The sequence below is a fragment of the Streptomyces sp. NPDC039736 genome (assembly GCF_055596485.1).
Genome location: NZ_JBVIUQ010000001.1, coordinates 401021 through 457421, shown reverse-complemented (window position 1 = coordinate 457421; position 56401 = coordinate 401021). Strand labels below are relative to the sequence as shown.

The window sequence follows — 56401 nt, the reverse complement described above, 5'->3', positions numbered from 1 at the left end:
CGTCAAGGGAGGAGTCCACGGAACGGGAGCGGCGCGCATGGCGGACCGCACAAAGGGGCACGCCGGAAACCGGGAAGGCCGCACGGAGGGGTCCACGGACCGAAACGTCGGCGGAAAAGACGTGAAGTACCTGCCAAGGCTTCACAGTTGGTGTGACCATGGAGTGACACAGCGCATCAGTCGTTCCTGCGTTCCTGCGTTCACGCCCGGTCGCGCACCGCCGGACGTGCCCGCCGGACGCGACGTTCCGGAGGTCCCCCCATGGGAAGCAGCGTGCCGGTGCGGTGCCCCGCCTGCCGCCGTGACCACGCGTACGAACCGCCCGTCTTCCCCTGCGCGTGCGGCGCGCCGCTGGCCCCGCCGCTCCAGCGCGGCGCGCCGGCGCAGCCCATCACGCACCGGACCTGGACGGACTCCTGGGTGACGGTCCGCTGCCCCGCCTGCGGCCGCACCGACCAGTGGCCGCAACCGGAGCTGGGCTGCGGCTGCGGCGCGGTGCTGCGCATCCCGGTCCGCCCCGCCCCGACCGTGCCCCCGGCAGCCGGGGCCGCCGGGCCCCCGGTGACGCGCCCCGAGCCGCTCCGCACGGACGAGGTCCTGGCCGGTGCGGCGGACCGCGAGGCGGACCCCGACGCCCCGCGGGAGCGCTCCCGCGCCTCCCGCCCGCCCTTCCGCCCGCTGACCATCCGCACCGCCCGGGACGCCGTCACCGCGGCCGCGCTCTACCTGAAGTGGCTCGGCTTCCGGGGCATCCTGCAGTCCCCCGAGCACCCGGCGTCGGGCATCGACCTGCGGGCGCCCGGCCTGGTCGCGCAGGTCGACCCGAGCACGGAGCCGTCCACGCTGCGCGACGTGGAGTGCCTGTGGCTGCACGGGCTGAACCAGTCGGCCGTCGCGGTCTTCTTCTCCCTGACGGGGTACGAGCCGGCGGCCCGGGCCCGCGCGGAGGAACTGGGCGTCCCGCTGTTCGTCCTCGACCTCACCGGCACCCCGAAACCGGCCACCCGCGCCGCCGACGACCTGGCGGGCAGCAGCACGGGCCCGGCGGGCGGCTGACGGGACGGGAAAACCGCCGGGCGGAAGCGGGTGCGCCCCCGGCGTCCGCGCGATACTCGACCCATGTCAGCACTTCGCCCCCGGCCGCGGACGCGGCCCGTGCCCGTCGGGGCGCGCTCCGCGATCCGGCTCGCCCGGGCCGCCGAGCTGCCCCTGCTCCAGGAGATCGAACGGGCGGCCGGTGAGCCGTTCCGGGACATCGGCATGACGGAGGTCGCCGACGACGACCCGCCGTCGCTCGATTTCCTGACGCTCTATCAACTCGACGCCCGCGCCTGGGTGTTCACCGACCCGTCCGATGTCCCCGGCGGGTACCTCATCTGGCAGGAGGTGGACGGCGCGGCCCACATCGACCAGGTGTCCGTGCATCCGCGCCTCGCCCGCCAGGGCGCGGGCCGGGCCCTGATCTCCCGTCTCGCCGGGGAGTCGGGCCTTCCCGCCCTCACCCTGACGACCTTCGCCCGGGTCCCGTGGAACGCCCCGTACTACGCACGCCTCGGCTTCCGCACCCTCGCCGACGCCGAACTCACCCACGGCCTGCGGGAGATCGTCGCCGAGGAGGCGTCGATGGGCCTCGACCGCTGGCCGCGGGTGTGCATGCGCCGCGAGGGAGCGGGGCCGGTGGGCCTCAGCTTCCGTACCGCTCCCTGAGTTCCACCTTGCGGACCTTGCCGCTGACGGTCATCGGGAAGGCGTCCAGGACCTCGACCCGGCGCGGGATCTTGTAGTGCGCGAGCCTGCCTTCGCAGTGGGCGGCGATCTCGTCCCGGGTCGGGGGGTCGGCGGGGTCCCGCGGCACGACGCAGGCCAGGATCTCCTCGCCGTAACGTGCGTCGGGGACGCCGACCACCTGGACGTCGGCGATCTTCGGGTGGGCGTGGAGGAACTCCTCGATCTCGCGCGGGTACACGTTCTCGCCGCCGCGGATGATCATGTCCTTGATGCGGCCGACGATCTGGACGCAGCCGTCCTCGCGCATCGTGGCGAGGTCGCCGGTGTGCATCCAGCGGGCGGGGTCGACGACCTCGGCCGTCCGGCCGGGGTCGTCCCAGTAGCCGAGCATCACGCTGTAGCCGCGGGTGCAGAGTTCGCCCGAGGAGCCGCGGGGCACGGTGGCGCCGGTGGCCGGGTCGACGACCTTGACCTCCAGGTGGGGCAGGACGCGGCCGACGATGCCGGTGCGGCGTTCGAGGTCGTCGTCGCGCCGGGTCTGGGTGGCGACGGGCGAGGTCTCGGTCATGCCGTAGCAGATGGACACCTCCGCCATGTGCATCTCGGCGACGACCCGCTTCATGACCTCCGTCGGGCAGGGGGAACCGGCCATGATCCCGGTGCGCAGGGTGGAGAGGTCGTAGGCGGCGAAGTCGGGGAGGTTCAGCTCGGCGATGAACATGGTGGGGACGCCGTAGAGGGAGGTGCAGCGCTCGTCCTGGACCGCGCGCAGGGTGGCGGCGGGGTCGAAGGAGGGGGCGGGGATGACGACGCAGGCCCCGTGGGAGGTGGCGGCGAGGTTGCCCATGACCATGCCGAAGCAGTGGTAGAAGGGCACCGGCAGGCAGATGCGGTCGTGTTCGTCGTAGCCGATGGTCTCGCCGACGAAGTAGCCGTTGTTGAGGATGTTGTGGTGGGAGAGGGTGGCGCCCTTGGCGAAGCCGGTGGTGCCGGAGGTGTACTGGATGTTGATCGGGTCGTCGCAGGACAACTCGGCGGCGCGCGCCTCCAGTTCGGCCTCCCCGGCCGGGTCCGCGAGGAGCGCGTCCCAGCTCGGGTCGCCGATGTGGTGGACGGAGCGCAGGCTCGGGCAGCGGCCGGCGGCCTCGGCGGCGAGGGCCCGGTAGTCGCTGCTCTTGTGCGTGCGGGAGGCGACGAGGAGGGAGACGCCCGCCTGGTCGATGACGTACGCCAACTCGTGCGAGCGGTAGGAGGGGTTGATGTTCACCAGGATCGCCCCGATGCGGGCGGTGGCGTACTGGAGCAGGGTCCACTCCGGGCAGTTCACCGCCCAGATGCCGACCCGGTCGCCCTTCCCGACGCCCCGGGCGAGCAGTCCGCGCGCCAGCTCGTCGACGTCCGCGCGCAGTTGCCGGTACGTCCACCGCCTGCCGGACGGCACGTCGACGAGTGCCTCCCGGTCGGGGAAGGCGGCCGCGGTGCGCAGCAGGTTGGCGCCGATGGTGTCGCCGGTGAGGGGGGCGGAGCCGGTTCCATGGGCGTACGACAGCGGCTCCCGGCCGGGCGCCGAAGCGTGAATTCCCTTCTCCCGCATCTCAGTTGACCTCCCGGTCCAGGCCCGTCCAGTACGGTTCGCGCAGTTTGAACTTCTGGATCTTGCCGGTGGCGGTGCGCGGGATCTCCGACCGGAACTCCACCGACGTCGGGGCCTTGTAGCCGCCGATCCGCTCCTTGCAGTGGGCGATGATGGCGGCCTCGTCGGCGTCCGCGCCCTCCGCGAGGACGACCAGCGCCTTGACGGTCTCCCCCCACTTCTCGTGCGGAACGCCGATGACGGCGACCTCGGCGACGGAGGGATGGCTGAAGACGACGTCCTCGACCTCGATCGAGGAGACGTTCTCGCCGCCGGTGATGATGACGTCCTTCTTGCGGTCCGAGATCGTGAGGTGGCCGTCGTCCGGGTCGAGGAAGCCGCCGTCGCCGGTGTGGAACCAGTCGTCGGCGAGGGCTTCCGCCGTCTCCTCCGGCTTCTCCCAGTACGCGTCCAGTACGACGTTGGAGCGGGCCAGCACCTCGCCCGACTCGGCCACCCGGAGCTTCACGCCGAGGGCCGGAACGCCCGCCCGGGACAGCTTGCGGGCGCGCTCCTCGGCGGGCAGGGCCTCGTCGGCGGGCCGGGCACGGTTGAAGGTGAGGAGCGGGGAGGTCTCGGTGAGGCCGTAGATCTGGGTGAACTCCCAGCCCAGCTCCTCGCCCATGCGCCGGATGGTGCGGGTGGGCGGCGGGGCGCCCGCGCAGACGACCCGGACCCGGTCGCGGCCCGGGATCTCGCCCTCCCAGGACGCGGCGGCGTCCAGGACCGCGTTCCAGACCGCGGGCGCGCCGCACATCAGCGTCACCCCGTGCTCCTGCACCCGCCGCAGGATCTCCGCGCCGTCGACCTTGCGCAGCACGACCTGCTTGGCCCCGAGCCCGGCCATGACGAACGGCATCCCCCACCCGTTGCAGTGGAACATCGGCAGGGTGTGCAGGTAGACGTCGCGCTCCCAGGCGCGGGTGTGCAGGCCGAAGGTCAGCCCGTTCACCCAGATGTTGCGGTGGGTGAGCTGCACCCCCTTGGGGCGGGCGGTCGTCCCCGAGGTGTAGTTGATGGTCGCGGTGGCGTCCTCGTCGGGCCGGGACCAGGGGCGCGGCTCGACTCCGTACCGCATCAGCTCGGTGTCGCTCTGCTCGCCGAGCAAGAAACGGTGACGGGCCTTCACCCCGCTGAGCACGTCGTCGAGTTCGGGGTCGACGAGCAGCACCCGGGCACCGCTCTGGCGGACCATGTAGGCGATCTCCTCCGGTTTCAGCCGGAAGTTGATCGGCACGCAGATCCGTCCGCTCGTCGGGACGGCGAACAGCAGCTCCAGCAGCCGCGCCGAGTTGTGGCTGACGACGGCGATCCGTTCGCCCTCGCCGACGCCGAGCGCGTCGAACCCGGCCTGCCAGGCGCGCACCCGGGTCGCCAGTTCGCCGTACGTGGACGTGGGAACGGGCGGCGCGGGCTGGCGGGGTTCGTCGATCACGCCGGGGCTGGAGGCGAATCCCAGCTCGGCGCGGTCGAGGAAGTCGGAGATGGTCATCGGCGTCCGCATCGTGCTCTCCCTGTGTCGGCCCTGGTCGCTAACATCCTGTTCCAGTGGCCTGGATCTCACTACCCCCGAACGGGGGTGGAAGGGAGCGCACGTGAGGGACGTTTCCGGCATGTCCGGGGCGGGGCGGCGTCACCCGGGCCGTGCTTCGGGGGCGCACGCCGCCGAGATGCGGGCCGCGCTGCTGCGGCTGCGGCGGGTCACCGGCGTCCCGGTCGCGTTCGGCGGGCTGCTGACCGGGCCGGCCGAGCTGTGCATCGCGGAGCTGAGCGGAGCCTCCACCCGTGCCCTGGAGGGGCTGCTCGTCTCCTCGGGCATCGGGCTCGGCGGCAAGTCGATCGCGCTGAGACGCCCGTGCGCGGTCACCGAGTACCTCTCCTCGCGGCACATCAGTCACGAGTACGACGCGGCGGTCACCGCGGAGGGGCTGCGCTCGGTGATCGCGGTGCCGGTGATCGTGCGGCGGCGGGTGCGCGGCGTCCTGTACGCGGCCCTGCGCACCCCGCAGTCCCTCGGCGACCGGGCGGCGGGCGCGGTGCTGGACGCGGCGCGCGAGGTGGAGCAGTCGCTCGCGGTACGGGACGAGGTGCGCCGCCTGCTGGAGGTGGCGCGGGAACCGGGTGCGGGGGCCGGTGCGTGGGAGGAGGTCCGGGAGGCGCACGGCGAGCTGCGCGCGCTCGCGCCGCGCATCGTGGACCCGGAGCTCCGGGCGGAACTCCTCGCCGTGTGCGGAAGGTTGGCGGGAACGTGCCGCGACGGGGAGCCGACCGGGTACGACGTGGTGCTCACCCCGCGCGAGACGGACGTGCTGGTGTGCGTGGCCTCGGGCGCGACGAACGCGGCGGCGGGCGAGAAGCTGGGGCTGCGGCCGGAGACGGTGAAGGGCTATCTGCGGTCCGCGATGCGGAAGCTGGGGTCGCACACCAGGCTGGAGGCGGTGGTGGCGGCCCGCCGGGCGGGACTGCTGCCCTAGCTAGCCTTCGAGCGTGCGGGCGAGCAGTCCGGCCAGTTCGTCGCACCGCTCCGGGGGCACCCACTCCGCCTCGGGCCGGGCCAGGTACCCGAACACGGCGGGCCCGCACCGGTCGGCGGGCTGGGCGGCCATGCGGGGCACGACGTGGAAGTGGGCGTGCCCGAAGCCCTCTGCCTCGGCGAACTGGACCACGTACGACTTCACGCACCCGGTGACCTCCCGCAGCGCCCGCGACAGCCGCACCTGCCACAGGCCGAGGGAGGCGGCCTCGGCGTCGGTGAGGTCGTGGACGGCGGTGACGTGCCGCCGGGGCAGCAGGACGAGCCAGCCGGGCAGCGCGGAGTTGAAGGCGAGGACGACCCGCCAGTGCTCGTCCCGGGCGACGCGTTCCCGGGGCGGGGCGTCCGGGAGACGGGCCTCCTGGGCGCAGGGGTAGCAGTCGGTCGCGGGGTTCGGCATGGGCCGAGCTTAGGGATCGCGGCGTAAGGCGCATGTCATGCGCGCCGGGGCGGGGACCGGCCCGGTGGCCGGCCCCCGGGAAGCACTGGGGCGATTTCACCGGTCACGGGGACGCCGTGCCCCGGAGGCACTCCGCCGGCCCTGTCGGCCGCGCCGTCAGAGCCGTGAACCCGGTTCGAGGTAGCGGTAGTTCGCCGTGCCCTGTTCCGCCAGCCAGCCGTTCGCGCTGGCCAGGCCGCGGGAGTTGAGCTGGGCGTCGTGGATGCCGAGGGCGCGTTCCGGGCGGAGGGCGCGGGTGAAATCGATGGCCTCGCTCATGCGCATCCAGGGGGCGTGCAGCGGGACCAGCAGGGTTTCGACCGGGGCGTCGGGGGTGTGGAACGAGTCGCCGGGGTGGTAGACGGCGTCCTCGATCAGATAGCCGAGGTTGGCGCAGTCCGGGAGGTCGCCGTAGATGGGGGCGTGGACGCCGCCGTGGGCCGTGACGCGGAAGCCGGCGGCGGTGAAGGCGTCGCCCGGCCCGACCTCGGTGACGGGGAGGTCCGGGAGGCCGGGCAGCGCGGCGCCCTCGGGGGCGTACACCGGAATGTCCAGGCCGCGCAGGTGCGAGACGTCGATGTGGTCGGCGTGTTCGTGGGTGACGAGGACCGCGTCCGCGCCCCGCAGCGCTTCGGGCTCGCTCCAGGCGCCGGGGTCGATGACCAGGACGCCGAGACCTTCCCGTTCCAGGCGGACGCAGGAGTGGGTGAACTTGGTGAGGCGCATGGGAGAGACGTTAGGTCCGCGGCAGGCGCCTCACAGACGATTTCGGTCAGACCGCGGGGCGTTCGCCCAGTGCGCTGCCCGCCGGCCAGTCGGACCAGGAGAGGTTCCAGTCGCCGTAGCCGTTGCCGAAGCCGTAGCCGTTGCCGAAGTGGTCCATCGGCTTGCCGGTCGTTCCGGTGGCCTCGATGACGTCGCCGACGCGGCTGAGGCCGTACAGCCACTTGGCGTCGGCCTCCGACATGCCGATGCAGCCGTGGCTGACGTCCTCCTTGCCGAAGGACTCCGCGTTGTCGGGGGCGGCGTGGAGGTACTCGCCGCTGGCCGTCTCGCGCATGCTCCAGTCGTACGGGGCGTAGTAGCCGTCCGGGCTGTCGCGCGGGATGCCGATGGTGCGCGAGTCCATGAGGACGCGGCCGTCCTTGGAGAGGATCGTCTTGATGCCCTCGCGGGTCTTGAAGCGCTTCTCGCCGCCGCTGACGGGGATGGTCCGCAGCGTCCGGCCGTCGCGGACCACGGTCATGGTGTGGGCGGCCAGGTCGACCTGCTGATCATCGAGTCGCCGGTGGTGAAGGAGAGCCTGCGGTAGCGGTCGACCGCGGTGCCGTCGGCGAGCTTCACGTGGGACAGCCGGGCGTCGAGCGTCGCCCTGGTGCGGGCGGGCCAGTAGTGCTGGGGGCGGAAGTGGACCAGGGTGTCGCCCTTGGACTCCGTCCAGTGCCAGGCGCCGGTGAGCGGGGTGGAGGCGGTGACCTCAAGGGCGCCCTCGATGCCCGCGCGGAGCGACGCGTCGACCTTCTGGCCCGGGAAGACCAGGGCGAGCGGCTGGCCGACGCCGACCGTGCTGCCGTCCAGCGGGGCGATCCGGGGGGCGGCCGTGCGGCGCGGCGCGGCCGGCCTCTCGGCGGGCGGGGCGGGTTCCGCGCCGGGCGCGGGGGTGGCGGCGGGGGCCTTGGGCTCGACGTCGGCGACCGGCACCCGGTCCGTGGAGGTGAGGGCCCGGCTCCCCTCCCCCGCGCAGGCCGTGGCGGCGAGGGCGAGCGCCGCCGCCACGACGGGTGTGCGGACGGCGGACGTGACGGTGCGGCGCATTCTTCCTCGTACCTCCGGGAGACCGGGCACGGCCGGGGTTCGACCGGCCGGTCCCTCACGGCAGGAGGCCCGCCGCACCGCCTCCGGGGGCCGAAGGTCCCGCATCGGACGCCCTGGGACCCGCTCGCCTTCCGCGTCCGCTTCTCGTACGAGATCCGGGGTGCGGCCCGGTGCCGGACGGGCCGGGCGGGCGGGAGCGGGGCCGGGCCCGGGTGCGGATGCCGCTCGCCCTCCGACCGGTCCGGACCACTGGGTCAACCCCGTGCCGCCGCGCCGCGGGTCATCCGACAGAGTGAACTTCCGGAGTGCGGCGGGGGCTTCCGGGCCCGCCCCCCGTCCGGGCGCACGCCGTGGGGGCCCGCTTCAGTCCGTGTGCTTCCAGCGCGCCCAGAACGGCAGCACGAACCAGCACAGCAGGTACCAGGCGAACACCCCTGCGACGAGCCACGGCGCGAACGAGTCGTGCGTGACCACCCGCATCACCAGCAGCAGCGCCGAGCACAGGGTGGCCAGCAGCAGGACCAGGCCGAGGAAGGTGAGCCGGGACGCCCAGGTGACGGCCTTGTGCTTGATCCGGCGGCCCGAGACGATCCGGTGGAAGGAGACCGGGCCGATGAGTGCGCCGGTGGCGGTCGAGCCGAGGATCACCGTGAGGATGTAGATGTTCTTGTCGGTCTCGGAGATGTCCTGGAAGATCGGCGTGAACACCACCGTGAGCAGGAAGCCGAAGAGGATCTGCACCCCGGTCTGGGCCACCCGGATCTCCTGGACCAGCTCCGACCACTGCCGGTCGGCGCGCTCGTCCTCGCTCTCGGAGCGGCCCCGCGGGCGGGCGTCCCGCTCGTCCTGGTCCCCGGAGCGGCCAGGCGGGCGCTCAGCCCGCTCCGCCCGCTCGGCCCCGTCCTCGGAGCGGCCCCGGGAACCCCCGGCCCGCTCCTCGTCGGAGGCGCCCCTGGGGCGGTCCTCCCGCTGTCCGGTCTCCGCCTCTGGCATGTCCCGACCCTCCTCGCGCCTGACCCGCTGCCGCGCACCGTGCCCGCCCGTATCGAGCATGCAATCGAACGCATACCCTTTCGAGCGGCAGCTATGAGCTCACGCGCGCCCTCGCTCGCCGTCCGACCCGTGTGGGCGCGGAATGACGAGCAGGGGAACGGCAAAAATTGTCGTATGGCAACTGTGGCACCATGACCCACGGAACGCCCGTTCGGAAGTGAGCTGGTCGTACTGGTGCCGCCCCCTGCGCGGGCTGGTACAGAGCACGTCACAAAGGGGTGGGTCAGACCATGGGAACAACGGGTTCCGAAACGGGCGGACGTCCCGACGCCGCCGCGACGGCGGACGGGGTGGACGCCGCGTCGCAGCTCGCGGGCGCGCAAGCGCCCCCGTCGGGCACGGCCGACGGCGCCGCGGACGCGACGAGCGGCACAGCGCCCGACGCGGTCGGAGCGACGCCCGACATGGCCGGAGCGACGTCCGGCGCGGTCGACACGGCGTCCGGTGCCACGCGTACGACGTCCCGCGCCGGCAGCGCGGGCCCCGCCGCGTCCGGCGTCGGTGACTCCTCCCTCACGGGCGTCTCCCCGGCCCCCCGTGCGCCCCGCGCCAAGACCACGCGCAGCCGTACCGGCACGGGAACCGAGCCCGGCACCGGCACCGCCTCCGCCAAGCCCCGGGCCGCCCGCCGCACCCCCGCGAAGGCGAAGACGGCCGGGGTCACCACCGTCCCCGTGCCGGTCCTCCCCAACGGGCACTCCCCGCACTCCGACGGCTCCGTCGGCGAGCCCGAGCTGCGCCAGTTGCTGGCCGGGCTGACCGCCGTGCGCGACGGAGACTTCGGCACCCGGCTGCCCGACGACCGCGACGGCCTCCTGGGCGAGATCGCGCAGGTCTTCAACGGCATGGTCGACCAGCTCTCGCTCTTCACCTCCGAGGTGACCCGCGTCGCCCGCGAGGTCGGCACCGACGGCCGGCTCGGCGGCCAGGCCGAGGTGCCGGGCGTGGACGGCACCTGGAAGGACCTCACCGACTCCGTCAACGCGATGGCGGGCAACCTCACCACCCAGGTGCGGGACATCGCCCAGGTCGCCACCGCCGTGGCCAAGGGCGACCTGACCCGCAAGATCGACGTGGACGCGCAGGGCGAGATCCACGAGCTCAAGAACACCATCAACACGATGGTCGACCAGCTCTCCTCCTTCGCCGACGAGGTCACCCGCGTCGCCCGCGAGGTCGGCACCGAGGGGCGGCTCGGCGGCCAGGCCGACGTGCAGGGCGTCTCGGGCACCTGGAAGGACCTCACCGAGTCCGTCAACGTCATGGCGAACAACCTGACCTCCCAGGTGCGCAACATCGCCCAGGTCACCACCGCCGTGGCCAAGGGCGACCTCTCGCAGAAGATCCGGGTCGACGCCCGCGGCGAGATCCTGGAGCTGAAGGAGACCATCAACACGATGGTCGACCAGCTCTCGGCCTTCGCCGACGAGGTCACCCGCGTCGCCCGCGAGGTCGGCACCGAGGGCAACCTGGGCGGCCAGGCGACCGTGCGCGGCGTCTCCGGCACCTGGAAGGACCTCACCGACAACGTCAACGTGATGGCGTCCAACCTGACCGGCCAGGTGCGCTCGATCGCGCAGGTCGCGACCGCCGTGGCCAAGGGCGACCTCTCGCAGAAGATCAACGTCGAGGCGAAGGGCGAGGTCGCCGCGCTCGCGGGTGTGATCAACACCATGGTCACGACCCTGTCGGCCTTCGCCGACGAGGTCACCCGCGTCGCCCGCGAGGTCGGCACCGAGGGCATCCTCGGCGGCCAGGCCCACGTGCCGCACGTGGCGGGCACCTGGAAGGACCTCACCGACAACGTCAACTCGATGGCGAACAACCTCACCGGGCAGGTCCGCAACATCGCCCAGGTGACCACCGCCGTCGCCCAGGGCGACCTCACCCGCAAGATCGACGTGGACGCCCGGGGCGAGATCCTGGAGCTCAAGACCACCATCAACACCATGGTCGACCAGCTCTCCTCCTTCGCCGCCGAAGTCACCCGGGTGGCCCGCGAGGTGGGCTCCGAGGGCCGCCTCGGCGGCCAGGCCGAGGTGGAGGGCGTCTCCGGGACGTGGAAGCGCCTCACCGAGAACGTCAACGAGCTGGCCGGGAACCTCACCCGGCAGGTGCGCGCCATCGCCGAGGTCACCAGCGCCGTCGCCGAGGGCGACCTGACCCGCTCCATCACGGTGGACGCGTCCGGCGAGGTGTCCGAGCTCAAGGACAACATCAACTCGATGGTGGAGTCCCTGCGCGAGACCACCCGCGCCAACCAGGAGCAGGACTGGCTCAAGACCAACCTGGCCCGGATCTCCGGCCTGATGCAGGGGCAGCGCGACCTGACCGTCGTCGCCGAGCTGATCATGGACGAGCTGACGCCGCTGGTCGGCGCGCAGTACGGCGCCTTCTACCTGGCGCACGACACCGGCCGCCATCCCGAGCTCGAACTCATCGGCTGGTACGGGCACTTCATGAGCTCCCAGGACCGTCCGGTCCGCTTCGAGCTGGGCCAGTCGCTGGTCGGGCAGGTGGCCCGCAGCCGCCGCACGATCGCCGTGGACGAGCTGCCGTCGGGGTACGTCACCGTGTCGTCCGGCCTCGGGTCGGCGGACGCGCGCAGCCTGCTGGTGCTGCCGATCGCCGTCGAGGGCCAGGTGCTCGGGGTGATCGAGCTGGCCTCGGTGGGCGGGTTCACTCCCGTGCACCGGGACTTCCTGGAGCAGTTGATGGAGACGGTCGGCGTCAACGTCAACACGATCGTCGCCAACGCCCGCACCGACGAGCTGCTCGGCGAGTCGCAGCGGCTGGCGGCCGAGTTGCAGTCGCGTTCGGAGGAACTCCAGTCGCAGCAGGAGGAGTTGCAGCACTCCAACGCCGAACTGGAGGAGAAGGCGGCCCTCCTGGCGTCCCAGAACCGGGACATCGAGGCCAAGAACCTGGAGATCGAGCAGGCGCGGCAGGAACTGGAGGACCGCGCGCAGCAGCTCTCCATCGCCTCGAAGTACAAGTCGGAGTTCCTGGCGAACATGAGCCACGAGCTGCGCACCCCGCTCAACTCCCTCTTGATCCTGGCCCAGTTGCTCGCCCAGAACCCGACCCGCAACCTCTCGGCCAAGCAGGTCGAGTACGCGGGCGTCATCCACTCGGCGGGCTCCGACCTGCTCCAGTTGATCAACGACATCCTCGACCTGTCGAAGGTCGAGGCGGGCAAGATGGACGTCAACCCGGAGCCGGTCGGGCTGCGCAAGCTGCTCGACTACGTGGAGGCCACCTTCCGGCCGATGACCGCGCAGAAGGGCCTGGACTTCCGGATCAGCGTCGCGCCGGGCGCCCCGGCCGAGCTGGTCACGGACGACTCCCGGCTGCGTCAGGTGCTGCGCAACCTGCTGTCCAACGCGGTGAAGTTCACCGAGGCGGGCGCGGTGGAGCTGCGCATCGACCCGGCGGTCGGCGCGGACCTGCCGCCGCTGGTGCGTCCGCACGGCCCGGCGGTCGCGTTCCGCGTGATGGACACCGGCATCGGCATCGCCGAGCAGCAGCTCGAAGCGATCTTCGGGGCGTTCCAGCAGGCGGACGGCACGACGAGCCGCAAGTACGGCGGTACGGGCCTGGGCCTGTCCATCAGCCGCGAGATGGCGCACCTGCTCGGCGGCGCGATCCAGGTCAGCAGCGCGCCCGGCGAGGGCTCGACCTTCACCCTGTACATCCCCGTCGCCCGCTTCGAGTCGCCCAGCGCGTACGCCGACCCGGCGGACAAGGAGCGGGAGACCGCGTCGCCGGGCGTGCCCTCCCCCGCCGTGCCCGCCCAGCAGCGCAGGCTGCTGGTGATAGAGGACCGGCCGCGCGGGCTGCTGTCGCTGGTCGCGGAGAGCGCGGTCTCGGAGCTGGGCGACGGGTCGCTGCCCGACGCACGGGGTCCGGTGCACGTGCGTACCGCGGTCGGCCCGGAGGAGGCGGCGGCCGCCCTGGCCTCCGACCCGTGCCACTGCGTCGTCATCGGCCTGGACATGCCCGACGGCTCCGCGATGCGGCTGCTGGCCGCGCTGGACGGCGATCCGGCGCTGCGCCAGGTCCCCGTGCTCGCGCACCACACCCGGCCGCTGGAGGCGTCGCACGAGCGCCAGATCCTGGAGTGGTCGCGTTCCAAGCCGCTCGAACTCCTGCCCAGCCTCGACGAGTTGCGGGAGCGCATCGCCCTGCACCTGACGGCGGAGCGCCCCGCGGACGTGCTGCCGCTGGTGCGTCCCGCGGTCCTGCCCGCCGAGGTGCCGCGTCAGGCGGAGCCGGCACCGGACGGCGGTCTGGATCTGTCCGGCCGGGTCGTGCTGGTGGTCGACGACGACGCCCGCAACGTGTACGCGCTGACCGGCATCCTCGAACTGCACGGCATGCGCGTCCTGCACGCCGACAACGGCCGCAAGGGTCTTGAGGTGCTCGCCCTGCACGGCGGGGTGGAGCTCATCCTGATGGACGTGATGATGCCGGAGATGGACGGGTACGCGGCGACCGCGGCGATCCGGGCCATGCCGGAGCACGCGGACCTGCCGATCATCGCGGTGACCGCGAAGGCCATGGAGGGCGACCGGGACAAGTGCCTGGCGGCGGGCGCAAGCGACTACATCACGAAGCCGGTGGACGCCGGCGACCTGGTGTCCCGCATGCGCACGTGGCTCGCCCGATGAGCGGGGAACAGCCCGCGTGCGGCCAGGACGCGGCGCTCCCGGCGGACGCCGCGCACACCCCCGGCGCGCCGGACGGGATCCCCGCCCCGGCGGACGGGGAGGACGGGCACCCGGCGACGGAGCCCGGTCCGGCCGGTCCGGTCCCGGCGGCGGACGCCGCCGCCGGGGCCCCCCGCCTCCCCGCGGAGCCTCGGTCCGGCGAGGAGAGCGGGCACTCGGGGGCGGCCGGAGCAGGCACGCCCCCCGACGGCCCGGCCGGGGCGGCGGTTCCCGGAACGCCTCCCGGCTCCGGGGCGGCCCCGGGCACGCCCCCCGGCCGCCCGGCCGCCGTCGGCGACCCCGCCGACCTGCCCGGGGCGGGTTTCCTCGCCAGCCATCCGCCCTACGGCCTGGACCTCGTCCCCGGCGCCGGCTTCCTCGCCGGTGTCGCGGCGCACGGGGCACGACCGGAGTCCGGGTTCCCTCCCGTCGGGGAGCCCTTCGACGGCGCAGGTGACCCCGCCCCCTTCCCGTCAGCCCGTGGCGCGCATCCCCCGCCCCGGCCGCTGGACGCCCTCGCGTCCACCATCGAGCAGTTGCGGCGGGACCTGACGCTCGCTCAGGAGTCGGCCGACGCACGGGCGTTGATCGGCATCGCCACCGGCATCCTGGTCGAGCGCGGACAGGGGGGCCCGGCGGAGTCCGCCCTGCACCTGGAGCACCTCGCCGAGTCCGCCCGCGTGCCCCTGCTGGAGCTCGCCGCCGACATCGTGAACGGGGCCGCCGGGGACCACGTGGCGGACGCGCTCCCGGCGTCCGCGTACCCGTCGCCGTCCGCCCGGGACACCGGCGCCAAGCCCGGCACGGTGCTGCGGCTGCGGGCCGCCGAGACCGGGTCGATGACCGGCGACGCGCAGACCGCCGTGCAGTCCCTGTTCGAGCAGGCGCTCGCGCCGCTGGGGGCGAGCGCGCTGGCGCTGTGGGCCGCCGGGCGGGACGGCGCGCTGATACTGGCCGGACACGCGGGCTTCTCGCGCGGCGAGGCCGAGCGCTGGCGATACGTTCCCCCGGGCGTGGGGACCTGGTCGCAGCAGGTGCTCACCGAGCGCCGTCCGCGCTGGTACGGAACGCTGCCCGCCGGTGTCCCCGGCATCGGCCTGCGGCACGGCACCGACGGCGCGCGCAGCATCCTGCCCGCCGAGGTGGGCGGCCGCATCCTGGGCGTACTGGAGGTGTGCTGGCCGCAGCCGCAGCCGCCGCTGACGTCCGCGGCCACCCGGCAGCTCGACGCGCTGGCCGACCTGTGCGCGCACACCCTGCCGGGCACCGACGTGTCGGCCGTCTCGGCCGGATTCCCGCCGGACGAGCAGGCGGGCCCGCTCGCCGACCTCGCCGACGGCCTCCTGGACCCTGCGCTCGTGCTGCTGCCGCTGCTGGACGACCGCAACGAGGTGGTCGACTTCCACATCGCGTACGCCAACGAGCGCTTCGCCGACCTCGCGGGCCGCTCCCGGGCCGTACTGACGGGGATGCGCTGGCTGGAGGCGTATCCGCTGAGCGCCCATCAGGGCGGCCTGTACGAGCACCTGTTGCGGGTGCACGCGACGGGCGAGCCGTTCCGGGCCGGGCGGATGACGCTCAACTCCCAGGTGGACGAGGTCCCGTTGGTGTCGGTGGCCTCGGTGGGCGTCGGCCGGTACGGGGACAGCGTGCTGCTGAGCTGGCGGCTGGAGGACGAGGCCTCCCGGCTCGCCTCCCTGCTCCAGCACGCCCAACGCCTGGGCCGCATCGGCGGGTTCGAGGAGAACGCCGTCACCGGTGACATCCTGTGGAACGGCCAGCTCTTCACCCTGTTCGGGCTGCCGCCCACCTCCTCGCCCGTGCCGCTGGAGCGGCTGCACCACCACGCGCACGACGACGACTCGGTGGCCATCGGCCGCTTCCTGCGCACCCTGCTGCACCACCGCCACTCGGCGTCGACGGCCTTCCGGCTGCGCCGTGCCGACGGGGTGATGCGGCACATCCGTATCGTCGCGGAACCCGTCACCGACCCGGCGGGCAACATCCTCTCCATCCGGGGCGCCTACCAGGACGTCTCCTCGCAGCACTGGACCGAGGTGGCGCTCGCCGCGACCCGGGACCGGCTCGCGGACTCCGAGGAGCAGTCGGCGGCCCGCAACAAGCTGGCCCTCCAGCTCCAGCAGGCGATCATGCCGCCGACCCGTGACGCGGTGGAGACCTCGGGGCTGCTGGTGGCGGTGCGCTACCGGCCCGCCGAGGAGGAGCACCTGGTCGGCGGTGACTGGTACGACGCGGTGGCGCTGCCGAACGGCAAGGTCCTGCTGGCCGTGGGCGACATCGCGGGCCACGGCATCGACGCCGCGACCGGCATGGTCGTCCTGCGCAACGCGCTGCGCGGCCTCGCCGCGACCGGTTCGGGCCCGGCCCAGTTGCTGGGCTGGCTGAACTCGGTGGCCCACCACCTCACCGAGCAGGTCACCGCCACCGCGATCTGCGGCGTGTACGACCCGGAGACCCGGCTGCTGCGCTGGGCGCGGGCCGGCCACCCGCCGCCGGTGCTGGTGCGCGACGGGGCGGCGGCGGCGCTGCCGATGCCGCCGGGCATACTGCTCGGTGCGGTGGGCGAGGCTCCGTACTCGGAGAACGAACTCGTACTGGAGCCGGGCGACCGGCTGCTGATGTACACAGACGGGCTCATCGAGCGGCGCGACCGCACGGTCCAGGAGTCCCTGGAGCAGTTGCTCGCGCTGGCGGGCACCGCCCCGCCGGAGCTGGAGAAGCACCTGGACCGGCTGCTGACCCACAGCCGCTCGGACACCGACGACGACACCTGCCTGATCGGCATCGAGGTCCGCTGAGCCCTCCGTCCGCCGCCTCCGCCCCCTTTCGTCTTCCCCCTCAGGAGCACGCTTGTCATGACCGCTGAGCTGATACCCGCCCAGGCCACCGCCCCCGGCGACGACGACGCCGCCCGCAAGCAGCGCCTGCGCCGTCGCCTGGAGCGGCTGATCGGCATCGCGGCCACCGAGGGCAACCGCCTCACCGCGCTGCGCAACGGCGACGAGATCTTCCCGGCGATGCTCAAGGCCATCGAGGACGCCGAGCACACGATCGACATGATGACGTTCGTCTACTGGAAGGGCGACATCGCGCGGGACTTCGCGCTGGCGCTGTCCGCGCGGGCCCGGGCGGGCGTACGGGTGCGGCTGCTGCTCGACGGGTTCGGCAGCCGGCTCATCGACAAGGAGCTCCTGACGGAGATGGACGCGGCGGGCGTGCGCGTCGCGTGGTTCCGCAAGCCGCTGTGGCTCTCGCCGCTCAAGCAGAACCACCGCTGCCACCGCAAGGCGCTGGTCGTGGACGAGCAGGTCGCGTTCACCGGCGGGGTCGGCATCGCCGAGGAGTGGTGCGGCGACGCCCGCAACCCGAACGAGTGGCGCGACACCCACGTCGAGGTCCGCGGCCCGGCGGTCGACGGCATAGCGGCGGCCTTCGCGCAGAACTGGGCGGAGTGCGCCGACGAGCTCTTCGACGAGCACGACCGGTTCGTGGAGCACACCCGCCAGGGCGACGCGGTGGTGCAGGTGGTGCGCGGCTCGGCCAGCTTCGGCTGGCAGGACATGCAGACCCTGCTGCGGGTGGTGCTGGAGTCGGCGGAGGTACGGGTGCGGCTCGCGACGGCGTACTTCTCGCCCGACCCGTACTTCATCGAGCTGCTCTGCGCGACGGCCCGGCGCGGCGTCGAGGTGGAGATCCTGGTGCCAGGCCCGTACACGGACAAGCGGGTCTGCCAGCTCGCGGGCGAGCAGCACTACGAGGAGCTGACTGCCTGCGGTGTGAAGATCTGGCACTTCCAGCCGACGATGATGCACGCGAAGGTCATCACGGTCGACGGGGTGGCCGCGCTGACCGGTTCGACGAACTTCAACCGCCGCTCGCTGGACCACGACGAGGAGGTCATGCTCGCGGTCCTGGACGAGGACTTCACGGCGCTGCTCGACGAGCACTTCGACGAGGACGTGACGCGCAGCGAGCGGATCGTGGGCTCCCGGTGGCGGCGGCGAGGTGCGGTGCAGCGCCTGCGGGAGGCGTCGGTCACGCCGATCCGGCGCTACCTGTAGGGCCGGTCCCGGTGGGCTGTGCGGTCCCCGGGTCGGTGGGGTGCGGCGAGTCCCCCTCGCCGCCCTGCCCCGGGTCGGGGCGCACCGGGTCGGTGATCCCGGCGCGGGCGGCCTCCAACTGGGCGGCGAAGGCGATGCCGAGGAAGAGGGCGACGCCGGTGAGGTTGGCCCACAGCAGGAGTGCCACGAAGGCCGTCAGCGGCCCGTACAGCGCCCCGAAGGACCCGCTCTTGGAGACGTAGAACGTCAGCAGCCAGGTCGCCCCGACCCACAGCACCAGATGCACCGCAGACCCGAACGCCAGCCAGGTGTAACCGGGTTGCCGCCTGCGCGGCGACCACCGCAGGATCACCGCCGACGCCACCCACGCCAGCAGCACGCCGACGGGGATGTCCATGGCGTGCCACCACCCCAGCCACGCGTCCGGCCACCCGAGCGCGCCCACCAGGGCGTCCCCGACGGCGTCCCCGGCGACCAGCGCCAGGAACCCCAGCACCAGCGGCATCCCGGCCGCCATGGCGAGCAGCAGGCTGCGCCCGTACTTCGGCGCGAAGGGGCGGTCCCGTTCGATCCCGTAGATCCGGTTGGCCCCGCGCTCTATCTGGGCCATCGCGGACGCGAGGTTGACCAGTGCGAAGACCAGCCCGGTCCACATGGCGACGGCCGTCCACACCCCGGAGCCGGCACTGCGCCGGGTCTCGCGGAAGGCGTCCGCGACGAGGTCGGCGCTGTCGCCCGGCACGATCCCGACGAGCGTGCGCTCGACGACCCGTCCGACGGCCTCGTTGTGCACGGTGGCGGCGGCCCCGACCACCGCGACGAGGAACGGCACGATGCCGAGCACGATCTGGTACCCCAGCGAGCGGGCGTTGCTGAACCCGTCGGCGTACCGGAACCGCGTGAAGGCGTCGAGCAGCAACTGGCGGCCGCCGTAGTGGCGCAGGGCCGTCAGTGCTTCGTCGCCGGAGAGTTCCTCCCCGATCATGTCCCGGGTCTGCGGGACATGAACAGCGGTTCCCATCCGGCACACGCTACAGGGACCCGGGCCCTCCTATCCGGCCGGGTCGGGCTCGCCCGGGGCCACTCCGGAGCCGTCCGCCTCCTCCTCGCCGTCCGCCGCCCGGCCGCCCGGCAGCAGCGGCGGGTCCGCCAGCCGTACGAGTTCCAGCGCCTGCTGGGCGAACCAGTCACCGGCCTTGGGATCGACGGTGCCGCGCTCGGGGTCCTGGGGTCCGGCCGTGCCGCGCAGGCACAGCCCGTCGGACTCGCCCGGCGTCTTGATCCACAGCTTGGCGTCGTGCAGGGGGTCGCCGGTGCGCGTGGTAGGCCGCACCCCGAGGCCGCGGCCCGGCGGGTTGCACCAGTCCTGCGGGTCCGTGTACTTGCCGGCGGGAGGCGTCCACGCGCCCTTGCCGTTGCGGCTGGTGTCCGTCACGAAGTGCTTCATCTGGGACGGCGGGGTGGTGACGTTCTTCTCCAGCCAGGCCTGCGCCGCCGCCTTGTCGCCCTTCTGCGAGGGGCAGGACGCCGCGTCGCCGCCCTTGTCGACGTAGGCGATGCAGGACGAGATCAGCTTGCCGTACCAGGAGTTGGCCTCGTCGGTCTGGTAGTTGGAGGCGTTGGTGTAGAAGCCGGTGGCGTTCTTGATCCCGCCCTTGATGAGCCGGGGAACGATGCCGGCGACATCGTGCCAGCCCGCGTGGCCGGTGTCCAGGTAGACGCGGGTCTTGCGGAGGGCGGCCAGGCTGCGGACGGCGTAGTTGACCTCCTCGTACCGGGCGGCGGTCTTCTCCGCCTCCTCGCCCTTGCCGCATTCGGAGGGCAGCAGGGCGAGGGAGTCCGGCTCCAGGACGACGACGGCGTCGCGCTTGCCGATGCCCCGGGCGACCCCGTCGATCCAGGCCTTGTACTCGGCGGTGTTGCTCGCGCCGCCCGCGGAGTAGTTGGAGCAGTCCCGGCCGGGGATGTTGTAGAGCGCGAACACGGGCATCGACCCGTCGACGGCGGCGTCCCGGGTGACCGCCCGGGCGTCCTTCTCGACTGCCTCGGGCGTCTGGTCCCCGTACCAGACCGCGTGCGGGGTGCGCACCATGCGGATGATCCGGGCGGCGTCCCGCACGCCGGCGGCACTGCCGGGGAGCTTCAGCGCCTGCTTGTACGCGTCCGGGTTGGCCAGTGGGGTGTAGAGCCGGGGGCTCCCCGCCAGGGCGGGAGCGGGCGGCCCGGCGGCGGGCTCGGGGGCGCCGGAGGCGGGGGCCGAGGTGAGGGCCCAGATGACGCCGGCGGCGAGCGGGGGCAGCGCGGCGAGGGCGATCACGCGCTGCCGGGGGCGGCGTCGGCCGGGAGGGCTCGGGGCGGGCACGGGGTGGTCGCCGTACCGGGTGGTGCGATCGTGCGGCACGGGGCGGTCGTGCGGTTCGGGTCGCATGGGGCTCTCCGGGGTCGCAAGGGCGTGCGGGAGCGGTTCCCGCACGAGAGTTGCCCAGGGCCATGTGCGCGTCAAGAGTGAGGAGGGTTCTGGGGGTGCCGCCGGGCGACGTTCTGATGGTGCATCAGGAAGGGGAGGGGGGCGAGCCGGGGGGTGCCGGAAGGGTGACGGGGTGTCAGGGCGCGCCCCCGCGGCGGCCTGAGCGGTTCCGTGCGGGTGTGCCGTGGCCGGTCGCGCGGTTCCCCGCGCCCCTGGGGTGTTCTCCTCGCCCGGAGCGGGGGCTTCGGCCCGTCCGGGGGCCCCGGCGCCGGGGCGGGGGCCTATGCCGTCCCGGTGAGGCGCAGGGGGGCCGGGGTCCGGTGGATCGGGGTGTGGGCGCCCGTCAGGGAGGCGCCCGTGCCGCCGCGCCGTGCGGCGACGATCTCCGCCGCGATCGACAGGGCCGTCTCCTCCGGGGTGCGGGCGCCCAGGTCGAGCCCGATCGGGGAGTGCAGCCGGGCCAGCTCCCGTTCCGTGAGGCCCACCGCGCGGAGGCGGTCGTCGCGGTCGAGATGGGTGCGGCGGGACCCCATCGCCCCCACGTAGGCGACCGGCAGCCGCAGCGCCAGCTCCAGCAGGGGCACGTCGAACTTCGCGTCGTGGGTCAGCACGCACAGGACCGTGCGCGCGTCGATGCCGCCCGCGTCCCGCGTCGCCGCCAGATAGCGGTGCGGCCAGTCGACGACCACCTCGTCCGCCTCCGGGAACCGCGCCCGGGTCGCGAAGACGGGCCGCGCGTCGCACACGGTCACGTGGTGGCCGAGGAACTTCCCCGCCTTCACCAGTGCCGCCGCGAAATCTATGGCCCCGAAGACGATCATCCGGGGCGCGGGCACGCTCGACTCCACCAGGAGCGTCACCGGCGCCCCGCAGCGGGAGCCGTCGGCGCCGGTCTCGACGGAGGCTGTGCGTCCCGCGTCCAGCAGCGCGCGGGCCTCCGCGACGGCGGTGCGGTCGAGTGCGCCAGGACCGCCGAGCCCGCCCTCGTACGTCCCGTCGGAACGCACCAGCAGCGCGCGGCCCAGCAGGTCCGCCGGCCCCCGTGCCACCCGGGCGAGGGCGGCCGTCGCGCCCCGGGCCGCGGCCCGGCAGGCCGCGGCGAAGACGTCCCGCTGCGGCGAGTCGGCCCGTACCGGGGTGACCAGGACGTCGATGACGCCGCCGCAGGTCAGGCCCACGGCGAAGGCGTCCTCGTCGCTGTAGCCGAAACGCTCGGCCAGGCAGGCCCCGTCGGCCAGGGCCTGCCTGCACAGTTCGTAGACCGAGCCTTCCACACACCCGCCGGAAACCGACCCGACGGCCTCGCCGTCACTGTCGACGGCGAGGGCCGCACCGGGCTGCCTGGGCGAGCTTCCGTTCGTGGCCACGACGCTCGCGACCGCGAACTCCCGTCCCTGCCGAATCCACCGGTCCAGCTCTTCGGCGATGTCCAGCACGGGCGGTCTCCTTCGGGGGTCCAGGGACGAGGAACGGATGTGTGGAAGGCACGGAACCGTACTTCTTACCCGGCGTACCCGGTCTCGATCACCCGACGCCGAGCCACTTCTCGATCGGGTGCAGGGCGAAGTAGACGACGAAGATCGCCGACAGCGCCCACATGAAGGCGCCGATCTCGCGCGCCTTGCCCTGGGCGACCTTGATGACGGTCCAGGCGATGACGCCCGCGGCGACACCGGTGGTGATGGTGTACGTGAACGGCATCAGGACGACGGTGAGGAACACCGGGATGGCGGTGGCACGGTCGGCCCAGTCCACGTGGCGGGCGTTCTGCATCATCATCGCGCCGATCACGACCAGCGCGGCGGACGCCACCTCGGCCGGGACGATCGCGGTGAGCGGCGTGAAGAAGACGCAGGCGGCGAAGAAGAGGCCGGTGACGACCGCGGAGAGACCCGTGCGGGCACCCTCCCCGACGCCCGTCGCGGACTCCACGAACACGGTCTGGCCGGAGGCTCCGGTGACACCGCCGATGGCACCGCCGGCGCCGTCGACGAACAGGGCCTTGGACAGGCCCGGCATGCGGCCCTTGTCGTCGGCGAGCTTGGCCTCGGTGCCGACGCCGATGATGGTGGCCATCGCGTCGAAGAAGCCGGCCAGGACCAGGGTGAAGACGATCATGCCGACGGTCAGGACGCCGATGTCGCCCCAGCCGGTGAACTCGACCTTGCCGAAGAGCGAGAAGTCCGGCATCGAGACCACGCCGTCGAGCGCGGGCGGGCGGCCGTTGCTCCACCCCTTGGCCGGGGTCGGGGTGATCGCGTTGACGATGACGGCGACGACCGTGCCGACGACGATGCCGATCAGGATGGCGCCGGGGATGTTGCGGGCCTGGAGGGCGAAGATCAGCAGCAGGGTGACGGCGAAGATCAGGACGGGCCAGCCCGCCAGTTCACCGGCCGGGCCGAGGGAGAGCGGGGTCGCCTTGCCCGGGTGCACGAAACCGGCCTTGACCAGGCCGATCAGGGCGATGAAGAGGCCGATGCCCATGGTGATGCCGTGCTTGAGGGCGAGCGGGATGGCGTTCATGATCATCTCGCGGAGGCCCGTGACGACCAGGAGCATGATCACGACGCCGTACATGATGCACATCGCCATGGCCTGTCCCCAGGTCATGTTGGGGGCGACCTGCGAGGCGAGCACGCCGGAGACGCTGAGTCCGGCGGCCAGGGCCAGCGGCACCTTGCCGACGAAGCCCATCAGGAGGGTGGTGACGGCCGCCGCGAAGGCGGTCGCGGTGATGAGCGCGGCGTTGCCGAGCACACCGCCCTTCGCGTCCGGCCCGCTGAGGATGACCGGGTTGAGCAGGAGGATGTACGCCATCGCCATGAAGGTGGTGATGCCGCCGCGCACCTCCCGGGCGACGGTGGACTGGCGCTTGGTTATGTGGAAGTACCGGTCGAGCCAGGAGCGGCCGGCGGGCTGGCGCGTACCCGCGCCGGCGTCCTCCGCCGTCGTCTTCGGCTCAGTGGACTGCTGGGTCATGGTGCCTTGTCTCCCAAGGTTCAAAGGGGCATCCCAAACACCGCGCGCGGTATGGGAATTCGGGGACTGATACGAGGGCTGCACGACCGGAGGACGGTCCGAGGTGAGCACGTGGTGGTGAGCTGCGGTGCGACTGCCGCCTGAACAGCGGGCTTGGGGCCCCGGGCGGCGGGGCGGGTGGACGGGTGACGTCCGGTGGAGGCTGCGCCGCCCGGGGAGTTCGAGGGTGCCCTGACGGTGGGTCAGGGCCGGTCGGGTTCCGGGATCACGTCCCGGTCAGGTGTTCCGGGCGTGCTAAGACCCGGTTCGGCTCCAGCCCGGCGGCGGCGCGGATCGCCGCCGGCACGGCGGGAGCCGAGGACGGGGCGGGGGCCTCGCCGACGCCCTGTGCGCATGCGAGTGCGACGGCCTCGGCGAGGCCGGGTCCGGTGTCCGCCTCCCCCACCGCGCGGTGGGCGGCGAGGGGGTGCCGGACGTGCCCGTCGCCCCGCCCGGTGGGGCGGCGGACGGGTACGCGGACTCGCCGGTGGCCGCTCAGGGTGCCGTCGGGGCGCGGCGCGGATGCGCCGTCGCCGCCCTTCGTCCTGCTGGCGGCGCCCTGACGGATGTCGGTGGGTGAGCCGGTGACGCCCATGGTGCTAGACCGTTTCTTCTTGTGCTGTACGGCTTGTCTGGCGGGCGGCCGCGAGGCGGACCGCGTCGAGGATCTTCTCGTAGCCGGTGCAGCGGCAGAGGTTGCCCGAGAGGGCCTCCCGGATGTCCGCGTCCGACGGCGAGGGGGTGCGCTCCAGCAGCTCGTCGGCGGCGACCAGCAGGCCGGGGGTGCAGAAGCCGCACTGGACGGCTCCGGCGTCGATGAAGGCCTGCTGGACGGGCGCCAGTCCGCCCTGTTCGCCGCCCTGCCCGTCCGCCGGGCGGGCCTGCCGGCGCCCGGCCGGGTCCAGCGGCGTACCGCAGGAGCCCTGCCGCGATCCGCACGCCTGCCCCGGATGCGCGTCCGACCGGTGCTGCGCGTAGTCGGCGAGGCCCTCGACGGTGACGACCTCGCGGCCCTCCGCCTGACCGGCGGCGACCAGGCAGGCACAGACCGGGACGCCGTCGAGCCGGACCGTGCAGGAACCGCATTCGCCCTGCTCGCAGGCGTTCTTCGAGCCGGGCAGGCCCATGCGCTCGCGCAGGACGTAGAGCAGGCTCTCGCCCTCCCAGACGTCGTCGGCCTGCTGCGGACGACCGTTGACCGTGAAGTTGACGCGCATGATCAGGCAGCTCCTTCCAGGCGGGCGGGGGCGGTGCCCCGGTACTGCTCCCAGGTCCAGCCGAGCGTGCGCCGGGCCATGATGCCGACCGCGTGGCGGCGGTAGGCCGCGGTGCCGCGCACGTCGTCGATGGGGTCGCAGGCGCCGGAGGCCAGCTCCGCGAACCGCTTGGCGACGGACGGCGTGATGGTCCTTCCGCTCTCCCAGAAGCCGCCCTCGTCGAGCGCGGCGTTCAGGAAGTCCTCGGCGGCCCGGGCGCGGACCGGCGTCGGCGCGGCCGAGCCGATGCCCGTGCGCACCGTCCGGGTCTCGGGGTGCAGGGCGATGCCGAAGGCGCACACGGCGATGACCATGGCGTTGCGGGTGCCGACCTTGGAGAACTGCTGCGGTCCGTCCGCCTTGTGGATGTGCACGGCGCGGATCAGCTCGTCGGGCTCCAGGGCGTTGCGCTTGACGCCCGTGAAGAACTCCTCGACCGGAATCCTGCGGGTGCCCCGCACGGACTGCGCCTCGACCTCGGCCCCCGCGGACAGCAGGGCGGGGTGCGAGTCGCCGGCCGGGGAGGCGGCGCCGAGGTTGCCCCCCACGGAGCCGCGGTTGCGGATCTGCGGGGAGCCCACGGTGTGGGCGGCGAGTGCGAGGCCGGGAAGTTCGGCCCGCAGGTGTTCCATGATCTGGGTGTACGGAACGGAGGCACCGAGGTTCACACTGTCCTGGCCCACCTCCCACTCCCGCAGCTCACCGATGCGGCCCAGGTCCAGAAGGTGCTCGGGACGACGGCGGTCGAAGTTGATCTCGACCATGACATCGGTGCCACCCGCGACGGGGACAGCCGTGGGGTGCTCGGCCTTGGCGGCGAGAGCGTCCTCCCAGCTGGCGGGGCGAAGGAAGTCCATGAGTGGCTCTCTCTTCGTTTCGGGGCGACTGTTCAGTTGCGTGATCGCGTGCTCAGTTGCTCACCGTCCGCAGGATCCGGACCATGGCGTTGGTGAAACATTCCAGCCATGTGCCGTTCATGCGGGGGTGGCCCAAGTACACAAGCCGTGGCAGGCCCGGTGCAGTCACCGAAACCATGAAGGAGTTGGCTGGTCGCCTGTCTCGTCTTGTAGATTCGAACGAATGACGGGGATCATCGGCCTCTCCGTTATTCACATTCGTTCCAAATAAACACAGCTCTCGACCTGCACACCTCACCCCCACCCCTCCCCGACACAGAAACGGCGGCGACACGACCATGCGGCTGCGCGCCCTGCTGGAAACCGATGCGCTCGGCCTGCGCCTCCTGGGCGGCGCGGACGAGCTCGACCGCACCGTGCGCGGTGTCATGACCACCGACCTGCGCGATCCGAGCCGGTACCTGTCCGGCGGCGAGCTGGTCCTCACGGGTCTCGCGTGGCGGCGCACCGCCGAGGACTCGGAACCTTTCGTCCGGATTCTGGCCGCCGCCGGCGTCGTGGGGCTGGCCGCGGGCGAGGCGGAGCTGGGCAGCGTTCCGCAGGACCTCGTGGAGGCGTGCGAGCGGCACCGGCTGCCGCTGTTTTCGGTCATGGAGTCGGTTGCCTTCGCCACGATCACCGAGCACGTGGTACGTCAGGTGTCCGGCGAGCGCGCCGGGGACCTGGCCGCGGTCGTGGACCGGCACCGCCGTCTGATGACCTCGGGCCCGGCGGGCGGCGGCCCGGAGGTGGTGCTGGACCTGCTCACCTCGGACCTGGACCTGCACGCCTGGGTGCTCTCCCCGGTCGGCCGGCAGGTCGCGGGCTCGGACACCCCGCTGCCCGCCGGGGTGGGCCCGGCGCTGGCCGCCGAGCACCTGGCGGCCAGCCGCACCGGCAGGCGCAGCCCGCACCGGGTGCTGGTGGGCGGCACCGCGTACTCGCTCTTCCCGATCCGTGCGGCGGACCGGGGGCCGGAGCGGCTCGCCGGGACGGCGGCCTCCCGGGACGTGCGGACGAGCGTGCTGTCGGACTGGCTGCTGGCGGTGGAGGCGGACGCCGGGGACTGGCCGGCCGCGCGGCTGGACCTGCTCCAGGGCGTCACCCAGCTCATCGCCGTCGAGCGCGACCGCCGCGACGCGGCCCGTACGGTGCGGCGCAGGCTCGCCCAGGAGGTGCTGGAGCTGGTGCAGGCGGGCGCGGCGCCCTCCGAGATCGCGGCGCGGCTGCGGGTGGCGGCCCCGGTGCTGCTGCCCGGGCTGGGGGCGGCCCCGCACTGGCAGGTCGTGGTGGCGCGGGTGGAGTGGGACGGCGGCTCGGTGGAGAGCGGTCCGGCGGCGCAGGCGCTGCTGGAGGAGATCCTGGTGGATCCCACGGTTCCGGCCGACTCGATGGCGGCGGCCGCCGAGCCCGCCGACCGGATCGCGGTGGCGTACAGCGGCGAGGAGGCCATCGCGCTGGTTCCGCTGCCCGCCGTGGCGGCCGACCACCCGGACGGGGACGGCGCGGCCGAGGACCGCGGGCCGGGGCTGCACGCGGAGAGCCTGCTGGCCGCCGTGGAGCGGCCGCTGTCGGGCGGCCTCGCCGACGACGGGCGCCTGACCCTCGGCGTGAGCGCCCCGGTGCACTCGGCGGAGGGGCTGCGCGGGGCGCTGGAGGAGGCCCGGCACGCGCGCCGGGTGGCGGCGGCCAGGCCCGGGCGGGTCGCGGCGGCCGGGCACCACGAGCTGGCGTCGCACGTGCTGCTGCTGCCCTTCGTGCCGGACGACGTGCGCCGGGCGTTCACGGCGCGGCTCCTGGACCCGCTGCGCGACTACGACCAGCGCCACCGGGCGGAGCTGATCCCCACCCTGGAGGCGTTTCTCGACAGCGACGGCTCCTGGACGCGCTGCGCGACCCGGCTGCACCTGCACGTCAACACGCTGCGCTACCGGGTGGGCAGGATCGAGCAGTTGACGGGCCGCGACCTCTCCCGGCTGGAAGACAAACTGGACTTCTTCCTGGCCCTGCGCATGAGTTGACGGAAAGTCGCCGCCGCTCCACGGGGCGTTCACGCCCCGACTCCGGGCAGCCCTTTGTGAAAACAATCACCCGGCCCCTTGGCCCCACGTGTCATTTCATGCTGTGATGCGCGCACGACCGTCCGTCGAACGGCGGCATGACGGCACGGATGTCGCGGCGGTCGCACTTCACAGCTCAATGGCGCGCTCGGGGAGGGCAATGTGGCGGACACCGCCATGTCGGGTTCCACTTCCGAAACAGAGTCCGGTGCAGAGGGGGCGGAGGCGGAGGGGCTCGACAGGGGAGGTCCCGGCTTCCCCGGCGGTCCGCTCCAGACGGCGGTGTGGCGGTTGCGCTCGCGCGGCTGCTGGGCCGACGCGGCGGCCCTCCTGGAGTCCCGGCCGGGGGCGGCGGCGGCGCTCCAGCGGGCGGCTCTGCTCGTGGAGCGCTGCCTGTTCACGGAGAACGGCTGGCCGGAGGCCGAGGAGGCGCTGCGCGGCGCGGAGGCCCTCGCCAAGGACGACGACGAACGCGGCAGCGCGGCCTGCGAGCGCGGCCATCTCGCGTACGCGGCCACGGTGTTGGGGGTACGGGACCGCGCCGACGAGGCCCGCTCGGCACTCGGCAGGGCCGCCGCCCTGCTGCACCCCGACTCCCCCGGCCGGCCGCTGCTGGACTTCCGCCGGGGACTGGTCGCCGAGCACATCTCCGACTCGCCGCAGTCGGCACGGGCCGCCTACCGCAGGGCGCACGCGGGCGCGACGGCCCACAACAAGACCCTGCTGCTCTCCTTCACCTGGCGCCATCTGGCCGGACTCGCCCTGCGCGAGGGCGAGTTGGCGGAGGCGCGGCACGGGTTTGCGGAGTCGCTGCGGATAAGGGAGGAGCTGGGTTACCTGGTCGGCACGGCTCCCGCGCTGGCCGCGCTCGCGGACGCCGAGCCGGAGCCCGAGGCGAGCCGGCTGCGCGCCGAGGCCTCCCGCCTCTTCCATCTGCTGGACGGCGTCCCGACCTGGCTGGCGGCGCAACTGCCGCCACCGCCGCCGGCCACCGCGTAGGGGCCGCCGGCCCGCTCCGGTCGGCGCGTGCTCGCACCCGCCGACCGGAGCGGCGCCGCGGCGCGCGACGGGTGACGGGGTGACGGATGACGAGTCCGTATGACCGGCCCCGCGACGGGTGGCGGGCCCGTACGACCGGGCTCACGGCACCCGATGGTCCCCATGTCCGGACTCGTACAGACGTCCGTACAGCCTGGATGGAGCAACCCCGCAGTTCACAGCTCACGAGAATCAGCTAAGGTAAGGCTTACCTGCACTAGCCCCGTGAGCGATTCGGTGGTCCCCTGCATGACCGTCCCCGCCCTGATGCCGTCCCACACCGGGCGCCCCGCCGCCTCCTCCCCCGTGGCGGACTCCTACGCGCGCCTCACCGAGGTCTTCCCCTCCCTGGTGATCAAGGAGCTCCTCGGCGACGAGAGCGCGCCGCGCGGCGGCGGCTGGGTCGGCGCGGACGAGCTCGCGGCCGGCGGTGCGGCCCTGGACGCGTTCATGGCCTGGGACAACGCGCAGGTGCTGCGCGACTACGGGCAGCAGGCCCGCCCCGACGTGATCGCCAGCTTCGCCCTGCACCGGTACGCCTGGCCCGCCTGCCTGCTGGTGACCGTGCCGTGGTTCCTGCACCGCAGGGTGCCCCGGGTGCCCGTCGCCGACGTGGCCTTCCAGCGGGTGCTGGGGCGGCTGACCGTACGGGTGAACGAGTTCGCGTGCCTGCCGGGCGACCCGGCGGCGGCCCTGCCCGGCGCGCGGGTCGTGGCGGACGAGGAGGCCCTGCGCGCCGAGGTGCGCCAGGCGGTGGCCGAGCACCTGGAGCCGGTGCTCGCGGGCTTCGGGCCGCGGATGCGGCGGCGCGGGCACGCCCTGTGGGGCATGGTGACCGACGAGATCGTCGAGGGCCTGTGGTACGTGGCCCACCTGCTCGGCGACGAGCGGCGCGCGATGGCGGAGCTGGAGCTGCTGCTGCCCGGTGCGACGGCCCCCTACCGCGCCTCCGCGGGCTTCCGCGAGCTGACCGGTCCGAACGGGGAGAAGCTGCCCACCCGGGACCGCGCCGCCTGCTGCCTCTTCTACACCCTGCGCCCCGAGGACACCTGCACCACCTGCCCCCGGACCTGCGACGCGGACCGGATCAGGAAGCTCACCGAGCCCGACGAACCGGCCGTGACCTCCGCCTGATCGCCACGCCACCCGTTCGGGTGGCGAAAATCGAACCCAACAGGGCCGGTGGGAGCGGCAGTTCGACTTATCGCCACCTATCCGCGTAGTGCGGAGTCCCGATGGCGTTCTCTTGCCCCGAAACCCCTTGTGCGTCTCGCGGTGTGGGCCAATATGTCGCCGAAACGCAATCAGGCGCGATGCGTGGTCCGCGATCCGTACCTCACGCAGCTCACGGACGCGTCGCCGCCGCGCTGACGCAAAGGGACTCCGCATGAGAATGACCGACATACCGCTGGACTGGCTGCTTCCTGGCGTCGTGATGATCGCGGGTGTTCTGGCGGCCGTCGCGGTGATCGCGCGCGGCAGACGTGCGGGCGGGAAGGCCGCCGCCACCAGCGAGGACTCGTGGGAGCGCAGCGAGGAGCGGCGCAGAAGGAAGGAAGCCTTCTACGGGAGCGCGTCCTACGTCCTGCTGTTCTGCTGCGCCGCGGTCGCCGCCGCGCTGTCCTTCCACGGCCTGGTCGGGTTCGGGCAGCAGAACCTGAACCTCTCCGGCGGCTGGGAGTACCTGGTGCCGTTCGGGCTCGACGGGGCGGCGATGTTCTGCTCCGTGCTCGCGGTGCGCGAGGCCAGCCACGGCGACGCGGCGCTCGGCTCGCGCCTGCTGGTGTGGACGTTCGCCGGGGCGGCCGCCTGGTTCAACTGGGTGCACGCCCCCCGGGGGTTCGGGCACGACGGCGCGCCGCACTTCTTCGCCGGAATGTCGCTCTCGGCGGCCGTGCTCTTCGACCGGGCGCTCAAGCAGACGCGCCGGGCGGCGCTGCGCGAGCAGGGCCTCGTCCCGCGGCCCCTGCCGCAGATCCGGATCGTCCGGTGGCTCCGGGCCCCCCGGGAGACCTTCGGGGCCTGGTCGCTGATGCTGCTGGAGAACGTGCGGACGCTCGACGAGGCGGTCGACGAGGTCCGTGAGGACCAGCGGCAGAAGCAGCAGAGCCGGCAGCGCAGGAAGGAGCATGAGAAGCTGGAGCGGGCCCAGTTGAAGGCCATCAACCGCCAGCACCGCGCCTGGGGGCGCGGCCGGGGCGGCCGTCAGGTCGACGTACAGCTCCCGTCCGCGGGGGCGGGCTCCGCGCCGCATGCCGTCGCGGAGCCCGCCATAGCAGAAGCGGGACAGTTGCCGCTTCGCAACCGGCCCTCCCTCCAGGCCGTGAAAGGCGCCGGAACCAAGGGAGCTGAGACCCGGACGGTGGACCTGACCGCCGAGGACGACACCCAGGCACTGCCCCGGCTGGACTCGCTGGAGCAGAAGCTCAAGGACCTCGAGCAACAGTTCGGGTGACGGCGCACCGGTTCACCTGCGGGGTACGGGGGTCCGGCCGGTTTCACGAACCGGCCGGGCCCCCGTCCAGTTCGAACCAGACCACCTTGCCGGGTCCGTGCCCCTGCATGCGCACGCCCCAGGCGTCCGCGAGGGCCTGGACCAGGAGCAGGCCGCGGCCGTTCGTGTTCTCCTCGCTGCTCGCCGACGGCGGTTCCGGCATGCGGGCGAGGTGGTCGTGCACCTCGACGCGGAGCGTGGAGGCGGCCAGGGTGGCCGTCAGTTCCGCGTCGCTCTCGGTGTGGATCAGCGCGTTGGTGACCAGTTCACTGGTCAGCAGTTCCGCGACATCGGCGCAGCCCGGGCGTCCCCAGGTGTGCAGCAGCTCCCGCAGCGCGTGCCGGACGTCGGCCACCGCGGTCAGGTCCGCCCGTCCCAGCCGGCACCGCATCTGGGGTGACGCGCGTCCGCCCCCGGTCGTGTCGGCCACGTCCCCCGGTACGGTGCGGCCTTGCTTCACCGGTCCGCTGCGGCCCGGCTGTTGCCTCGTCATAACCCCCACCCACACCCCGTCAATCCCCTCCTGGTCGAACACCCTCACGCAATGCATGCCCGCGCTCACGGGCCGCACTCATGCCGGGCCGGATCCGGGTGGGACCGGAGCGCACCGATTCGCCCCAACGCCCTAGGCGGAGCTGCCGTTCCGGACGTACGCGATGCGCGGAATCCGTACAGCGCGCGCGGAGCCCCGCCCCGGAGCCCGTCCGCACGGCTCCGGGGCCCCGGGGCCGCCGCCCTTCCCGCGCACCGCTCAGGGGCGCGGGACGTTCCGCAGGTTGGAGCGCGCCATCTGGACCATGCGGCCCACGCCGCCGTCCAGGACGACCTTTCCGGCGGACAGCGCGAAGCCCTTCACCTGGGCGGCCTTGATGTGCGGCGGGATCGACAGGGCGTTCGGGTCGGTGACGACCTCCACGAGCGCCGGGCCCTTGTGCCGGAAGGCGTCCTTGAGCGCGCCCGAAAGCTCCTTGGGCTTCTCGACCCGCACGCCGAACGCACCGCAGGCGCGGGCCACCGCGGAGAAGTCCGGGTTGCGCATCTCCGTGCCGAACGAGGGCATGCCGTCGACCAGCATCTCCAGTTCGACCATGCCCAGCGAGGAGTTGTTGAACAGGACGACCTTCACCGGCAGGTCGTACTGGACCAGGGTCAGGAAGTCGCCCATCAGCATCGAGAAGCCGCCGTCGCCGGACATGGAGACGACCTGACGGCCGCGGTCCACGAACTGCGCGCCGATGGCCTGCGGGAGCGCGTTGGCCATCGAGCCGTGCGAGAAGGAGCCGATGACGCGGCGGCGGCCGTTGGGGGTGAGGTAGCGGGCCGCCCAGACGTTGCACATGCCGGTGTCGACGGTGAACACCGCGTCGTCGTCGGCGAGTTCGTCCAGCACCGAGGCGACGTACTCGGGGTGGATCGGGGTGTGCTTCTCGACCTTGCGGGTGTAGGCCTTGACCACGCCTTCGAGCTGGTCGGCGTGCTTCTTGAGCATCTTGTCGAGGAACTTGCGGCTGGACTTGGCCCGCACCCGGGGGGTCAGGCAGCGCAGCGTCTCGCGGACGTCGCCGCAGACCCCGAGCTCCAGCTTGCAGCGCCGGCCCAGGTTCTCCGGGCGGACGTCCACCTGGACGATCTTCACGTCCTTGGGCAGGAAGTCGTTGTACGGGAAGTCCGTGCCCAGCAGGATCAGCAGGTCGCACTCGTGCATGGCCTCGTAGGCGGCGCCGTAGCCGAGCAGGCCGCTCATCCCCACGTCGTACGGGTTGTCGTACTGGATGAACTCCTTGCCGCGCAGCGCGTGCCCGACCGGGGACTTGATCCGCTCGGCGAACTCCATCACCTCGGCGTGCGCGCCCGCCGTGCCGGAGCCGCAGAACAGCGTGACCTTCTCGGCGCCGTCGATCAGGTCGGTGAGCTTCGCCAGGTCGCTCTCGCCGGGGCGGACGACCGGGCGCGAGGTGATGAGGGACTGCTCCAGGGCCTCTTCGGCGACGGTCTCGCCCGCGACGTCGCCGGGCAGCGAGACGACGCCGACGCCGCCCCGGCCGACCGCGTGCTGGATGGCGGACTGCAGGACCCTCGGCATCTGCTTCGGGGTCGAGATCAGCTCGTTGTAGTGGCTGCACTCGTCGAACAGCTTGTCCGGGTGGGTGGCCTGGAAGAAGTTCAGGCCGATCTCGGCGGAGGGGATGTGCGAGGCCAGCGCCAGGACCGGGGCCATGGAGCGGTGGGCGTCGAAGAGGCCGTTGATGAGGTGCAGGTTGCCGGGGCCGCAGGAGCCCGCGCAGGCGGCCAGCTTGCCGGTGACCTGGGCCTCGGCGCCGGCCGCGAAGGCGGCGGTCTCCTCGTGGCGTACGTGCACCCATTCGATGGCGTCGTTGCGCCGGACGGCGTCCACGACCGGGTTGAGGCTGTCGCCGACGACCCCGTACAGGCGCTCCACCCCCGCCTGCACGAGGATGTCGACGAACTGCTCGGCCACCTTCTGCTTCGCCATGACGTGGGTGCACCCTTCGGTTGGACGGACTGACGCTGTGCGGTCGCCTGTCCATGAACCCACGAAATATTCGGTTTTGCCTCTTGTGTTCTGGGTCTCCTCGTGGTGGTCAGTCCTCCCAGACCGCGACGGCCGTACGGTCGTCCGCGTAGCCCTTCACTCGTAGCTGTACGTCCGCGAGGTAGGCGGCGAGGCCGGGCGGCCGCCCCTCGCCCCAGCGTTCCGCGAGTTCCCCGGCGAGGGCCGCCTCGCCGCGCAGGGGCTCGGCGAGGCCCGCGCTGCACAGCAGCAGGACGTCGTCGGCCCGGGCCACGGACGCCCGGAAGCGGAACCGGGAGCTCGGGGGGGCCGTGTCGACGTACGGCGACGGCGGGGTCGGGATGCCGAGGTCCATCGTCAGCCGGTCGCCGTCCGGGCCCGCCTCGGGTTCGCTCCCGTTCCGCGGTACGGAGCCGAAGCCGACCACCGGCTCACCGGTCAGGGCCTCGGGGGCGGGCTCGGGCGGCTCGATGTCCTGCCACGCCCCGTCCCGGAGCCGGAGCAGGCCGCCCTCGCCGACCCCGAAGTAGATCCGGGTCCGGCACAGCGGGTCGGCGGAGAGCAGCAGACAGCGCAGGTCGGCGGTGTACTCCCCCGGTTCGAGACCCAGCTCGGCGGCGCGGGCGCGCAGCTTGCCGTAGCTGCGGTCGGTGAGCCGGTGCAGCCCGGACTTGAGGTCGCCGCGCCGGGCGGCCCTTATGTCCTCGGCCAGCCGGGCGTGGCTGCGGCCGACGGCGCCGGCGATCCACCGGCAGGCCTCGGCGGCGGCCAGGTGCGCCCCCTCCGCCGCTCGCGCCCCGCTGGCCACGGCGACCAGCACGAGAGCGCCGTCCCCGCTGCCGAACCGGGCGGTGAGCAGGGCGTCGCGCCGGGGTTCGCCCCGGAAGCGGGCGGAGTCGCCGCGCACGGAGGCGGCGCGCAGGGTGTACGAGCCGTACCGGGCGCCGTCGAGCACGGTGTCCGGGACGAGCGCGCCGAGGTCCTGCGGGTCGGCGGCGGCGAGCGCGGTGGGCTCGGCGTCGTAGGTGGGCGGCCCGTCGCCCAGGTGGGTGACGGCGGGGCGGGTGGGGCCGGGGGCGGCGGGGGGCGGCGGGCCGAAGACCCCGGCCGGGTGCTGCGGGTCGTCCCGCCGGGGCGGGAAGGAGGTCGGCAGCGGCGGTACGTCGCGGAGCCGGGCGGGGGCGGGGTGGCGCGGGTCGACGGGGGCGTCCGCGGGCGGGTCCTGGGCGCGGTCGGGGCCGGGGGCGTCCGCGGCCGGGGCGGCGGGGCCGGGGTCGGGATCGGGACCGGTGGGTGTTCCGGGGCGTCGGCCGTAGGCGTCCGGGGAGGGCTCGTCCCACAGCCGCCGGGTCCGGCGGAGGTTCTGCCGCTGCACGGGGGCCCCGGGCAGCGGGGACGGCGGACCCCAGCCGTCGGGGGCCGGGGGCGGCGACGCGGTGCCGCGGTCCGGGGGTGGGGCTGCGGCGGTGCCGTCCGGGGGCGGGGCCGCGGCCGTGTCGTCCCGGGGCGGTGATACGTCGGCGGGGTCGCGGCCGGGGGGTGCGTCGGCCGGGGCGCCGGGGCGGGGCGGAGCGGCCCGGAGCGGGGGGTCGGGCGGAAAGGCGGGGCGGGGCGGCTCGCCGGGCGGAGCGGGCGGGACGGGCGGGGCGGATGGCGTGCCGGCCGGTTTCCGGGGCGGGGTCTCCGGGCGCCGTGACCCCGTCGGGCCGGCCGAGTCCCGTGCACCGGGCGTCCCGGCCTCGGGGCCGGTCGTGGCGTGCGTGGCGGCACCGGTGCCGGTAGTGGCTGCGACACCGGGGCCGGTCGCGGCGGGCGTACCGGCGTCGGTCGGGCGGGGGGCCGGGGCGAGCGGGTCCTCAGCCGGTGCCGGGGGCTGCGGGGCGGGCTCCGGAGCGGGCGGGGCCGGGTCCGTGCCCGACGCCGGGTCGGCGTCGGCGCGCTGCCCGCGGCGGGGCCCCGGCAGCCAGGCGTCCCACCCCCGTTCGGCCACCGCGGCGGACCTGGGGTCCGGGGCCGCCCGGCCGGAGGCCGCGGTGGGCGGCCGCTCGGGCGGGTCCAGGGGAGGTTCCCAAGGGCCCCTGGCCCGGGGCTCCTTGGAGAGCGGGCGGGGCGGTTCCGGCTCCGCGGTGCTCAGCACCGCCGGGGCGCCCGGGGTCGAGTCGAAGTGGTCGTCCACGGTGTGACCCGTCGGCGCCGGGCGGGTGTCCGGAGCCGCCTCGTCGTACAGCCGGTCCCACCAGTCGTCCTCGGCGTCGGTGCGCCGCTCCCCCTGCTGACTCATGCCCCTATTGTCCACCGCTGAGGCGATTCGGAAACGGGGCGGGCCGAAAAAAAGCGGCCCGCCGGGCAACCCCGGTCCCGCGGGAAGGCTGCCGAGCCGGGCGACGAAGTCGCCGCGTACGTCCGTCAGTTCGGCCCTGAGCGCGACCGCCCCGCCGGTGGCTCGGGCGTGGCCGGCCGCCGCCGTGCAACTCCCGCCCAAGCGAACCGTCCCGGCCTCGGCCCGGTCCGGACCCTGGGGGGTGGCCGGTGGCGACAGGCTGGCAGAGGGGCGGGTGGGGCGGGGATGATGAGATGAGGCGGGTTTGCGCCGTGGCCGATTTCCGCCAACGGTGTGTCGTGTGTGGTGAGGGGGACTGCTGAGGTGCTGGGTGCGATAGGTCTGGACGAGGCCCAGGAGGCGGCCTACCGGACGCTGGTCGCGGTGGGTGCGGCCGAGGTCGGGGACCTGGCGCACCGGCTGGGGGTGGCCGAGGGGGCGGCGGAGCGGGCGCTGCGCCGTCTGGAACGTCAGGGGCTGGCCGCGCAGGTGTCGTCCTCCGCCTCCTCCGGTGCGCGGCGGTGGGTCGCCGCGCCGCCCGGTGTCGCGCTCGGCGCGCTGCTCAACCGGCAGCGGCACGAGCTGGAGCAGGCGGAGCTGGCGGCGGTGCTGCTCGCGGAGGAGTACCGGGCAGAGGCGGCGGAGCCCGCGGTGCACGACCTGGTGGAGGTGGTGACGGGGGCCGGTGCGGTGGCGCAGCGCTTCGCGCAGTTGCGGCTGGGGGCGGTGGAGGAGGTGTGCGCGCTGGTCACGGGGCGGTCGGTGGCGGCGACGGGGTACGACGCCGAGGGGCGGGCTTCGGCACGCGGGGTGACGTGTCGCGTGGTCGTCGAACGGGAGGTGCTCGACCTGCCCCGGGGCGTGGCCGAGCTGACGGCGGCGCTGGCGCGGAACGAGCAGGTGCGGGTGGTGGACCGGGTCCCGGCGAAGCTGGTGGTCGCGGACCGCTCGCTGGCGATGGTGCCGCTGACGACCGGCCGGGACGCGGACCCGGCGGCGCTGGTGGTGCACGCGAGCGGGCTGCTGGAGTCGCTGACGGGCCTGTTCGAGGCGGTGTGGCGGGAGGCTCGTCCGGTGCGGCTGGGCACGGCCGCACCGGGCGTCGAGCTGGCGCCCGCCGGTCCGGACGCGGTGGACCTGCGGATCCTGTCGCTGCTGCTGGCGGGGATGACGGACGCGAGCGTGGCCAAGCAACTGGAGGTGGGGCTGCGGACGGTGCAGCGCAGGGTGAAGGGGCTGATGGAGGCGGCGGGCGTGACGACCAGGCTCCAGCTCGGCTGGCAGGCGTACGAACGCGGCTGGGTGGAGAGGTAGGGACCGCCCCGCCGCTGCGGTGCGCCCCGCACCCCCCGGGGCCGAGGAACCGCGCCCCACGCCCCGGGGGCGGAGGGACCCCGCGACGCACCCTGCGTCCCCGGCGGTGAGGAGCCCTACGGCGTGCTCCACGACCCCGACAGAGCCGCCCGCAGGACGCCCGCTTCGTGGTCCAGGGCGGCGAGCAGTGCCAGCAGGCCCGGGGTGCGGATGCGGGAGTCGGCCTCCGTGGTGCCCACCGTGCGTCCCACCGAGGGCAGTTCCACCGGCAGCGCGACCAGGCGGTCGTCCTCCCGGAGGACCAGTTCCGGCAGGGCCGCCACCATGTCGGTGGAGACCAGCAGGGTCCGCAGGGTCAGGATGGAGGTGCACTCGACCCGGTTGGGCGGCAGCTCCAGGCCCTGGGACTCGAAGACCGCCGCCAGTTCGCGGCGCAGGGCCGTCTGTTCCAGCGGCAGGATCCACGGGTGGCCGACCGTGTCGGCGAGGGCGTTCGCCGGTCCCCGCAGCAGCGGGTGTCCGTCCCGCACCGCCAGGCGGATCGGCTCGCGGTAGAGGGCCCGCCGGCGCAGCCGGCCCGGCTCGGACGTGGGGTCCACCCGGCCCACGATCACGTCCAGGTCGCCCGCCAGCAGCGCCGGGTGCAGTACGTCGAAGGTGCCCTCGCGGACGACCACCGTGAGGTGGGGGCGCTCCGCCTTCAGGCGCGCCACCGCGCGGGGCAGCAGCAGGTTCGCCCCCGCCAGCAGGGTGCCCACCGTCACCGTGCCCGTCTGGCCGTCGCGCAGGCCGGTCAGGTGGTCCCCCGCCCGCCGCACCTCCGCGATCACCGCCCGGGCATGGCCCACCAGTGCCTCCCCGTACACCGTGGGCCGCATGCCGCGCGGCTCCCGGTGGAAGAGCTCGACGTCCGCGAGCTTCTCCAGCTCGCGCAGCGTGCGGGTCGCGGCGGGCTGGGTGAGGTGGAGGGATTCGGCCGCCCGCACCACCGTCCCGTGCTCGGCTATGGCGGCGAGAAGCGTCAGATGCCGGAATTTGAGCCGGCCGTCGAGCAGGTCCATCCGTGCGCCCCTCGTCCCGTGACCTGGTGCCATGCCGACTCCGGTATGGCAGGGGCCCGTTCCGGCATTGGCTCGGCATATGTGACCCGGCTCATGATGCACACGCAGGGAACCGGACACCAGTGGCAGGTTTCGTCACCCACGTCCGGTCTCCCCGGGTTCTGTCACGCACGCCGGAACAGGGAGGTCACGACGGTGAGTTCGCCCGCAGGGCAGGTGCGGAGGGTGCGGCACTACACGGCCGGACGGTTCCACGCCGAGGGGGACGTCTTCCCCTTGGTGGACCCCGTGGACGGGCGCACCGTGGGGCTGGTCCCGGAGGCGGACGCGGCGACCGTGGACGCCGCCGTACGGTCCGCCCGCGCGGCTCTTTCCGGGCCGTGGGCCGCGTACTCCCCCGCCGACCGCTCCCGCGCGCTGCACCGGATCGCGGACGGCATCGAGGCCCGCTTCGAGGAGTTCGTCACGGCGGAGTGCTCCGACACCGGCAAGCCGCGCGAGCTGGCCGCCGCCGTCGACATTCCACGGGGCGTCGCCAACTTCCGCGCCTACGGCGACCTTTCGGCCTCTCGGGGTGAGCGGTCCTGGCACACCGGGACGCCCGACGGGCGCGGCGCGCTGAACTACACCGTGCACAAGCCGCTGGGCGTGGTCGCGGTGGTCTCGCCGTGGAACCTTCCGCTGCTGCTGCTCACGTGGAAGGTCGCCCCGGCGCTGGCGACGGGCAACACGGTCGTGGCCAAGCCGTCCGAACTCACGCCGTCGACGGCCGAGTTGCTGGCCGAGGTGATCGACGCGGCGGGTCTGCCCGCCGGGGTGTTCAACCTCGTCCACGGGCACGGCGCGGACGCCGCCGGCGCGTGGCTGACCGCCCACCCCGGCGTGGACGCCATCGCCTTCACCGGTGAGTCCAGGACCGGAAGCGCGATCATGCGGGCCGCCGCCGACCACCTCACCCCGGTCTCCTTCGAACTCGGCGGCAAGAACGCCGGGCTGGTGTTCGCCGACGCCGACCTGGAGCGGGCCGTCGGGGGCACGCTGCGGTCCGCCTTCACCAACAGCGGCCAGGTGTGCCTGTGCACCGAGCGGGTGTACGTCGAGCGTCCCGTCTTCGCGGAGTTCGCCGCCGCGCTCGCCGAGGGCGCCGGGTCCGTGACGTACGGGCCGATGGTGTCGGCCGAGCACCGGGACAAGGTGGCGGGGTACCTCGCGCGGGCCGCCGCCGACGGCACGGTGCTGGCCGGCGGTGACGCCCCCGTGTTCGGGGACGACCGCGACGGCGGGTTCTGGGTGCGGCCGACCGTGCTGGCCGGGCTGCCCGAGGACCACCCCGCGGTACGGGAGGAGATCTTCGGGCCGGTCGTCCACCTCGCCCCCTTCGACACCGAGGAGGAGGCCCTCGCCCTGGCCAACGCCGGGCCGTACGGGCTGGCCGCCACCGTCTGGACCGGCGACCTGAGCCGCGCCCACCGGGTCGCGCCGCGCCTGGACGTCGGCATCGCCTGGGTCAACACCTGGAACCTGCGGGACCTGCGCACCCCCTTCGGCGGGGTGAAGGCCTCCGGGATCGGCCGCGAGGGCGGCCACCACTCCCTCGACTTCTTCTCCGAGCCGATGAATGTGTGCGTGAAGATATGACCGGCCACGACCGCGCGAAGGACCCCGTACGAGACCGGCCGGACCTCTCGAAGGAGATCACCGAGGCCGCCGACCGGCTCGACGAGGCCCGCCGCACGGGTGTCCCCACCGCTCCGGTACGGGACCTCCTCCCGCCCGGCGACCTCGCCGCCGCCTACGCCGTGCAGCACCTGACCACCGGGCGGCGGCTCGCCGCGGGGCGCCGCGTCACCGGGTGGAAGGTCGGCCTGACCTCCGCCGCCGTACAGCGCCAACTCGGCGTGGAGTCACCGGACTTCGGCGCCCTCTTCGACGACACGGCGTTCTGCGACGGCGCGCAGGTCCCCTTCGGCGCGGTGCTCCAGCCGCGCGCCGAGGTGGAGGTCGCGCTCGTGCTCGGCGCGGACCTGCCGCACCGGCACAGCACCGTCGCGGACCTCGTGCGGGCGACCGCGTTCGCCCTGCCCGCGATCGAGGTCGTCGGCAGCCGGGTCCGCGACTGGGACATCAGCCTGGTCGACACCGTCGCCGACAACGCCTCCAGCGGTGTGTACGTCCTCGGCGCCCGGCCGGTCGCCCTGGACGCCCTGGACCTGCGGACCGCCGGCGCGGTCCTGGAGCGGCGCGGCGAGCCCGTGTCGGTCGGGGCCGGGGCCGCCTGCCTGGGCCATCCGCTGAACGCCGCGCTCTGGCTGGCCGGCACCCTGGCCGCGCTCGGGCGTCCGCTGCGGGCCGGGGACACGGTGCTGACCGGGGCGCTCGGGCCGGTCGTGGACGTGGCGCCGGGCGATGTGGTCGAGGCGCGGATCGAGGGCCTCGGTTCGGTACGGGCCGCGTTCGCGGCGAACCCGGAGGGAGAGGACGCATGAGCGGCACCCGGCTGGAGGAGTGCGCGGCGGCCCTGGACGACGCCGCGCTCACCCGCACCACGCTCGCGAGCGGCAGCAGCGGGCTGCACGGGACCGAGGACGCGTACCGCGTCCAGGAGCGTCTCGTCGCCCGGCAGGTGGAGCGCGGCGCCCGCCTGACCGGCTTCAAGCTCGGCTTCACCAGCACCGCGAAGATGCGCCAGATGGGCGTGCACGACCTCATCCACGGTCGGCTCACCGACCGCATGCGGATCGCCGACGGCGGCACCTTCGACGCGGGCGCCCTGATCCACCCCCGTGTGGAGCCCGAGGTGGCGTTCCTGCTCGGCGGGCCGCTGGAGCCCGGCACCGTCGATCCGCTGGGCGCGGTCGCGGCGGTGGCCCCCGCGCTGGAGGTGATCGACTCCCGGTACGACGGTTTCGCGTTCTCGCTGCCCGAGGTCATCGCGGACAACACCTCCGCCGCCGGGTACGCCGTCGGGCCGTGGCGTCCGCCGGTCGAGCTCGCCGACCGGGGGGTCCTGCTGGAGATCGACGGCCGGCTGGTGGAGGCCGGTTCGACCGCCGCGGTCCTCGGCCACCCGCTGCGCGCCCTGGCCGCCGCCGCCCGCCTCGCTCCGCGCGGAGTCCTCGCCGCCGGGACGGTGGTCCTCGCGGGGGCCGCCACCGCCGCCGTCCCGCTGCCGCACGGCGTGCACGTGCGGGCGACCGTGTCGGGGCTCGGCACGGTCGGCTTCAGCACCGTGCCGAAGGAGGCCCGGACGTGATCGTCGAAGGCGCGGCCGCCCCCCGCGGCCGGTTCCCGCACCTGCGCCGCGCCGGTGACCTGGTCTTCGTCTCCGGTACCAGCTCCCGCCGGCCGGACGGCACCTTCGCCGGGGCCCGGGCCGACCCGATGGGCGTCACGGACCTCGACATCCGCGAGCAGACACGGGCCGTGCTCGACAACATCGGCCGGCTGCTCGAAGCCGCCGGGGGAAGCCTGCGCGACCTGGTCTCCGTCACCGCCTACCTGGTGAACATGAACGACTTCGGCGGCTACAACGAGGTCTACGCCACCTACTTCGACGCGTCGGGCCCCGCCCGCACCACGGTCGCCGTCCACCAACTCCCGCACCCACTGCTGCTGATCGAGATCAGTGCGGTGGCCCACCTGCCCCTCGCCCCACTCCCCGAGGAGTCCCGCGCATGAGCACCAGCCCGATGAGGAAGTCACCCACCGCGCCGTTCAACTTCCGCTCCTGGATCGACGAGCACCAGCACCTGCTGAAGCCGCCGGTCGGCAACGTCCAGGTGTGGCAGGACAGCGACCTGATGGTCACCGTCGTCGGCGGCCCCAACCGCCGCACCGACTTCCACGACGACCCGATCGAGGAGTTCTTCTACCAGCTCAAGGGCAACATGGTGCTCCGGGTGATGGAGGAGGAGGGCGCGCCGCCGCGCGACCTCCACATCCGCGAGGGCGACGTCTATCTGGCCCCCGCGCACCTGCGGCACTCCCCGCAGCGGCCCGAGGAGGGCTCGATCGGGCTGGTGGTCGAGTTCGCGCGCCCCGAGGGCTCGTTGGACGCCTTCGAGTGGTACTGCGTGAACTGCCACCGCCTGGTGCACCGCAGCGAGGTGCAGCTCAAGTCGATCGTCGCCGACCTGCCGCCGGTGTTCGACGCCTTCTACGGCGACGACGCCGCCCGCACCTGCCCGCACTGCGCGGCCGTGCACCCCGGCAGGGACTGGCCGGACGCCCTGCGCCCGACGACCGCCCCGCCCGGTTCGGAACCGGTCGCATGACGCCCGCGCACAGCGGGCCCGTCGTGGACGTGCACGCGCACGTCTTCCCGCGGATCTCCCGCGCCGAGTCCCGTCTCCTCCAGGACGACGAGGGCCCCTGGCTGCGCTCGGACGGCGCCGACGGCCCCGGCCGGGGCATGATGATGCGCGGCTCCCGGGAGTACCGGCCCGTCCGGCGCACCCTGTGGGACCCGGCGGCCCGCGTCGCCGACCTGGACCGGCTGGGCGTCGACGTCCAGGTGCTGTCCAGCACGCCGCTGCTCTTCGGGTACGACGCGGACGCCGGCCGGGCGGCCGACTGGTGCCGCATGGTCAACTCCCGTCTCCTGGAGTTCGGTTCGTACGCCCCCCAGCGGCTGGCCGCGCTCTGCCAGGTGCCGCTCCAGGACACCGAGGCGGCCTGCGCGATGGTCACCGAGGCGATGGGGCAGGGCTTCCACGGGGTGCACATCGGCAACCACATCGGCGAACGCGACCTGGACGACGGCGCGGTCGTGGAGTTCCTCACCCACTGCGCGCACGAGAACGCGCCCGTCCTCGTGCACCCCTGGGACATGCCGGGCGGGCCGCGCGTCGAGCGGTACATGCTCCAGTGGCTCGTCGGCATGGCGGCCGAGACCCACCTCACCCTCCTGTCGATGATGCTGTCCGGCGCCTTCGAGCGCCTCCCGCGCTCACTGCGGCTGCTGTTCGCGCACGGCGGCGGCAGCTTCCCGTACCTGGTGGGCCGGGCGGACAACGCCTGGCGGCGCAGGGACCTGGTGCGGGCGGACAGCCCGCACCCGCCGTCGGCGTACACCGACCGGTTCAGCGTCGACTCGGCGGTCTTCGACCAGCGCGCGCTGGAGCACCTGGTGCAGGTGATGGGCGCGGAGCAGGTGCTGCTCGGCTCCGACCACCCGTTCCCGCTGGGCGAGGCGGAGATCGGCGGGCTGGTGCGCGAGAGCGCGCTCACGGACGCCGAGAAGGCGGCCGTGCTCGGGGGGAACGCGGTGCGCTTCTTCGGCCTCGTACGTCATCGGACGGGACAGGAGGCCATGCGGTGAGCGCGCTGAAGGCAGCCGTCATCGGCTCCGGCAACATCGGCACCGACCTCCTCGTCAAGATGGTCCGGGGTCCGGGGGCCGTCACGGCCGCCGCGATGATCGGCATCGACCCGGCGTCCGACGGGCTGGCCCGTGCCGCCCGGCTGTCCGTTCCCACCAGCGCGGACGGCGTCGCGGGGCTGATCGCCCTGGACGGCTTCGACGGGATCGACGTCGTCTTCGACGCGACCTCCGCCGGGGCGCACCACCGCAACGCCGCCGCCCTCGCCCCGTACGGCAAGCGGCTGATCGACCTCACCCCGGCGGCCATCGGCCCGTACGTGGTGCCCTCGGTGAACCTGGACGCCCACCTGGGCGCGCCGAACCTGAACATGGTGACGTGCGGCGGGCAGGCCACCGTGCCGGTCGTCGCGGCCGTCTCGGCGGTGACCCCGGTGGCGTACGCGGAGATCGTGGCCTCGATCGCCTCGCGCTCGGCGGGCCCCGGCACCCGGGCCAACATCGACGAGTTCACCGGGACGACCGCGCGGGCGCTGGAGCAGGTCGGCGGGGCCGGGCGCGGCAAGGCGATCATCGTGCTGAACCCGGCGGAGCCGCCGCTGCTGATGCGCGACACCGTGCACTGCGTGACCGGCGACTGCGACACGGACGCGGTGGCGGACGCGGTGCGGGCGAAGGCCGCCGAGGTGGCGGCCTACGTGCCCGGCTACCGGCTGAAGCAGGAGCCGCAGTTCCGCAGGCTGGCGGCGGGCGATCCACTGGCGGAGCTGGCCGGGCTCGAAGGGGCCGGCGGGGTGCTGGTCTCGGTGTTCCTGGAGGTGGAGGGCGCCGGCCACCACCTGCCCGGATACGCCGGGAACCTCGACATCATGACGTCCGCGGCCCTGCGTACCGCCGAGCGGCTGGCCGCCGTCGAAGGGAGCGCGTCATGACGCGCGTGTACGTCCAGGACGTCACCCTGCGGGACGGCATGCACGCCGTGTCGCACCGGTACACCGTCGACCAGGTCCGCACGATCGCCGCCGCGCTGGACGCGGCCGGTGTGGACGCCGTGGAGGTCGCGCACGGCGACGGGCTCTCCGGGTCCTCCGTCACGTACGGGCCCGGGGCGCACACCGACTGGGAGTGGCTGGAGGCCGCCGCCTCCGTCCTCACCCGGGCGAAGCTGACGACGCTGCTGCTGCCGGGCATCGGCACCGCCGAGGACCTGCGCCGCGCACACGCGCTCGGCGTGCGCTCCGTCCGGATCGCCACGCACTGCACCGAGGCCGATGTCGCCGCCCAGCACATCGCGCTGGCCCGGGAGCTGGGGATGGACGTCGCCGGGTTCCTGATGATGTCGCACCTGGCGGAGCCGGCCGAGCTGGCCCGGCAGGCGAAGCTGATGGAGTCGTACGGGGCGGCCTGCGTGTACGTCACCGACTCGGGCGGGCGGCTGACCATGGACGGCGTCCGGGAGCGGGTGCGCGCCTACCGGGACGTGCTCGACGACGGGACGCAGATCGGCATCCACGCCCACCACAACCTCGCGCTCGGCGTCGCCAACAGCGTCGTCGCCGTGGAGGCGGGCGCGTACCGCGTCGACGCCTCGCTGGCCGGGCAGGGCGCGGGGGCCGGCAACGCGCCGCTGGAGCCGTTCATCGCGGTCGCCGACCTGATGGGCTGGGAGCACGGCTGTGCGCTGTTCCCGCTGACGGACGCGGCGGAGGAGCTGGTGCGGCCGACGCAGGACAGGCCGGTGCGGGTCGACCGGGAGACGCTGACGCTCGGGTACGCCGGGGTGTACTCCAGCTTCCTGCGGCACGCGGAGACCACCGCCGCCCGCCACGGGCTGGACACCCGCTCCCTGCTCGTGGAGGCGGGGGCGCGCCGGATGGTCGGCGGGCAGGAGGACCTGCTCACCGACATCGCCCTCGATCTCGTAGCCGACAGGGAGCGCAACTGATGGACTTCGCACAGCGGTTGAAGGAGTTCGGGGCACGGTCCCGGGCACTGGACGCGGCCGACCCGCTCGCTCACGTCCGGGAGCGGTTCCTGCTCCCCGAGGGCGTCGTGTATCTCGACGGCAACTCCCTCGGCGCGCTGCCGGCCGCGGTGCCCGGGGCGCTCACGGACGCGGTGCACCGGCAGTGGGGCACCGGTCTGATCCGGTCGTGGAACGACAACGACTGGTGGAGCGCCCCGCTGCGGGTCGGCGACGCGGTCGGCGCGCTGATCGGGGCGGCCCCCGGGCAGACCGTCGCCGGGGACTCCACGAGCGTGCAGCTCTACAACGCGCTGGTGGCGGCGGTCCGGCTGCGGCCCGGCCGGAGCCTGCTGCTCACCGATCCGGACCACTTCCCCACCGACCAGTACATCGCCGACTCGGTGGCCCGGCTGCTCGGGGTGGAGGTGCGGCGGGTGCCCGCCCGGGAGGCCCGGTCGGTGCTGGCCGCCGAGGGCTTCGACGTGGCGGTCGCCGCGTACGCGCCGGTGGACTACCGGACGGGTGAGGCGTACGACATGGCGGCCCTGACCGCCGCCGCGCACGAGGCGGGCGCGCTGATGCTGTGGGACCTGTGCCACGCCGCGGGCGCGCTGCCGGTGCGACTGGACGCGGTCGGGGCCGACTTCGCGGTCGGCTGCGGTTACAAGTACCTGTCGGGAGGGCCGGGCGCGCCCGCCTTCCTGTACGTGGCCGAGCGCCACCAGGGTTCCTTCGACCAGCCGCTCACGGGCTGGCACGGGCACGCCGACCCGTTCGGGATGCACGGCTCGTACACCCCCGCGCCCGGCATCGGCCGGGCCCGGATCAGCACGCCGCCGCTGCTGTCGCTGCTGGCCCTGGAGGCGGCGCTGACCGCGTACGACGGGGTGGACATGGCGGACGTGCGGGCGAAGGGCCTGGCGCTCACCGGGTTCTTCCAGGAGTGCGCGGACGCCCTGCTCGACGGCTTCGGCTTCACCGCGGCCACCCCGCGCGAGCCCGAGCGCCGGGGCAGCCAGGTCGCGCTGCGGCACCCGGAGGCGTACCCGCTGGTGGCCGCGCTGGTGGCGCGGGGTGTCATCGGCGACATGCGGGCGCCGGACCTGCTGCGGTTCGGGGTGAACGCGCTGTACGTGTCGTACGCCGATGTCCTGGACTGCGTACGGCAGTTGCACGAGATCGTCAGCACCGGGGAGCACCGGGAGCCGCGCTTCCAGCAGCGCTCCACCGTGACCTGATCCCCCTTCGCCGGTCAGGGGAGGCGCGGCCCCCGCCGCCCCTCCCCCGGTCTTCCGCACCTCCGCACCATCCCTTTCCTCCGCTTTTGTCCCGCTTGGCCTTTCCGGAAGGACCGTCGGATGCGTCTCCCCCGCCCCGCCCCGTCGAAGGTCGTGCTCGCGGCGACCGCCGCCGCCGCCGCCGTGACCGCGGCCCTCCTCGCGCCCGTCCCCGGGGACGCGGTCGCCGCCGCGCCCGCCGACCCGGGCATCCCCACCGTCTGCGCGGACCGCCGGCCGGAGCCGGTCGACCCCAAGTCGTACGGGATGCAGCTCGACAAGAGCTTCCTGCACCCCTCGCTGACCCCGCTCGACGAGGAGCACCCGCACCCCTTCCCGGGGCGGAACGCGCGGTACGACACGAAGTCGTACAGCAGGAACATGAAGGTCGAGGCGGCCTACGAGGGCGCGGACTTCACCCCGGACCACTTCCACACCTGGCAGAACGTCGTGGACTTCGACGGCCGCCGCTACCTCTTCCAGTACGACCGCTCCGAGGCCCGCGTCTACGACGTGACCGACGTGAAGAAGGTCAGGATCGTCGAGAAGCTGACCCGCGCGGACGTCGGCGGCGACGAGTCGAAGGCGAGCCGGGACTGGGCCGCCGGGGACTACTGGGGCGGCTCCACCGTGCAGTGGAACAAGAAGCTGAACGCCTATGTGATGGTGGTGAGCTTCGAGGACAAGCGGCAGATCAGCGAGCTGAAGGACCAGCCGGGCCAGGACAAGTACAGCAACCCGGACGGCGTGGCGAAGCTGCGCGCGAAGAAGGGCCTGAAGGGTTTCAAGGTCTACCGCCTGGACGGGCCGCGGAAGAAGGACTGGAGGCTGCTGGCCACCGTCTCGACGGACTCCACCCAGCGCGATCCGCTCCACAGCGACCTCAGCAGGCCGCAGCAGGGCTCGGGGTCGCTGGACGTGCCGTACTGGACCGGGGGCAGGTACATGTTCCTCGCGGTCGCACCCGACGACAGCTACGCGAACAACGAGTACCCGACGAACCTGCACTCCGCCGGCTACCAGTCCTGGGACATGTCCGACCCCGCGCACCCGAAGCTGCTCGACACCTGGCACCTGCCGGGCCAGGTCACCGGCGAGTCCGCCGCGTACCGGCAGAACCCGCGGTGCGGGAACCGGACGAGCTGGCTGGGCGCGCGGATGCCGCTCTTCGTGCCCAGGCCGCCCGAGCAGGGCGGGCGTCACGCGTTCGCGGTGCAGGGCGGACTCGGGCTCACCGTGCTCGACATCTCGGACCCGGCGAGGATGCGGACCGTCGGCCACCTGGACCTGCCGCCGTCGGTGGCGGGCACCGAGGGCGACAACGTGGACGTGTCGCAGTACGAGCGGACCGGCATGGTCTACGTCTCCGGCTACCCGCTCACCGAGGACTGCTACGAGCCGTACAAGGAGATCTTCCAGGTCGACGCGAAGGACCCGGCGAACCCGCGGATCGTGGGCCGCCTCCCGCGGCCGACCCCGCCGAAGGAGGCCGGGTTCACCGACTACTGCCAGCGGCGCGGCAGCTTCGGCCCCAAGCGGACCGGCTACTACACCAACCCCGGCAAGCACGACGCGGGCGTCCTGAGCTACGGCTTCTACAACGCCGGCGTGCAGTTCTTCGACGTGACGAAGCCGCAGAAGCCGCGCGTCGCGGCGTACTTCGTGCCGAAGGCGTACGGCAGGGACACCCCCGAGTACGCGTACGGCAACCAGACGCACGGCGTGTACGTCGAGTGGGACCGCAACATCGCGTGGGCGCTGACCAACCACGGCATCTACGCCCTGTCCGCCCCCGAGGTGCTCGGCGAGCCGAACCTCGGGCGGCCGGACCGGCCGTTCCGCAACAGCCAGCCGTGATCTTCCTCCCTCCCCGCAAAGGACCTCCTCCCATGCGCAGAAGCACCGTCGCCCTGCCCGCTCTCGCGGTCTGCTCCGCCCTCCTGGTCTCCGCCTGCGGCACCCGCTCCGGGGCCGGCGCGGCGGACGGCACGGCCGGTGGCGGGACCACCGTCGTCATCGGCTTCGACGGCCCGCTGACCGGCGACCTGTCAGCCCTGGCGATCGGGGCGAAGAACGCCGCCCAGCTCGCCGTCGACCAGGCCAACAGGTCCCGGGCCGTGCCCGGGGTGACGTTCGCCCTGAAGTCGCTGGACGACCAGGGCCAGCCCGGCACCGGCCAGCAGAACGCCACCGCGCTCACCGGCGACAAGCAGGTGCTCGGCGTGGTCGGCCCGCTGAACTCGGGCGTCGCCAAGTCCATGCAGATGATCTTCGAGCAGGCGAAGCTGGCCGTCGTCTCCCCGGCGACCACCAGCCCCGGCCTCACCCAGGGCGACAACTGGGCGAAGGGCGCCAAGGAACGCCGCTTCACGACGTACTTCCGCACCGCCACCACGGACGCGGTGCAGGGCCCCTTCGCCGCCCAGCACCTGCACGACACCCTGAAGCTCACCAAGGTCTTCGTCGTCGACGACAAGAAGGCGTACGGGGCGGGCCTGGCGGCCACCTTCACCGCGGAGTTCGAGAAGCGCGGCGGGCAGGTGGTGGAGACCGACCAGATCAACTCCGGCGAGAAGGACTTCTCCTCGGTGATCAACAAGATCAGGACCTCGGGCGCGCAGTTCGTCTACTACGGCGGCGAGTACCCGGACGCGGGCCCCCTGACGGGCCAGTTGAAGAAGGCGGGCGTGAAGATCCCGCTGGTCGGCGGCGACGGCATCTCGGACGCCAACTTCGTCAAGCTGGCGGGCGGCGGCGCGACGGGCGACTACTGCACCACGGTCGGCGCGCCGCTGGAGGACGGCGCGGCGGGCAGGGCCTTCGCCGCGGCGTACGAGGCGGCGGAGTTCAAGGACCCCTACGGCGCCTACGGCGGCTACGCGCACGACTCGGCGACCACGCTGATCGAGGCCGTGAAGGCGGTCGTCGCGGCGAACGGCGGCAAGCTGCCGGCCGACGCCCGCGCGAAGGTCACCGCGGCGGTGCAGAAGGTCTCCTTCGACGGGGTGACGGGCAAGGTCTCCTTCGACGCGTTCGGGGACACCACCAACCGGCAGTTGACGGTCAACCAGGTGAAGGACGGCGCGTGGACGCCGGTCACCAGCGGCACCTTCACCCCCAAGTAGCCGGCTCGTTCCCCTCGTTCCCCTCTCCCACGGACTCCACGGAGGCGTCGCAGTGCACGAACTGCCGCAAACGCTGGCCAACGGCCTGCTGCTCGGCTCGATGTACGGGCTGATCGCCATCGGCTACACGATGGTCTACGGCATCGTCCAGCTCATCAACTTCGCCCACGGCGAGGTCTTCATGACCGGGGGCTTCGGCGCCCTCACCGCGTTCCTGGTGCTGCCGGACGGCGTGTCGTCGTGGCTGGCGCTGCCGGTGATGCTGTTGGCCGCCGTGCTGGTGTCCACGTCGGTGGCGGTCCTCGCGGAGCGGCTCGCCTACCGGCCGCTGCGCGGGTCGTCCCGGCTGGCCCCGCTGATCACGGCGATCGGCCTGTCCATCGCCGTCCAGCAGATGGTGTGGGCCTGGTATCCGGACGCCAAGCAGGCCCGCACCTTCCCGCACCTGCCGGGCGGCCCCTTCGCGGTGGGACCGGTCACCGTGCAGACCGGGGACGTGTTCCTGGTGGCGGCCGCGGTCCTGTCGATGCTCGCGCTGACGTGGTTCGTCCGCGGCACCCGCACCGGGCGCGCCATGCAGGCCACCGCGCAGGACCCGGACACCTCCCGGCTGATGGGCATCAACACCGACCGGATCATCGTCACCGCGTTCGCCATCGGGGCGGCGTTCGCCGCGCTGGCGGCGGTGGCGCACGGGCTGCGGTACGGGCAGGTGGACTTCCGGATGGGCTTCGTCACCGGGCTGAAGGCGTTCACGGCCGCCGTGCTGGGCGGCATCGGCTCGATCCAGGGCGCGATGCTGGGCGGCCTGGCGCTGGGCCTGGCGGAGGCGCTGGCTTCCGGTTACGTGAAGTTCCTGCCGGGGCTGGAGCTCTTCGGCGGCGGGGCGTGGGCGAACGTGTGGGCGTTCGCGCTGCTGATCGTGGTGCTGCTGATCCGGCCGCAGGGCCTGTTCAGCAAGCTCACCGCGGACAGGGCGTGAGGGGGATGGGGACCGCGACAGGGAGGAAGGGCGCGCGGGGGACGGACACGACGACCGGTCTGACGGAGACGGCCCCCACCGCACCGCCGGCCGCGCCGCCCGCGCGGGCGGGCCGGGCCCGGGCGCTCACCGCGGCGGGCGGTGTGCTGTCCGCCGCCTCCGCCTTCGTGGCGTGGACGTGGACGCGGGAGTTCCCCGGGGACCTGACGGTGAACGGGTGGCCGGGCGGGCTGCAGGTGCTCACCCTGGTGTCCGGGCTGCTGACGGTGCTCGGCTCGTTGGGCGGGTACGGGGTGAGGGGCTTCCGGTGGGCGGCGCCGGCCGGGGCGACGGCCGCGCTGCGGTGGTACGCGCTGGGCGCGCTGGCCGTCACCTGGTTCGCGGTGGCGTCGATCGCCTGGACGCTGGGCGGCGCGGTGAACGTGGTGGGGGGCGGCTGGTTCGCGGCGGCGGCCTCGGCGGTGCCGGTGGCGGGGGCGTTCCTGCTGCCGCCGGACGCGCGGGAGCCCGCGAGGGCGCGACGGCTTCCCGCCTGGGCCGAGCTGTCGCTGATCTCGGCCGCCGCGGGCGCCGGGCTGCTGGTCTTCACGTACGGCATCGGGACGGAGGGCGCGCTGTTCGCCGGGTTCCTGGTCACGGCGGGTTTCGCGGCGGCCGGTCTGGCGAGGGCGGGACTGCTCGCCCGGCTGACCGGGCTGACGGCCCGGCACCGTACGACGGCCGCCGCGGCGGCGCTCGTGGCCGCGGTCGCCTTCCCCTTCACGGGCTCCGACGAGACGTACATGTCGGTGGGCGTGAACATCCTGATCTTCGCGACGGTGGCGCTCGGCCTGAACGTGGTCGTGGGCCTGGCCGGGCTGCTCGACCTCGGTTACGTGGCCTTCCTGGGCGTGGGCGCGTATACGGCGGCGCTGGTGTCGGGCGCGTCCGCCTCCGCTCTCGGCCTCCGTCTGCCCTTCTGGGCGGCGGTGCTGGCGGGCGGTCTCGTCTCCATGCTGTTCGGTCTGCTCATCGGCGCGCCGACGCTGCGGGTGCGGGGCGACTACCTCGCGATCGTGACGCTGGGCTTCGGCGAGATCTTCCGTATCGCCGTGAACAACCTCGACGGGGTCTCCGGGCCGAACATCACGGGCGGCCCCGGCGGCATCCCCAACATCCCCGACCTGTCCCTCCTCGGCTTCGACTTCGGCGCGACCCATGTGGTCGCCGGGGTCGAACTGGGCCGCTTCGCCAACTACTTCCTGCTGATGCTGCTGGTCACCGCCGTGGTGGTGCTCGTCTTCCAGCGGGTCGGGGAGTCACGGACCGGGCGGGCGTGGGTGGCGATCCGCGAGGACGAGACGGCGGCGACCGCGATGGGCGTCAACAGCTTCCGGCTGAAGCTGACCGCCTTCGCGCTGGGCGCGGCCCTGGCGGGCGTCGCGGGCACCGTGCAGGCGCACGTGTCGTACGCGGTGGTCCCCGACCCGTACCAGTTCGCCGGCGCGGTGCCGCCCAACTCGGCCTTCCTGCTGGCCGCGGTGGTCCTCGGCGGGACGGGCACGGTGGCGGGGCCGCTGATCGGAGCGGCGCTCCTCTACCTGATCCCGATGAAGCTGCAATTCCTGCAGGACTACCAACTGATGGCCTTCGGCATCGCGCTGATCCTGCTGATGCGGTTCCGGCCGGACGGCCTGGTCGCGGACCGGCGGGGGCGCGTGGACCACGAGGCGGCGGGAGCCACGGCATGAGTGACGCGTACGTACTCGACGCGACCGGCGTCACCATGCGCTTCGGCGGGCTGACCGCCGTGCGCGGGGTGGACCTGAGGGTCGGCGGCGGCGAGATCGTGGGCCTGATCGGCCCGAACGGGGCGGGCAAGACCACCTTCTTCAACTGCCTGACCGGGCTGTACGTCCCGACCGGGGGCACCGTCCGGTACCGGGGCACGGTCCTGCCGCCCAAGCCCCACCTGGTGACGAAGGCGGGCATCGCCCGCACCTTCCAGAACATCCGCCTCTTCGCGCACATGACGGTCCTGGAGAACGTCCTGGTCGGCCGCCACACCCGCACCAAGGAAGGCCTGCTGTCGGCTCTGGTGCGGGGCCCCGGCTTCCGGCGCGCGGAGGCGGAGTCACGCGAACGCGCCCTGGAACTCCTGGAGTTCACGGGCCTCGCCGCCAAGGCGGACCAGCTCGCCCGCAACCTCCCCTACGGCGAGCAGCGCAAGCTGGAGATCGCCCGCGCGCTGGCGAGCGATCCGGGTCTGCTGCTGCTCGACGAGCCGACCGCCGGGATGAACCCCCGGGAGACACGCGTGACGGAGGAACTGGTGTTCGCGATCCGCGACCGGGGCACCGCCGTGCTGGTCATCGAGCACGACATGCGCTTCGTCTTCGAGCTCTGCGACCGGGTCGCCTGCCTGGTGCGGGGCGAGAAGCTGGTGGAGGGCACGGCCGACGTCGTACGGGGCGACGAACGCGTCGTCGCCGCCTACCTGGGCACCACGGAAGGGGCCGCCGCGTGACCGCGCTGCTGGAGGTCGAGGACCTCCGCGTCTCGTACGGCAGCATCGAGGCCGTGAAGGGGATCTCGTTCTGGGTGGAGGAGGGCCAGGTGGTGACCCTGATCGGCGCCAACGGCGCGGGCAAGACCACCACCCTCCGCACCCTCTCCGGCCTCCTGAGACCGGCCGGCGGCCGCATCGTCTTCGACGGCACGCCGCTCTCCGGCGTCCCCGCCCACCGCATCGTCTCCCTCGGCCTGGCCCACTCCCCCGAGGGCCGGCACATCTTCCCGGGCCTGACCATCACGGAGAACCTCCGGCTCGGGGCGTTCCTGCGCGGCGACAAGGCGGGCATCGCCCGGGACGTCCGGCGGGCGTACGACCTCTTCCCGGTCCTGGGCGAGCGGAGGGGGCAGGCGGCTGGCACCCTGTCGGGCGGCGAGCAGCAGATGCTGGCCATGGGGCGGGCGCTGATGTCCCGCCCCAGGCTCCTGATGCTGGACGAGCCCTCCATGGGCCTGTCCCCGATCATGATGCGGAAGATCATGGAGACGATCCGGGAGCTGAGGTCCGCGGGTACGACGATCCTGCTGGTCGAACAGAACGCGCAGGCGGCGCTTGCGCTGGCCGACCAGGGCCACGTGATGGAGACCGGCAGGGTCGTCCTCTCCGGCACGGGCTCAGACCTGCTCCACGACGCGTCCGTCCGCAGGGCCTACCTGGGCGAGGACTGAGCGTTCCGCGCGTAGTGGCGGCGCGCCCTGGCCCGGTTGCCGCAGTCGCCGGAACTGCACCAGCGGCGGTTGCCCGCCCGGGTGCGGTCCAGGTAGAACCAGCCGCAGCCGGGCCCCTGGCACCGGCCGATCCGCTCGGCGTCCGGACCCGACAGCAGCTCCTCGGCCGACAGGGCGAGGGCGTCGGCGAGCCCGGCGGGCCGCCAGCGCAGCGGCAGCTCCGCCGGCAGGCGGGCCCGTTGCCGCGCGCCCACGATCGCCCGGTTCAGCTCCTGCCAGGGGGCGGACGGCAGCGGGCGGACACCGTCGGCCAGGGCGTCCAGGATCTCCCCGAGCGCGTTCCGCAACGCGGGGAGGCCGTCGGCCCCGCCCGGCGGCGCGTCGATTCCGGCGCCGGCCGCCCACCGGGCCCACTCCCGCGCGCCCGTCACGCGCTCCGTGCGGCGGGCGTCGTCGGTGCGCCAGGCGACGGTGTTGACGAGGTCGAGGACGGGGTGTCCGGCGATGAACTGGGGCTCGGGTCTGTCGAGGGTCACGTCCCCAGGATAGCGTTCTAACACCCTCAACGCGTTTAGCTTGTTAGAGTGGCGGGATGAGCGACTCCTCTCGCACGGACGCCTCACCCACGCCCCCGGCCGCCCCGACGCCCCGGAAACCGGACCCGCCGCCCGGGGACCCCTCGGGCCCCGCACCCTCCGACCCCGGTTCCGGCGCCCCCGCGCCGCGCACGCGTTTCCGGGCCGGGCTGCGGATCGGTGCGGGGTTCGGCGCGGCCTCCTTCCTGCTCGCGCTGAGCTTCGGGGCGGTGACGCAGGCGCAGGGCTGGGGCGTCGTCGTGCCGATCGTCTGCTCGGCGGTGGTGTTCTCGGGCTCGGCCCAGTTCGCCCTGGTGGCAACGCTCTCCACCGGCGGGCTGGGCTCGGCCGTGGCGGCCGCCGCGATGATCAACTCCAGGTTCCTGCCGATGGGCGTCGCCGTCGCGGGCGACCTGCGCGGCGGGCGGCTGCGGCGGGCCTTCGAGGGGCAGGCGGTGGTCGACGCCTCGTGGGCGGCGGCGCACCTGGGCGGTGGCCGCTTCGACCGGTCGCTGCTGTTCGGGGCGACGCTCGCGCAGTGGCCGCCGTGGGTGGCGGGCACCGCGCTGGGCGTCGTGCTCGCCCCCGACGCAGGCCTCCAGCACACGCTGGGCCTGGACGTCCTGACCCCCGCGCTGTTCGCCGCGCTCCTCCTGGACGAGCTGCGCAAGGACCGCGCCAACCGCCTGCCGGCGCTCGCGGGCGCGCTGCTCGCCGCCATGCTCATCGCCTTCCTGCCCACCGGGCTCGCCCTGATCGGCTCGGGGCTGGCGGCGCTGACGGGCCTGTGGCGCCGGAAGGGGGCCCGGGCATGAACCCCGCCGTCCTGTGGACCGCCGTCGGGGCGGTCGCCCTCGTCAGCTTCGCCTGCAAGGCGGCGGGCCCCGCCGTCCTCGCGGGCCGCGAACTGCCCGACCGGGCGCGCACGGTGATCGCCCTGCTCGCGCCCGTCCTGCTGGCCGCCTTCGTGCTCGTGGAGATCGCGGGCCCCGGCTGGTCGGACCTCGATCCGGCGGTGCTCGCCGGCCTCGCCGCCGTCATCGGGCTGCGGCTGTGCCGGGTGCCGTTGGCGTTGGCGCTGGTGGGGGCGGTGGTGGTCACCGCACTGGTACGGGCGGCGTGGGGGTGAGACGGGCGGCGCCCGGGACACGGGTGCCCAGGGCGAGGTGCTGGGCGGCGTAGGAGCGCCAGGGCCGCCAGCTCTCCTCGTCCGGCAGGTCCGGGAGCGCGACGTCCGGGTCGCCCAGGGCCCGCATCCGGATGCGGGCCGCCGTCCGTGCCGCCAGGCCCGGCACACCGGCCAGCGCCCGTGCCGCCGCCTCCCGGTCGGCTCCCGGGTCGAGTCGTACGGTCCCGGCCGCGAGCGCCGCGGCCAGCGGACCGGCGTCCGGCTCGCCGGTCAGGGCGTCCGGCGTCGGGAAGAGCCGGTCGAGGGTGCCGCACGGGTGGGGGTGGGCCTCCCCGTGCGCCTCGACCAGCGCGGCG

At 73.7% G+C, this 56401-nt stretch carries 48 protein-coding genes (1 of these 48 only partly in view); 28 read left to right on the top strand and 20 right to left on the bottom strand.

Annotated features, from left to right (window positions below; all coding sequences use genetic code 11):
• Nucleotides 1-261: 261 nt before the first annotated feature.
• The gene (locus ACZ56L_RS01920; RefSeq protein ID WP_471060472.1) at nucleotides 262-1056 is read left to right on the top strand and encodes a hypothetical protein; all 795 of its coding nucleotides are present in this window, start codon (nucleotides 262-264) and stop codon (nucleotides 1054-1056) included.
• A gap of 63 nt (nucleotides 1057-1119) precedes the next feature.
• Nucleotides 1120-1707 carry a GNAT family N-acetyltransferase gene (locus ACZ56L_RS01915; protein WP_471060469.1) on the top strand — a complete coding sequence of 196 codons (588 nt, stop codon included), beginning with the start codon at nucleotides 1120-1122 and terminating at the stop codon, nucleotides 1705-1707.
• Here the strand turns inward: ACZ56L_RS01915 and ACZ56L_RS01910 are convergent.
• Both ACZ56L_RS01910 and ACZ56L_RS01905 read right to left on the bottom strand, forming a co-directional pair.
• Nucleotides 1685-3322, bottom strand: coding sequence for an AMP-binding protein (locus tag ACZ56L_RS01910; protein WP_471060466.1), 1638 nt, complete (start codon nucleotides 3320-3322; stop codon nucleotides 1685-1687). The two genes, ACZ56L_RS01915 and ACZ56L_RS01910, sit on opposite strands and share 23 nt — an antisense overlap.
• 1 nt (nucleotide 3323) lies before the next feature.
• Nucleotides 3324-4865, bottom strand: a complete 1542-nt coding sequence (locus ACZ56L_RS01905; RefSeq protein ID WP_471060463.1) for an AMP-binding protein — start codon at nucleotides 4863-4865, stop codon at nucleotides 3324-3326.
• A gap of 109 nt (nucleotides 4866-4974) precedes the next feature.
• On the opposite strand from ACZ56L_RS01905, the gene ACZ56L_RS01900 reads away from it, so the two are divergent.
• Complete coding sequence (locus ACZ56L_RS01900; RefSeq protein ID WP_471061646.1) at nucleotides 4975-5835, top strand: response regulator transcription factor; 861 nt, start codon at nucleotides 4975-4977, stop codon at nucleotides 5833-5835.
• On the opposite strand, the gene ACZ56L_RS01895 is transcribed toward ACZ56L_RS01900, so the two are convergent.
• The 5 genes from ACZ56L_RS01895 to ACZ56L_RS01875 form a co-directional block, all read right to left on the bottom strand.
• Nucleotides 5836-6294 carry an HIT family protein gene (locus ACZ56L_RS01895; protein ID WP_471060460.1) on the bottom strand — a complete coding sequence of 153 codons (459 nt, stop codon included), beginning with the start codon at nucleotides 6292-6294 and terminating at the stop codon, nucleotides 5836-5838.
• Nucleotides 6295-6450: 156 nt separating this feature from the next.
• The gene (locus ACZ56L_RS01890) at nucleotides 6451-7059 is read right to left on the bottom strand and encodes an MBL fold metallo-hydrolase (protein WP_471060457.1); all 609 of its coding nucleotides are present in this window, start codon (nucleotides 7057-7059) and stop codon (nucleotides 6451-6453) included.
• Between the two features lie 46 nt (nucleotides 7060-7105).
• Complete coding sequence (locus tag ACZ56L_RS01885; protein WP_471060455.1) at nucleotides 7106-7579, bottom strand: L,D-transpeptidase; 474 nt, start codon at nucleotides 7577-7579, stop codon at nucleotides 7106-7108.
• Nucleotides 7576-8148: an Ig-like domain-containing protein gene (locus ACZ56L_RS01880; RefSeq protein WP_471060452.1), complete on the bottom strand. Its 573-nt coding sequence runs from the start codon at nucleotides 8146-8148 to the stop codon at nucleotides 7576-7578. The genes ACZ56L_RS01885 and ACZ56L_RS01880 overlap by 4 nt, the downstream gene beginning before the upstream one ends.
• Before the next feature lie 363 nt (nucleotides 8149-8511).
• Nucleotides 8512-9141 carry a DUF6328 family protein gene (locus ACZ56L_RS01875; protein ID WP_468683081.1) on the bottom strand — a complete coding sequence of 210 codons (630 nt, stop codon included), beginning with the start codon at nucleotides 9139-9141 and terminating at the stop codon, nucleotides 8512-8514.
• Between the two features lie 290 nt (nucleotides 9142-9431).
• On the opposite strand from ACZ56L_RS01875, the gene ACZ56L_RS01870 reads away from it, so the two are divergent.
• The 3 genes from ACZ56L_RS01870 to ACZ56L_RS01860 are packed head-to-tail and all read left to right on the top strand — an operon-like array spanning nucleotide 9432 to nucleotide 17992.
• Nucleotides 9432-13871, top strand: a complete 4440-nt coding sequence (locus tag ACZ56L_RS01870; protein ID WP_471060449.1) for a HAMP domain-containing protein — start codon at nucleotides 9432-9434, stop codon at nucleotides 13869-13871.
• Nucleotides 13868-16729: a SpoIIE family protein phosphatase gene (locus ACZ56L_RS01865; protein WP_471060446.1), complete on the top strand. Its 2862-nt coding sequence runs from the start codon at nucleotides 13868-13870 to the stop codon at nucleotides 16727-16729. The genes ACZ56L_RS01870 and ACZ56L_RS01865 overlap by 4 nt, the downstream gene beginning before the upstream one ends.
• A 57-nt stretch (nucleotides 16730-16786) precedes the next feature.
• The gene (locus ACZ56L_RS01860) at nucleotides 16787-17992 is read left to right on the top strand and encodes a phospholipase D-like domain-containing protein (RefSeq protein ID WP_401758707.1); all 1206 of its coding nucleotides are present in this window, start codon (nucleotides 16787-16789) and stop codon (nucleotides 17990-17992) included.
• Here ACZ56L_RS01860 and ACZ56L_RS01855 read toward each other — a convergent pair.
• The 7 genes from ACZ56L_RS01855 to ACZ56L_RS01825 all read right to left on the bottom strand — a co-directional run bounded on the left by ACZ56L_RS01855 (nucleotide 17967) and on the right by ACZ56L_RS01825 (nucleotide 25593).
• Nucleotides 17967-19013, bottom strand: a complete 1047-nt coding sequence (locus ACZ56L_RS01855; RefSeq protein ID WP_471060443.1) for a YihY/virulence factor BrkB family protein — start codon at nucleotides 19011-19013, stop codon at nucleotides 17967-17969. The genes ACZ56L_RS01860 and ACZ56L_RS01855 overlap by 26 nt on opposite strands.
• Before the next feature lie 30 nt (nucleotides 19014-19043).
• A complete protein-coding gene (locus ACZ56L_RS01850) occupies nucleotides 19044-20420 on the bottom strand; it encodes a glycoside hydrolase family 6 protein (RefSeq protein WP_345217884.1) in 1377 nt (458 codons plus the stop codon).
• Nucleotides 20421-20740: 320 nt separating this feature from the next.
• The gene (locus ACZ56L_RS01845) at nucleotides 20741-21895 is read right to left on the bottom strand and encodes an XdhC family protein (protein ID WP_471060440.1); all 1155 of its coding nucleotides are present in this window, start codon (nucleotides 21893-21895) and stop codon (nucleotides 20741-20743) included.
• 88 nt (nucleotides 21896-21983) lie between these two features.
• On the bottom strand, nucleotides 21984-23441 hold the full coding sequence (locus ACZ56L_RS01840) for an NCS2 family permease (protein ID WP_345217880.1): 1458 nt from the start codon (nucleotides 23439-23441) through the stop codon (nucleotides 21984-21986).
• Nucleotides 23442-23706: 265 nt separating this feature from the next.
• Nucleotides 23707-24075 carry a hypothetical protein gene (locus ACZ56L_RS01835; RefSeq protein ID WP_401758695.1) on the bottom strand — a complete coding sequence of 123 codons (369 nt, stop codon included), beginning with the start codon at nucleotides 24073-24075 and terminating at the stop codon, nucleotides 23707-23709.
• 4 nt (nucleotides 24076-24079) lie between these two features.
• Entirely contained in the window at nucleotides 24080-24697 is a 618-nt protein-coding gene (locus ACZ56L_RS01830; protein ID WP_345217878.1) for a (2Fe-2S)-binding protein, read from the bottom strand.
• Between the two features lie 2 nt (nucleotides 24698-24699).
• A complete protein-coding gene (locus tag ACZ56L_RS01825; protein ID WP_380836595.1) occupies nucleotides 24700-25593 on the bottom strand; it encodes an FAD binding domain-containing protein in 894 nt (297 codons plus the stop codon).
• 338 nt (nucleotides 25594-25931) lie between these two features.
• On the opposite strand from ACZ56L_RS01825, the gene ACZ56L_RS01820 reads away from it, so the two are divergent.
• The 4 genes from ACZ56L_RS01820 to ACZ56L_RS01805 all read left to right on the top strand — a co-directional run bounded on the left by ACZ56L_RS01820 (nucleotide 25932) and on the right by ACZ56L_RS01805 (nucleotide 31185).
• Nucleotides 25932-27653 (top strand): PucR family transcriptional regulator, encoded by a 1722-nt coding sequence (locus ACZ56L_RS01820; protein WP_468683096.1) that lies wholly within the window; start codon nucleotides 25932-25934, stop codon nucleotides 27651-27653.
• A gap of 216 nt (nucleotides 27654-27869) precedes the next feature.
• Nucleotides 27870-28691 (top strand): hypothetical protein, encoded by an 822-nt coding sequence (locus ACZ56L_RS01815; protein WP_468683097.1) that lies wholly within the window; start codon nucleotides 27870-27872, stop codon nucleotides 28689-28691.
• A 288-nt stretch (nucleotides 28692-28979) separates the two neighbouring features.
• Nucleotides 28980-29864, top strand: a complete 885-nt coding sequence (locus ACZ56L_RS01810; RefSeq protein WP_468683688.1) for a (2Fe-2S)-binding protein — start codon at nucleotides 28980-28982, stop codon at nucleotides 29862-29864.
• 253 nt (nucleotides 29865-30117) lie between these two features.
• Nucleotides 30118-31185, top strand: coding sequence for a DUF2637 domain-containing protein (locus ACZ56L_RS01805; protein WP_345217875.1), 1068 nt, complete (start codon nucleotides 30118-30120; stop codon nucleotides 31183-31185).
• 43 nt (nucleotides 31186-31228) lie between these two features.
• On the opposite strand, the gene ACZ56L_RS01800 is transcribed toward ACZ56L_RS01805, so the two are convergent.
• From ACZ56L_RS01800 to ACZ56L_RS01790, 3 genes are all read right to left on the bottom strand, one after another.
• Nucleotides 31229-31615 carry an ATP-binding protein gene (locus ACZ56L_RS01800; RefSeq protein WP_471061641.1) on the bottom strand — a complete coding sequence of 129 codons (387 nt, stop codon included), beginning with the start codon at nucleotides 31613-31615 and terminating at the stop codon, nucleotides 31229-31231.
• Between the two features lie 360 nt (nucleotides 31616-31975).
• Entirely contained in the window at nucleotides 31976-33718 is a 1743-nt protein-coding gene (locus ACZ56L_RS01795) for a pyruvate dehydrogenase (protein WP_401758678.1), read from the bottom strand.
• A gap of 109 nt (nucleotides 33719-33827) precedes the next feature.
• Complete coding sequence (locus ACZ56L_RS01790) at nucleotides 33828-36038, bottom strand: protein phosphatase 2C domain-containing protein (RefSeq protein ID WP_471060433.1); 2211 nt, start codon at nucleotides 36036-36038, stop codon at nucleotides 33828-33830.
• Between the two features lie 363 nt (nucleotides 36039-36401).
• Here ACZ56L_RS01790 and ACZ56L_RS01785 point away from each other — a divergent pair, with 363 nt between their 5' ends.
• Entirely contained in the window at nucleotides 36402-37391 is a 990-nt protein-coding gene (locus tag ACZ56L_RS01785; protein WP_471060430.1) for a helix-turn-helix domain-containing protein, read from the top strand.
• Between the two features lie 116 nt (nucleotides 37392-37507).
• Here the strand turns inward: ACZ56L_RS01785 and ACZ56L_RS01780 are convergent, their stop codons facing one another.
• Entirely contained in the window at nucleotides 37508-38452 is a 945-nt protein-coding gene (locus ACZ56L_RS01780; RefSeq protein WP_345217869.1) for a LysR substrate-binding domain-containing protein, read from the bottom strand.
• Between the two features lie 195 nt (nucleotides 38453-38647).
• Between ACZ56L_RS01780 and ACZ56L_RS01775 the strand changes: the two genes are divergently transcribed.
• The 15 genes from ACZ56L_RS01775 (at nucleotide 38648) to ACZ56L_RS01705 (ending at nucleotide 54341) form a co-directional block, all read left to right on the top strand.
• Nucleotides 38648-40090: a 2-hydroxymuconic semialdehyde dehydrogenase gene (locus tag ACZ56L_RS01775; protein ID WP_471060427.1), complete on the top strand. Its 1443-nt coding sequence runs from the start codon at nucleotides 38648-38650 to the stop codon at nucleotides 40088-40090.
• On the top strand, nucleotides 40087-40938 hold the full coding sequence (locus ACZ56L_RS01770) for a 2-keto-4-pentenoate hydratase (RefSeq protein ID WP_471060424.1): 852 nt from the start codon (nucleotides 40087-40089) through the stop codon (nucleotides 40936-40938). The genes ACZ56L_RS01775 and ACZ56L_RS01770 overlap by 4 nt, the downstream gene beginning before the upstream one ends.
• The gene (locus ACZ56L_RS01765) at nucleotides 40935-41705 is read left to right on the top strand and encodes a 2-keto-4-pentenoate hydratase (RefSeq protein WP_471060421.1); all 771 of its coding nucleotides are present in this window, start codon (nucleotides 40935-40937) and stop codon (nucleotides 41703-41705) included. Before ACZ56L_RS01770 ends, ACZ56L_RS01765 begins: the two co-directional genes overlap by 4 nt.
• Nucleotides 41702-42130, top strand: a complete 429-nt coding sequence (locus ACZ56L_RS01760) for a RidA family protein (protein ID WP_401758661.1) — start codon at nucleotides 41702-41704, stop codon at nucleotides 42128-42130. The genes ACZ56L_RS01765 and ACZ56L_RS01760 overlap by 4 nt, the downstream gene beginning before the upstream one ends.
• Complete coding sequence (locus tag ACZ56L_RS01755; protein ID WP_345217856.1) at nucleotides 42127-42726, top strand: 3-hydroxyanthranilate 3,4-dioxygenase; 600 nt, start codon at nucleotides 42127-42129, stop codon at nucleotides 42724-42726. Before ACZ56L_RS01760 ends, ACZ56L_RS01755 begins: the two co-directional genes overlap by 4 nt.
• Nucleotides 42723-43772, top strand: coding sequence for an amidohydrolase family protein (locus ACZ56L_RS01750; RefSeq protein WP_471060417.1), 1050 nt, complete (start codon nucleotides 42723-42725; stop codon nucleotides 43770-43772). The genes ACZ56L_RS01755 and ACZ56L_RS01750 overlap by 4 nt, the downstream gene beginning before the upstream one ends.
• Nucleotides 43769-44704, top strand: coding sequence for an acetaldehyde dehydrogenase (acetylating) (locus ACZ56L_RS01745; RefSeq protein ID WP_471060414.1), 936 nt, complete (start codon nucleotides 43769-43771; stop codon nucleotides 44702-44704). Before ACZ56L_RS01750 ends, ACZ56L_RS01745 begins: the two co-directional genes overlap by 4 nt.
• Entirely contained in the window at nucleotides 44701-45717 is a 1017-nt protein-coding gene (gene dmpG / locus ACZ56L_RS01740) for a 4-hydroxy-2-oxovalerate aldolase (protein WP_471060411.1), read from the top strand. The genes ACZ56L_RS01745 and dmpG overlap by 4 nt, the downstream gene beginning before the upstream one ends.
• Nucleotides 45717-46976 carry a kynureninase gene (gene kynU / locus ACZ56L_RS01735; RefSeq protein ID WP_345217847.1) on the top strand — a complete coding sequence of 420 codons (1260 nt, stop codon included), beginning with the start codon at nucleotides 45717-45719 and terminating at the stop codon, nucleotides 46974-46976. The genes dmpG and kynU overlap by 1 nt, the downstream gene beginning before the upstream one ends.
• Before the next feature lie 120 nt (nucleotides 46977-47096).
• Complete coding sequence (locus tag ACZ56L_RS01730) at nucleotides 47097-48872, top strand: LVIVD repeat-containing protein (RefSeq protein WP_471060408.1); 1776 nt, start codon at nucleotides 47097-47099, stop codon at nucleotides 48870-48872.
• Nucleotides 48873-48904: 32 nt separating this feature from the next.
• A complete protein-coding gene (locus ACZ56L_RS01725) occupies nucleotides 48905-50140 on the top strand; it encodes a branched-chain amino acid ABC transporter substrate-binding protein (RefSeq protein WP_471060405.1) in 1236 nt (411 codons plus the stop codon).
• Nucleotides 50141-50192: 52 nt separating this feature from the next.
• The gene (locus ACZ56L_RS01720; protein ID WP_345217841.1) at nucleotides 50193-51122 is read left to right on the top strand and encodes a branched-chain amino acid ABC transporter permease; all 930 of its coding nucleotides are present in this window, start codon (nucleotides 50193-50195) and stop codon (nucleotides 51120-51122) included.
• Nucleotides 51123-51127: 5 nt separating this feature from the next.
• Nucleotides 51128-52852, top strand: a complete 1725-nt coding sequence (locus ACZ56L_RS01715) for a branched-chain amino acid ABC transporter permease (RefSeq protein WP_471060402.1) — start codon at nucleotides 51128-51130, stop codon at nucleotides 52850-52852.
• Nucleotides 52849-53628 (top strand): ABC transporter ATP-binding protein, encoded by a 780-nt coding sequence (locus ACZ56L_RS01710; protein ID WP_345217836.1) that lies wholly within the window; start codon nucleotides 52849-52851, stop codon nucleotides 53626-53628. Before ACZ56L_RS01715 ends, ACZ56L_RS01710 begins: the two co-directional genes overlap by 4 nt.
• Nucleotides 53625-54341: an ABC transporter ATP-binding protein gene (locus ACZ56L_RS01705; RefSeq protein WP_471060399.1), complete on the top strand. Its 717-nt coding sequence runs from the start codon at nucleotides 53625-53627 to the stop codon at nucleotides 54339-54341. Before ACZ56L_RS01710 ends, ACZ56L_RS01705 begins: the two co-directional genes overlap by 4 nt.
• Here ACZ56L_RS01705 and ACZ56L_RS01700 read toward each other — a convergent pair.
• Nucleotides 54323-54877 carry a CGNR zinc finger domain-containing protein gene (locus ACZ56L_RS01700; RefSeq protein WP_345217832.1) on the bottom strand — a complete coding sequence of 185 codons (555 nt, stop codon included), beginning with the start codon at nucleotides 54875-54877 and terminating at the stop codon, nucleotides 54323-54325. The genes ACZ56L_RS01705 and ACZ56L_RS01700 overlap by 19 nt on opposite strands.
• 56 nt (nucleotides 54878-54933) lie before the next feature.
• On the opposite strand from ACZ56L_RS01700, the gene ACZ56L_RS01695 reads away from it, so the two are divergent.
• Together ACZ56L_RS01695 and ACZ56L_RS01690 are read left to right on the top strand one after the other, a co-directional pair.
• Complete coding sequence (locus tag ACZ56L_RS01695) at nucleotides 54934-55731, top strand: AzlC family ABC transporter permease (protein ID WP_471060396.1); 798 nt, start codon at nucleotides 54934-54936, stop codon at nucleotides 55729-55731.
• On the top strand, nucleotides 55728-56045 hold the full coding sequence (locus tag ACZ56L_RS01690; RefSeq protein ID WP_471060393.1) for an AzlD domain-containing protein: 318 nt from the start codon (nucleotides 55728-55730) through the stop codon (nucleotides 56043-56045). The genes ACZ56L_RS01695 and ACZ56L_RS01690 overlap by 4 nt, the downstream gene beginning before the upstream one ends.
• On the opposite strand, the gene ACZ56L_RS01685 is transcribed toward ACZ56L_RS01690, so the two are convergent.
• Nucleotides 56014-56401 carry the 3' portion of a bifunctional transcriptional activator/DNA repair enzyme AdaA gene (locus ACZ56L_RS01685; protein WP_471060390.1) on the bottom strand. 1034 nt of this gene lie beyond the right edge of the window, so 388 of the gene's 1422 nt are visible here — the last part of the coding sequence; its start codon lies beyond the right edge, outside the window; the stop codon is at nucleotides 56014-56016. The genes ACZ56L_RS01690 and ACZ56L_RS01685 overlap by 32 nt on opposite strands.

Bases quoted from the DNA above. Each gene is read 5' to 3' on its own strand.
- ACZ56L_RS01920 (WP_471060472.1), top strand. From the start codon at position 262: ATGGGAAGCAGCGTGCCGGTGCGGTGCCCCGCCTGCCGCCGTGACCAC.
- ACZ56L_RS01915 (WP_471060469.1), top strand. From the start codon at position 1,120: ATGTCAGCACTTCGCCCCCGGCCGCGGACGCGGCCCGTGCCCGTCGGG.
- ACZ56L_RS01910 (WP_471060466.1), bottom strand. From the start codon at position 3,322: ATGCGGGAGAAGGGAATTCACGCTTCGGCGCCCGGCCGGGAGCCGCTG.
- ACZ56L_RS01905 (WP_471060463.1), bottom strand. From the start codon at position 4,865: ATGCGGACGCCGATGACCATCTCCGACTTCCTCGACCGCGCCGAGCTG.
- ACZ56L_RS01900 (WP_471061646.1), top strand. From the start codon at position 4,975: ATGTCCGGGGCGGGGCGGCGTCACCCGGGCCGTGCTTCGGGGGCGCAC.
- ACZ56L_RS01895 (WP_471060460.1), bottom strand. From the start codon at position 6,294: ATGCCGAACCCCGCGACCGACTGCTACCCCTGCGCCCAGGAGGCCCGT.
- ACZ56L_RS01890 (WP_471060457.1), bottom strand. From the start codon at position 7,059: ATGCGCCTCACCAAGTTCACCCACTCCTGCGTCCGCCTGGAACGGGAA.
- ACZ56L_RS01885 (WP_471060455.1), bottom strand. From the start codon at position 7,579: ATGACCGTGGTCCGCGACGGCCGGACGCTGCGGACCATCCCCGTCAGC.
- ACZ56L_RS01880 (WP_471060452.1), bottom strand. From the start codon at position 8,148: ATGCGCCGCACCGTCACGTCCGCCGTCCGCACACCCGTCGTGGCGGCG.
- ACZ56L_RS01875 (WP_468683081.1), bottom strand. From the start codon at position 9,141: ATGCCAGAGGCGGAGACCGGACAGCGGGAGGACCGCCCCAGGGGCGCC.
- ACZ56L_RS01870 (WP_471060449.1), top strand. From the start codon at position 9,432: ATGGGAACAACGGGTTCCGAAACGGGCGGACGTCCCGACGCCGCCGCG.
- ACZ56L_RS01865 (WP_471060446.1), top strand. From the start codon at position 13,868: ATGAGCGGGGAACAGCCCGCGTGCGGCCAGGACGCGGCGCTCCCGGCG.
- ACZ56L_RS01860 (WP_401758707.1), top strand. From the start codon at position 16,787: ATGACCGCTGAGCTGATACCCGCCCAGGCCACCGCCCCCGGCGACGAC.
- ACZ56L_RS01855 (WP_471060443.1), bottom strand. From the start codon at position 19,013: ATGGGAACCGCTGTTCATGTCCCGCAGACCCGGGACATGATCGGGGAG.
- ACZ56L_RS01850 (WP_345217884.1), bottom strand. From the start codon at position 20,420: ATGCGACCCGAACCGCACGACCGCCCCGTGCCGCACGATCGCACCACC.
- ACZ56L_RS01840 (WP_345217880.1), bottom strand. From the start codon at position 23,441: ATGACCCAGCAGTCCACTGAGCCGAAGACGACGGCGGAGGACGCCGGC.
- ACZ56L_RS01835 (WP_401758695.1), bottom strand. From the start codon at position 24,075: ATGGGCGTCACCGGCTCACCCACCGACATCCGTCAGGGCGCCGCCAGC.
- ACZ56L_RS01830 (WP_345217878.1), bottom strand. From the start codon at position 24,697: ATGCGCGTCAACTTCACGGTCAACGGTCGTCCGCAGCAGGCCGACGAC.
- ACZ56L_RS01825 (WP_380836595.1), bottom strand. From the start codon at position 25,593: ATGGACTTCCTTCGCCCCGCCAGCTGGGAGGACGCTCTCGCCGCCAAG.
- ACZ56L_RS01820 (WP_468683096.1), top strand. From the start codon at position 25,932: ATGCGGCTGCGCGCCCTGCTGGAAACCGATGCGCTCGGCCTGCGCCTC.
- ACZ56L_RS01815 (WP_468683097.1), top strand. From the start codon at position 27,870: ATGTCGGGTTCCACTTCCGAAACAGAGTCCGGTGCAGAGGGGGCGGAG.
- ACZ56L_RS01810 (WP_468683688.1), top strand. From the start codon at position 28,980: ATGACCGTCCCCGCCCTGATGCCGTCCCACACCGGGCGCCCCGCCGCC.
- ACZ56L_RS01805 (WP_345217875.1), top strand. From the start codon at position 30,118: ATGAGAATGACCGACATACCGCTGGACTGGCTGCTTCCTGGCGTCGTG.
- ACZ56L_RS01800 (WP_471061641.1), bottom strand. From the start codon at position 31,615: ATGCGGTGCCGGCTGGGACGGGCGGACCTGACCGCGGTGGCCGACGTC.
- ACZ56L_RS01795 (WP_401758678.1), bottom strand. From the start codon at position 33,718: ATGGCGAAGCAGAAGGTGGCCGAGCAGTTCGTCGACATCCTCGTGCAG.
- ACZ56L_RS01790 (WP_471060433.1), bottom strand. From the start codon at position 36,038: ATGAGTCAGCAGGGGGAGCGGCGCACCGACGCCGAGGACGACTGGTGG.
- ACZ56L_RS01780 (WP_345217869.1), bottom strand. From the start codon at position 38,452: ATGGACCTGCTCGACGGCCGGCTCAAATTCCGGCATCTGACGCTTCTC.
- ACZ56L_RS01770 (WP_471060424.1), top strand. From the start codon at position 40,087: ATGACCGGCCACGACCGCGCGAAGGACCCCGTACGAGACCGGCCGGAC.
- ACZ56L_RS01765 (WP_471060421.1), top strand. From the start codon at position 40,935: ATGAGCGGCACCCGGCTGGAGGAGTGCGCGGCGGCCCTGGACGACGCC.
- ACZ56L_RS01755 (WP_345217856.1), top strand. From the start codon at position 42,127: ATGAGCACCAGCCCGATGAGGAAGTCACCCACCGCGCCGTTCAACTTC.
- ACZ56L_RS01750 (WP_471060417.1), top strand. From the start codon at position 42,723: ATGACGCCCGCGCACAGCGGGCCCGTCGTGGACGTGCACGCGCACGTC.
- dmpG (WP_471060411.1), top strand. From the start codon at position 44,701: ATGACGCGCGTGTACGTCCAGGACGTCACCCTGCGGGACGGCATGCAC.
- kynU (WP_345217847.1), top strand. From the start codon at position 45,717: ATGGACTTCGCACAGCGGTTGAAGGAGTTCGGGGCACGGTCCCGGGCA.
- ACZ56L_RS01730 (WP_471060408.1), top strand. From the start codon at position 47,097: ATGCGTCTCCCCCGCCCCGCCCCGTCGAAGGTCGTGCTCGCGGCGACC.
- ACZ56L_RS01725 (WP_471060405.1), top strand. From the start codon at position 48,905: ATGCGCAGAAGCACCGTCGCCCTGCCCGCTCTCGCGGTCTGCTCCGCC.
- ACZ56L_RS01715 (WP_471060402.1), top strand. From the start codon at position 51,128: ATGGGGACCGCGACAGGGAGGAAGGGCGCGCGGGGGACGGACACGACG.
- ACZ56L_RS01710 (WP_345217836.1), top strand. From the start codon at position 52,849: ATGAGTGACGCGTACGTACTCGACGCGACCGGCGTCACCATGCGCTTC.
- ACZ56L_RS01695 (WP_471060396.1), top strand. From the start codon at position 54,934: ATGAGCGACTCCTCTCGCACGGACGCCTCACCCACGCCCCCGGCCGCC.
- ACZ56L_RS01690 (WP_471060393.1), top strand. From the start codon at position 55,728: ATGAACCCCGCCGTCCTGTGGACCGCCGTCGGGGCGGTCGCCCTCGTC.